This is a genomic window from Curtobacterium flaccumfaciens UCD-AKU, assembly GCF_000349565.1.
Taxonomy (GTDB): domain Bacteria; phylum Actinomycetota; class Actinomycetes; order Actinomycetales; family Microbacteriaceae; genus Curtobacterium; species Curtobacterium poinsettiae.
In genome coordinates this window covers 194515-238343 of the sequence record NZ_KB714631.1, presented here as the reverse complement: position 1 = coordinate 238343, position 43829 = coordinate 194515, and the positions used below count along the sequence as shown (strand labels likewise).

At 71.6% G+C, this 43829-nt stretch carries 43 protein-coding genes; 20 read left to right on the top strand and 23 right to left on the bottom strand.

The features are described 5' to 3' along the window. Positions 1-75: 75 nt before the first annotated feature. The 3 genes from H489_RS34725 (at position 76) to H489_RS34715 (ending at position 3251) form a co-directional block, all read left to right on the top strand. Positions 76-1482, top strand: a complete 1407-nt coding sequence (locus H489_RS34725; RefSeq protein ID WP_017888485.1) for an APC family permease — start codon at positions 76-78, stop codon at positions 1480-1482. Beyond that, positions 1479-2408: an acetamidase/formamidase family protein gene (locus H489_RS34720; RefSeq protein WP_017888484.1), complete on the top strand. Its 930-nt coding sequence runs from the start codon at positions 1479-1481 to the stop codon at positions 2406-2408. Before H489_RS34725 ends, H489_RS34720 begins: the two co-directional genes overlap by 4 nt. 75 nt (positions 2409-2483) lie before the next feature. Beyond that, a complete protein-coding gene (locus H489_RS34715) occupies positions 2484-3251 on the top strand; it encodes an SGNH/GDSL hydrolase family protein (protein WP_017888483.1) in 768 nt (255 codons plus the stop codon). Positions 3252-3257: 6 nt separating this feature from the next. Here H489_RS34715 and H489_RS37115 read toward each other — a convergent pair whose 3' ends face one another. The 3 genes from H489_RS37115 to H489_RS34700 all read right to left on the bottom strand — a co-directional run bounded on the left by H489_RS37115 (position 3258) and on the right by H489_RS34700 (position 5663). Beyond that, positions 3258-3749 carry a GNAT family N-acetyltransferase gene (locus H489_RS37115; RefSeq protein WP_017888482.1) on the bottom strand — a complete coding sequence of 164 codons (492 nt, stop codon included), beginning with the start codon at positions 3747-3749 and terminating at the stop codon, positions 3258-3260. 4 nt (positions 3750-3753) lie between these two features. Next, on the bottom strand, positions 3754-5157 hold the full coding sequence (locus H489_RS34705; protein ID WP_017888481.1) for an LLM class flavin-dependent oxidoreductase: 1404 nt from the start codon (positions 5155-5157) through the stop codon (positions 3754-3756). Between the two features lie 137 nt (positions 5158-5294). Beyond that, positions 5295-5663, bottom strand: a complete 369-nt coding sequence (locus H489_RS34700) for a VOC family protein (RefSeq protein WP_017888480.1) — start codon at positions 5661-5663, stop codon at positions 5295-5297. Positions 5664-5725: 62 nt separating this feature from the next. Between H489_RS34700 and H489_RS34695 the strand changes: the two genes are divergently transcribed. Then, positions 5726-6178: a MarR family winged helix-turn-helix transcriptional regulator gene (locus H489_RS34695; RefSeq protein ID WP_017888479.1), complete on the top strand. Its 453-nt coding sequence runs from the start codon at positions 5726-5728 to the stop codon at positions 6176-6178. On the opposite strand, the gene H489_RS34690 is transcribed toward H489_RS34695, so the two are convergent. Continuing rightward, positions 6166-6735 (bottom strand): uridine kinase, encoded by a 570-nt coding sequence (locus H489_RS34690; protein ID WP_017888478.1) that lies wholly within the window; start codon positions 6733-6735, stop codon positions 6166-6168. The two genes, H489_RS34695 and H489_RS34690, sit on opposite strands and share 13 nt — an antisense overlap. Before the next feature lie 53 nt (positions 6736-6788). On the opposite strand from H489_RS34690, the gene H489_RS34685 reads away from it, so the two are divergent. Continuing rightward, positions 6789-7244 (top strand): GNAT family N-acetyltransferase, encoded by a 456-nt coding sequence (locus H489_RS34685; RefSeq protein WP_017888477.1) that lies wholly within the window; start codon positions 6789-6791, stop codon positions 7242-7244. Here the strand turns inward: H489_RS34685 and H489_RS34680 are convergent. Continuing rightward, positions 7198-7773 carry a TetR family transcriptional regulator gene (locus H489_RS34680; RefSeq protein WP_031260427.1) on the bottom strand — a complete coding sequence of 192 codons (576 nt, stop codon included), beginning with the start codon at positions 7771-7773 and terminating at the stop codon, positions 7198-7200. The two genes, H489_RS34685 and H489_RS34680, sit on opposite strands and share 47 nt — an antisense overlap. Positions 7774-7868: 95 nt before the next feature. Here H489_RS34680 and H489_RS34675 point away from each other — a divergent pair, with 95 nt between their 5' ends. Further along, positions 7869-8921: a zinc-binding alcohol dehydrogenase family protein gene (locus H489_RS34675; protein WP_017888475.1), complete on the top strand. Its 1053-nt coding sequence runs from the start codon at positions 7869-7871 to the stop codon at positions 8919-8921. A gap of 18 nt (positions 8922-8939) precedes the next feature. Next, positions 8940-9752 (top strand): hypothetical protein, encoded by an 813-nt coding sequence (locus tag H489_RS34670; RefSeq protein ID WP_017888474.1) that lies wholly within the window; start codon positions 8940-8942, stop codon positions 9750-9752. Here H489_RS34670 and H489_RS34665 read toward each other — a convergent pair. The 7 genes from H489_RS34665 to H489_RS34635 all read right to left on the bottom strand — a co-directional run bounded on the left by H489_RS34665 (position 9745) and on the right by H489_RS34635 (position 16983). Then, positions 9745-10215, bottom strand: a complete 471-nt coding sequence (locus tag H489_RS34665; protein WP_017888473.1) for a GNAT family N-acetyltransferase — start codon at positions 10213-10215, stop codon at positions 9745-9747. The two genes, H489_RS34670 and H489_RS34665, sit on opposite strands and share 8 nt — an antisense overlap. Before the next feature lie 27 nt (positions 10216-10242). Further along, on the bottom strand, positions 10243-10692 hold the full coding sequence (gene sufU, locus H489_RS34660) for a Fe-S cluster assembly sulfur transfer protein SufU (RefSeq protein ID WP_017888472.1): 450 nt from the start codon (positions 10690-10692) through the stop codon (positions 10243-10245). Beyond that, a complete protein-coding gene (locus tag H489_RS34655; RefSeq protein ID WP_017888471.1) occupies positions 10689-11981 on the bottom strand; it encodes an aminotransferase class V-fold PLP-dependent enzyme in 1293 nt (430 codons plus the stop codon). Before H489_RS34655 ends, sufU begins: the two co-directional genes overlap by 4 nt. Before the next feature lie 135 nt (positions 11982-12116). Beyond that, positions 12117-12329, bottom strand: a complete 213-nt coding sequence (locus H489_RS34650; protein ID WP_017888470.1) for an antitoxin — start codon at positions 12327-12329, stop codon at positions 12117-12119. Positions 12330-12424: 95 nt separating this feature from the next. After that, a complete protein-coding gene (locus tag H489_RS34645) occupies positions 12425-13708 on the bottom strand; it encodes a chloride channel protein (protein WP_017888469.1) in 1284 nt (427 codons plus the stop codon). A 100-nt stretch (positions 13709-13808) separates the two neighbouring features. After that, positions 13809-15920: an alpha-galactosidase gene (locus tag H489_RS34640; RefSeq protein ID WP_017888468.1), complete on the bottom strand. Its 2112-nt coding sequence runs from the start codon at positions 15918-15920 to the stop codon at positions 13809-13811. Positions 15921-15999: 79 nt separating this feature from the next. Continuing rightward, the gene (locus tag H489_RS34635) at positions 16000-16983 is read right to left on the bottom strand and encodes a magnesium and cobalt transport protein CorA (protein WP_017888467.1); all 984 of its coding nucleotides are present in this window, start codon (positions 16981-16983) and stop codon (positions 16000-16002) included. Between the two features lie 153 nt (positions 16984-17136). Between H489_RS34635 and H489_RS34630 the strand changes: the two genes are divergently transcribed. Next, a complete protein-coding gene (locus H489_RS34630; RefSeq protein WP_017888466.1) occupies positions 17137-17946 on the top strand; it encodes a tryptophan-rich sensory protein in 810 nt (269 codons plus the stop codon). Between the two features lie 83 nt (positions 17947-18029). Here H489_RS34630 and ald read toward each other — a convergent pair whose 3' ends face one another. The 3 genes from ald to H489_RS34615 form a co-directional block, all read right to left on the bottom strand. After that, a complete protein-coding gene (gene ald / locus H489_RS34625) occupies positions 18030-19130 on the bottom strand; it encodes an alanine dehydrogenase (RefSeq protein ID WP_017888465.1) in 1101 nt (366 codons plus the stop codon). A gap of 141 nt (positions 19131-19271) precedes the next feature. Next, positions 19272-20231 carry a helix-turn-helix transcriptional regulator gene (locus H489_RS37110; RefSeq protein WP_081612355.1) on the bottom strand — a complete coding sequence of 320 codons (960 nt, stop codon included), beginning with the start codon at positions 20229-20231 and terminating at the stop codon, positions 19272-19274. A gap of 48 nt (positions 20232-20279) precedes the next feature. Beyond that, positions 20280-21221: a sugar-binding transcriptional regulator gene (locus H489_RS34615; RefSeq protein ID WP_017888463.1), complete on the bottom strand. Its 942-nt coding sequence runs from the start codon at positions 21219-21221 to the stop codon at positions 20280-20282. Positions 21222-21434: 213 nt separating this feature from the next. Between H489_RS34615 and H489_RS34610 the strand changes: the two genes are divergently transcribed. Continuing rightward, positions 21435-23174 carry a glycerol-3-phosphate dehydrogenase/oxidase gene (locus H489_RS34610; RefSeq protein ID WP_017888462.1) on the top strand — a complete coding sequence of 580 codons (1740 nt, stop codon included), beginning with the start codon at positions 21435-21437 and terminating at the stop codon, positions 23172-23174. A 92-nt stretch (positions 23175-23266) separates the two neighbouring features. Here the strand turns inward: H489_RS34610 and H489_RS34605 are convergent, their stop codons facing one another. Together H489_RS34605 and ykgO are read right to left on the bottom strand one after the other, a co-directional pair. After that, complete coding sequence (locus H489_RS34605) at positions 23267-23923, bottom strand: histidine phosphatase family protein (RefSeq protein ID WP_017888461.1); 657 nt, start codon at positions 23921-23923, stop codon at positions 23267-23269. Between the two features lie 28 nt (positions 23924-23951). Beyond that, complete coding sequence (gene ykgO / locus H489_RS34600) at positions 23952-24074, bottom strand: type B 50S ribosomal protein L36 (RefSeq protein WP_017888460.1); 123 nt, start codon at positions 24072-24074, stop codon at positions 23952-23954. A gap of 45 nt (positions 24075-24119) precedes the next feature. Between ykgO and H489_RS34595 the strand changes: the two genes are divergently transcribed. Next, entirely contained in the window at positions 24120-25148 is a 1029-nt protein-coding gene (locus H489_RS34595) for a GTP-binding protein (protein WP_017888459.1), read from the top strand. Between the two features lie 226 nt (positions 25149-25374). On the opposite strand, the gene H489_RS34590 is transcribed toward H489_RS34595, so the two are convergent. Then, positions 25375-26907 carry an MFS transporter gene (locus tag H489_RS34590; RefSeq protein ID WP_017888458.1) on the bottom strand — a complete coding sequence of 511 codons (1533 nt, stop codon included), beginning with the start codon at positions 26905-26907 and terminating at the stop codon, positions 25375-25377. A gap of 192 nt (positions 26908-27099) precedes the next feature. On the opposite strand from H489_RS34590, the gene H489_RS34585 reads away from it, so the two are divergent. Beyond that, positions 27100-27342: a hypothetical protein gene (locus H489_RS34585; protein WP_017888457.1), complete on the top strand. Its 243-nt coding sequence runs from the start codon at positions 27100-27102 to the stop codon at positions 27340-27342. Positions 27343-27519: 177 nt separating this feature from the next. Here H489_RS34585 and H489_RS34580 read toward each other — a convergent pair whose 3' ends face one another. Continuing rightward, complete coding sequence (locus tag H489_RS34580; protein WP_017888456.1) at positions 27520-28491, bottom strand: sugar-binding transcriptional regulator; 972 nt, start codon at positions 28489-28491, stop codon at positions 27520-27522. 53 nt (positions 28492-28544) lie between these two features. Beyond that, positions 28545-29402 carry a GolD/DthD family dehydrogenase gene (locus H489_RS34575; protein WP_017888455.1) on the bottom strand — a complete coding sequence of 286 codons (858 nt, stop codon included), beginning with the start codon at positions 29400-29402 and terminating at the stop codon, positions 28545-28547. A gap of 107 nt (positions 29403-29509) precedes the next feature. Between H489_RS34575 and H489_RS34570 the strand changes: the two genes are divergently transcribed. The 4 genes from H489_RS34570 to H489_RS34555 all read left to right on the top strand — a co-directional run bounded on the left by H489_RS34570 (position 29510) and on the right by H489_RS34555 (position 34302). Continuing rightward, a complete protein-coding gene (locus H489_RS34570) occupies positions 29510-30664 on the top strand; it encodes an erythritol/L-threitol dehydrogenase (protein WP_017888454.1) in 1155 nt (384 codons plus the stop codon). Positions 30665-30693: 29 nt separating this feature from the next. After that, on the top strand, positions 30694-32010 hold the full coding sequence (locus H489_RS34565) for an MFS transporter (protein ID WP_040420059.1): 1317 nt from the start codon (positions 30694-30696) through the stop codon (positions 32008-32010). Positions 32011-32083: 73 nt separating this feature from the next. Next, positions 32084-33823, top strand: coding sequence for a dihydroxyacetone kinase family protein (locus tag H489_RS34560; protein WP_017888452.1), 1740 nt, complete (start codon positions 32084-32086; stop codon positions 33821-33823). After that, positions 33820-34302, top strand: coding sequence for a ribose-5-phosphate isomerase (locus H489_RS34555; RefSeq protein WP_017888451.1), 483 nt, complete (start codon positions 33820-33822; stop codon positions 34300-34302). Before H489_RS34560 ends, H489_RS34555 begins: the two co-directional genes overlap by 4 nt. A gap of 99 nt (positions 34303-34401) precedes the next feature. Here H489_RS34555 and H489_RS34550 read toward each other — a convergent pair whose 3' ends face one another. After that, positions 34402-35883 (bottom strand): FGGY-family carbohydrate kinase, encoded by a 1482-nt coding sequence (locus H489_RS34550; RefSeq protein WP_017888450.1) that lies wholly within the window; start codon positions 35881-35883, stop codon positions 34402-34404. A 125-nt stretch (positions 35884-36008) separates the two neighbouring features. On the opposite strand from H489_RS34550, the gene H489_RS0119855 reads away from it, so the two are divergent. The 3 genes from H489_RS0119855 to H489_RS34540 are packed head-to-tail and all read left to right on the top strand — an operon-like array spanning position 36009 to position 38906. Then, on the top strand, positions 36009-37085 hold the full coding sequence (locus tag H489_RS0119855) for a LolA family protein (RefSeq protein ID WP_031260411.1): 1077 nt from the start codon (positions 36009-36011) through the stop codon (positions 37083-37085). Then, the gene (locus tag H489_RS34545) at positions 37082-38059 is read left to right on the top strand and encodes an ABC transporter ATP-binding protein (protein ID WP_017888448.1); all 978 of its coding nucleotides are present in this window, start codon (positions 37082-37084) and stop codon (positions 38057-38059) included. The genes H489_RS0119855 and H489_RS34545 overlap by 4 nt, the downstream gene beginning before the upstream one ends. Further along, positions 38046-38906, top strand: a complete 861-nt coding sequence (locus H489_RS34540; protein ID WP_017888447.1) for an ABC transporter permease — start codon at positions 38046-38048, stop codon at positions 38904-38906. The genes H489_RS34545 and H489_RS34540 overlap by 14 nt, the downstream gene beginning before the upstream one ends. Positions 38907-38949: 43 nt before the next feature. Here H489_RS34540 and H489_RS34535 read toward each other — a convergent pair whose 3' ends face one another. After that, entirely contained in the window at positions 38950-40011 is a 1062-nt protein-coding gene (locus H489_RS34535) for an NADP-dependent oxidoreductase (protein WP_081612354.1), read from the bottom strand. A 198-nt stretch (positions 40012-40209) separates the two neighbouring features. Further along, positions 40210-41130 carry a metallophosphoesterase gene (locus H489_RS34530; protein ID WP_031260408.1) on the bottom strand — a complete coding sequence of 307 codons (921 nt, stop codon included), beginning with the start codon at positions 41128-41130 and terminating at the stop codon, positions 40210-40212. Between the two features lie 226 nt (positions 41131-41356). On the opposite strand from H489_RS34530, the gene H489_RS34525 reads away from it, so the two are divergent. Then, complete coding sequence (locus tag H489_RS34525) at positions 41357-42550, top strand: alpha-hydroxy acid oxidase (protein WP_042538277.1); 1194 nt, start codon at positions 41357-41359, stop codon at positions 42548-42550. Between the two features lie 282 nt (positions 42551-42832). Then, positions 42833-43795 carry a glycoside hydrolase family 16 protein gene (locus H489_RS34520; RefSeq protein WP_235045699.1) on the top strand — a complete coding sequence of 321 codons (963 nt, stop codon included), beginning with the start codon at positions 42833-42835 and terminating at the stop codon, positions 43793-43795. The last annotated feature ends 34 nt before the right edge of the window (positions 43796-43829 follow it).

The window sequence follows — 43829 nt, the reverse complement described above, 5'->3', positions numbered from 1 at the left end:
CCCGCCCCGCGCCTCCAGACCGGAAGTCCCCCCCCCCCAGCCGCACCCGTCCCTCCACCCGAAACGGAACCCGACATGTCGCAGCAGCACAGCGAGCTCTCCGCACAGCAGCAGCTCGAGGCCTACGGCTACAAGCAGGAGCTCAAGCGCTCCGTCAGCACCACCGACCTGCTCATCTACGGGCTGGTCTTCATGGTCCCGATCGCCCCGTGGGCGATCTTCGGGACCGTCTACAACGCCTCCAGCGGCATGGTGCCGCTGGTGTACCTGGTCGGCCTCGTCGCGATGATCTTCACCGCTCTGGCCTACGCGCAGATGGCGAAGTCGATCCCCCTCGCCGGCAGCGTGTTCTCGTACGTCGGCCGCGGCATCCACCCCACCGCCGGGTTCTTCGCCGGCTGGGCGATCCTGCTCGACTACCTGCTCGTCCCGACGCTGCTCTACGTGTTCGCCGCCGAGAGCATGGTCGGCATCTTCCCGGGCACGCCCCGCTGGCTGTGGGCGCTCGTGTTCGTCGCGATCAACACCGTCATCAACCTGGCCGGGGTGTCCTCGCTCAAGCTCGCGAACCGCATCTTCCTGCTCATCGAGCTCGTCTTCGTCGCGATCTTCGTCGTCATCGCGATCGTCGCGCTGACCGGCGGCACGATCCCGGACGCGTCCTTCAGCACCGCGCAGATCTGGGACCCGGCCAAGGTGTCGGCCCCGCTCATCGCGTCGGCGCTGTCGATCGCGGTGTTGAGCTTCCTGGGCTTCGACGGCATCTCCACCCTGTCCGAGGAGTCCACCGGCCGTCGTGGCGGAGCCGGCACGGCGATGATCCTGGCGCTCGTCATCGTGGCGTTCCTGTTCATCCTGCAGACCTGGCTCGCCAGCGCCCTCGCCGGGGGTCGTGACGCGTTCCCGAAGGGTGAGGCCGGAAACGCCTTCTTCACCATCGTCGAGCAGGCGTCGTCGAGCGGGTGGGCCACCGCGTTCTTCGCCGTCAACGTGCTCGCCGTCGGCATCGCGAACGCCATGGCCGCGCAGGCCGCGACGAGCCGCCTCCTCTTCTCGATGAGCCGCGACCGTCAGCTGCCCGCGTTCCTGCACAAGCTCAACGGTCGCCAGGTGCCGCAGAACGCGATCATCGTCGTCTCGGTGCTGTCCGCGATCCTGGTGCTGTTCTTCGTCGGGCAGATCGACACGATCTCGTCGCTCGTGAACTTCGGCGCGCTGTTCGGCTTCATGCTCCTGCACGTGTCCGTCTTCGTGCACCACGTCGTCAAGGGGAAGTCGCGCAACTGGCTGCTGCACCTGGTCGTGCCGCTGATCGGGTTCCTGATCATCGGGTACGTCCTGCTGAACGCCGCGGTCGAGGCGAAGGTCGGCGGCATCGTCTGGCTGATCGTCGGCGCGGCCGTGTTCCTGTACTACCGACGCACCGGCCGCTCCACCGAGGTCGGCTCGGAAGCAGAACCGACGACGGAGGACGCACGATGACCCCGGACCACTTCCTGCCGAACACCCTCGGCCGCCCCGGGTTCTCCGCAGACCGGGAGCCCGTGCTGCGGGTCCGCCCCGGCACCGGCGAGACCATCGGCTTCGAGACCACCGACGCCGTCTACGCCGAACTCGACCAGCACCACGACATGGCGCAGCTGCAGGCACCGATCAACCCGGTGACCGGCCCGGTGTTCGTCGAGAGGGCAGAACCCGGCGACACCCTCGTGGTGACCATCCACGCCATCGAGCTGACCACGCACGGGTGGTCGGTGTCCCTGCCCGGCTCCGGGGCCCTGCAGCACGTGATGGGCGACCGGGTCTTCGCCCGCCGATGCCCGATCTCGGACGGCACGGTGCAGGTGTCCGACCGGCACCGGTTCCCCGTGCGGCCGATGATCGGGTGCATCGGGACGGCCCCGGCCGAGGGTGAGAACTCGACGATCATGCCGGCCTACCCGGAGGGCGGCAACATGGACGTCACCGAGGCCCGCCCCGGCTCGACCGTGTCCCTGCCCGTCCGGGTCCCCGGCGCACTGCTGTCGATCGGCGACATCCACGCGCTCATGGCCGAGGGCGAGTCGTCGTTCGTCGCCATCGAGGCCCAGGGCACCGCGATCGTCTCCGTCGACCTGGTCAAGGGCGGCCCCGTGCTCCGCGCACCCCGCATCGAGACCGCTGACGACTGGCTGTTCGTCGGTCTCGGCGACCCCGTGCAGGAGAGCGTCCGGCGCGGGTACGAGGACGCCTTCGCGTTCCTCGTCGACGAGCACGGCTGGACCGCCGAGGACGCCTACGCGGTGCTCAGCGCGGTCGGTGACTCGAAGCTCGGCGGGCCGACCGGCTCCACCGCGCCGGACCCGTTGCACCCCTTCGCCGCCGTCGGCGCAGTCACCCTGCACCGGGTCCCGAAGTCGGTGCTGTGAGGGTTCGCTGATGCGGGTTCCCGGTACGACTGTCGTGCCGGGAACCTGCACAGGCATGTGCACGATGATGGGCGCATGCACGACACCATCCGCTACGTCGCGATCGGCGACAGCTTCTCGGAGGGCATCGGCGACGCCGGGGCCGCTCCGTTCCCCGGCTGGACCGGACGACTCGCGAGCGCGATGGCGGGCGCCTCGGACGCCCACGTCTCGTACGCGAACCTCGCGGTGCGCGGCCGACTGCTCGCCGGGGTCCTCGACGGCCAGCTCGGCGCCGCACTCGCGCTCGACCCGGCGCCGACCCTGATCACCTTCTGCGCCGGCGGCAACGACCTGCTGCGCCCGCGCTTCGAGGTGGACGCGCTGATCGGGCAGGTCGAGGCCGCCGCCGACCGCGTCGAGGCCACCGGCGCACGCCTGGCGCTCCTCAGCCCGGCCGACCCGAGCGCCCGCCTGCCCCTCGGTTCCCTGATCAACCGCCGCGGTGACGCCTGGGCCGAGGCGCTCGGCACCCTCGCCCGACGCCGCGGCCTGCCGTTCGTCGACGTCTCCCGCGACCCGCACCTCGGCCGCGCCGAGTTCTGGTCGGACGACCGGCTGCACATGAACGCCACCGGGCACCAGCGCGTCGCGGACCTGGCGCTGCACGCGGTCCTCGACGGCCCCGCGCCGGTCGAGCCCGCGGACGCCGGCGCCACCCGGGCGCGCCTGGGAGAAGAGCTCCGCTACTACCGTGAGTACGTCCTGCCGTGGCTGCAGCGCCGGATCACCCGCACGTCGTCGGGCGACGGGCGTTCGGCGACCTACCCGACGTGGACGCCGGTGCACGGTCGGGACGCGTAGCCAGCGTCAGCCCGCGACGTACACGCGGGTGGTGACCCCGCTCAGCGCGTGCGCGAACTCGTCGCCCGTCGCCACGAAGCCGCCCGCCTCGTACAGCCGCACCGCCCGGTCGTTGTCGCCGAGCACGTGCAGCACCACGCGCGGGTGGCCGGCGACCCGGGCATCGTGCACGGCCTCGGACAGCAGCGACCGTCCGACCCCGCGGGCCTGCACGCCGGGACACACCGCGAGCAACGACAGGTAGGCGGCGTCCGCCGGGTCCGTCGACCGTCCGGTGCCGGGCGCCGTGACCAGTACGAAGCCGTCCACCGCACCGTCCGGTCCGGGCGCCACCAGCCAGGCGACGTGGTCAGCGGCGAACTTCTGCCGGGCGCGCTCCCGGACCGCCGGGTCCTCGGCGACGCCGTCACGGGCCGCCACGGCCGCGGCCCACAGGTCGATGCAGGTGTCGGTCTCCTCCGGGGTCGCAGGACGCACGACCACGGACGACTCGATCACCCGATCAGCCTACGACCGCCCGGCTCCCGATCCTGAACGACGCCCCACGGTGCTCGTCGGGCAGCCGGTCCCCGCGGCCGTGCAGCTTCTGCCGGAGCGAACCCGGCTCGTACGCCTCCGGGTAGGCCCCGCGGGCACGGAGTTCCGGGATCACGAACTCGATGACGTCCTCCCACGTGCCCGGCGTGACCGCGTACGCCAGGTTGAAGCCGTCGACGTCGGTCAGCTCCTGGATCTCCTGCAGCCGGTCGGCGATGGTCGCTCCCCCACCGACCGCCACCGGGCCGAGCCCGCCGATCGCCGTCTGCCGCGCCAGGTCGCGGATCGTCCACTTCGACCCGTCCTCGCCGGTCGCTGCCGCGATGTTCGCCGCCGCCGACTGGATCGCGTTCGACTCGACGTCGCCCAGGGGCTGGTCCGGGTCCCACTGCGACAGGTCGACGCCCATCCAGCCGGAGTTGAGCACCAGCGCACCGAGCTCCGACGCGTACGACAGGTAGTCCTCGTACTTCGCCTGGGCCAGCTCGTCGGTGGCGTCCGTGATCACGGTGAGCAGCGTGTAGACGCGGGCGGCGTACCGGTCGCGACCAGCTGCCTCCAGGGCGTCCCGGACCTTCGCGACGGTCGACGCGAGCTGCTCGACGGTCGGTGCACCCACGAAGACCGCCTCCGCGTTCTCGGCGGCGAAGCGGATGCCGCGCGGCGACGCGCCCGCCTGGTAGATGACGGGCGTGCGCTGCACGGACGGCTCGGACAGGTGGATGCCCGGCACGTCGAAGTGCGTCCCGTGGTGCTCGATCGGGTGCACCTTCGCCGGGTCCGTGAAGACCCCGGCTTCGCGGTCGGCGACGACGGCGTCGTCCTCCCACGAGCCCTCCCACAGCTTGTAGAGGACCTCGAGGTACTCGTCCGCCACGTCGTACCGGTCGTCGTGCGACAGCTGGTCCGTCTGGCCCATGTTGCGTGCGGCGCTCGGCAGGTACCCGGTGACGACGTTCCAGCCGACCCGGCCCTTGGTCAGGTGGTCGAGCGTCGACATGCGTCGGGCGAACGGGTACGGGTGCTCGTACGCGGTGCCGGCCGTGATGCCGAAGCCCAGGTGCTCGGTCACCGACGCCATCGCCGAGACGAGCAGGATCGGGTCGTTCACGGGCACCTGCGACCCGGTGCGGAGCGCGGCCTCGTTCGAGCCGCCGTACACGTCGTAGGTGCCCAGGACGTCGGCGATGAAGATGCCGTCGAACGCCCCGCCCTCGAGCGTCTTCGCCAGGTCGGTCCAGTAGGTCAGGTCGCGGTAGTCCCGCGACCGGTCGCGGGGGTGCCGCCACAGTCCGGAGGACTGGTGCGCGACGCAGTTCATGTCGAACGCGTTGAAGCGGATCTGCCGGTGCTCGCTGCTGGTGGTCACGGGTCGAGACGCTACGTCGGACACCTCGGACCGTCACGGATCGTGACGAAGCGTGACGGTCGGCTCCGGCGACGGACTGGAGGCCCGCCCCGCGTCCGGCGCACCGCCCGCGCCCGACGCATGGCCGGCTCCGGGGCTCAGGCGCGGTCGTGGAGCGTCACGTGGTAGCCGTCGGGGTCGGCGAACGTGAACGTCCGGCCGAACGGGCCGTCGATCGGCGCCGAGACGATCCGGTGCCCGTCGGCCACCAGCGCGTCGTGGATCGCCTGGACGTCGGTCGCGTGCAGCCAGATCGCGGCGCCGATGCCGGGCTGTGCCACCGCGTCGAGGTCCGTGCCGGGGACGATGTCACGCAGGGCGAAGGCGATCGGCGTCGTCTCGAACACGACGGCGTGCGGCGGGCCTGCCTGGGAGCGGACGAGACCGAGGTACCGCTCGTAGAACGCCTGCGAGGCATCGAGGTCGCGGGTCTGCAGGGAGATGAAGTCGGGGCCGGTGACGGGCATGTGGTGCTCCTCAGGTTTGTGTCAGTCTTCTGACACGGGACAAGCTATGTCAGAATACTGACATGCGTCAAGGCGACACCGGCATCCACCTCGAGACGTCGATCGGCTACCTGCTCAAGGAGACCGCGAGTGCCCTCCGTGCCTCGATGGAAGCCGTGCTGCGCCCACTCGGCATGACGGTGACGCACTACTCCTGCCTCGAACTGCTGGCGCAGCGACCCGGCCTGTCGAACTCCGAGCTCGCGCGCGGCACGTTCGTCACCCGGCAGTCGATGAACGTGCTGCTGCAGACCCTGGAGCGGGACGGCTTCGTCACCCGTGCCACCGAGCCGTCGGTCGGCAAGGCGCTCCCCACGCAGCTGACCGACAGCGGACGACGGAGCCTGGCGCAGGCGAGTGCGGCGATCCGCGGGGTCGAGCAGCGGATGCTCACCGACCTGACCGCGGACCAGCAGACCGAGGCCCGTCAGATCCTGCGGAGCATGGTCACTGCACTCCGCGGTCAGGCCACGTAGCGCACGGACGCGGTGTCCTTCGGTGCGTACCGCTCCTCGAAGTCGCGCTCGTTGGGGATCCACACGTCCCGCCAGAGCGCATCGTGTCGACGCCCGAGCGCGCGGTCACGAGCCATGCCCCGACGAGCCGCAGTTTCGAGATCCACGTCACACCAGACCGTGACGTCGAGGTACGGGAGCGCCTCGGGGTGGAAGAGTCCGATCAGGTCGACGATCAGGACGTCCGTCCGCGCCAGTGGCTCAGCCGGGGCGAGGGCTCGAGCCGACCAGTCGAACCGCTGGAACGCGCTCGCCCGACCGGCCCGGTGCGGTTCGAGGACCGACGAGACCAGACGGGGACGATCGACGCCATCCCAGTCGGAGGACCGCTGATGGGACCGAACGGGGTCGAGGAAGTCGTCGCCGCGGATGCGGACCGCGCCGGGGAGCCCCTCGACGAGCGTGCGCGTCAGCGTGGACTTGCCGGATCCGCAATACCCGGAGACACCGACGACGATCGGTGCACGCGCCGAGGCGCGGCGGGACGCGACAAGGTCGATGACGCCGTCGCGGTCCATCGGGCAAGCGTACGAGGTCGATGACCGGGCGCCGGGGTTCGTAGGCTGAGCGGATGGACGTCGCACTGCGGGACAGCACCACCGAAGACCTCGAGTGGCTCGTCGAGCTCCGGGCCGTGGTGCTGCGCGACGACCTGACACGACTCGGTGTGTTCGACGAGACGCGTGTGCGACAGCGCCTCCGCGACGCGTTCCAGCCACAGCTGACCCGCATCGTCGTGGTCGACGGCCGCGACGTCGGGTCGGTCACCGTGCGGGTCGAGGACGACGTCCGCTGGGTCGAGCACTTCTACCTCGCGCCCGACGTCCAGGGGCGTGGAGTCGGGTCGACCGTGCTGCGCGCCGTCCTCGACGAGCCCCACGACGGCCCGACGCGGCTCAACGTGCTGGTGGGCAGCCCTGCCCGCCGACTGTACGAACGACACGGCTTCGTGCTCGACACCGACGACGGCGTCGACGTGTTCATGACGCTGCGGGCCGCCGATCGAGCACCCCACGGAGCGCACTGAGCTGCTCGTCGACCACGTCGGCCATCCGGCGCTCGGCCGGTCCGGTGAGCCAGGCCTCGAGGGCCAGGTGGAACAGCATCACGGTCGTCTCGGCGATCACCGCCGCCTCGGACGGGTCGAGCCCGCGGTGGACGAAGGCCTCGCGCACGGCGTCCGTCAGGTCGGCACGCTTCCGGGCGTCGCGCTCCCGGAGCGAGGACTCGGACAGCACCAGCCGCCGCACCGAGCCGACCTCGCCGTGCCGCCCCTCGAACCGCTCGTCGGCGACGGTGCAGAGGCCGTGCACGACGATGTCGAGCGGGTCGATCCCGGTCGGCGCGCCCTCGATGGCAGCCCGGGCGAGGTCGGGGATCTCGTCACCGGCGAAGATCACCTCGCGCTTGTCGGCGAAGTACCGGAAGAAGGTGCGGGTCGTGAGTCCGGCCCGTGCGGTGATCTGCGGCACGGTCGTCGCCTCGTAGCCCTGCTCGGCGAACAACTCGAACGCCGCTCGTTCGAGTCGCCCTCGGGCATCCGGAGACCAACGCATGTGTCCACAGTAGTGGCGATGACACGGCGTGTCATGGTTGTATAGGGGATGACACGTCGTGTCATGACTCACTTCGAGCACGAGATCGGGACACCATGTCGTCATCCGGCAACGCAGCACTGTGGACCACGTCGACCGGACGGTTCGCCGTCGGACCCGCTCCGGTCCCCCAGCCCGGCCCCGGCGAACTCGTCGTCCGTGCCGAGGCCGTCGCGGTCAACCCGGTCGACGCTGTCGGCGGGCTCTTCCGGCACGTGGTGTTCCCGAAGCTGCGGTTCCCCGCGGTCCTCGGGTCGGACGTCGCCGGCACCGTGGTCGCGATCGGCCCGGACGTCCAGCGGTTCCGCGTGGGCGACCGGGTCGTCGGGCACGCGGCGGGGCAGGAACAGCACCGGAACAGCGCTGCCGAAGGCGCCTTCCAGCACCAGGTCCTGCTGCTCGAACGCGTGACGACCCCGGTGCCCGACGACCTGTCCGCCGAGCAGGCGGCGGTCCTGCCACTCGCCGTCTCGACCGCAGCGGCCGGTCTCTTCGAACCGGACCAGCTCGCACTGTCACTGCCGACGGCAGACACGGTCGACCGCGACGGCGTCGTCCTGGTGTGGGGTGCGTCCACGAGCGTCGGTGCCAACGCCGTCCAGCTCGCCCGCGCCGCCGGGTACGCCGTGATCGGCACCGCATCGCCGAAGAACCACGGGTTCGTGCAGGACCTCGGGGCCGAGGCCGTGTTCGACTACCGCGACGACGGTGCCGCACGCCGCATCCTCGACGCACTCGGCGACCGGGAGCTCGCCGGCACCCTCGCCTTCGGTCAGGGTTCGTTGACCCGCACGCTCCCGATCGTCCGGACGGCCACCGGCTCCGGTCGGCTCGCGTCGGCGTACCCGACGCCGGTGACGACGATCCGTGCACGGCTCGAGCGCCGACACGGGGTGCACATCACCGCGATCTGGGGTGGCCGCCCGACGGAGTCCGAGGTCGGCCCGGCGATCTACCGCGACTTCCTGCCCGAAGCGCTCCGCACGGGTCGTTACCGTGCCACCCCGACCGCCTCCGTCGTCGGATCGGGACTCGCCGCGATCCCCGACGCCCTGGCCGAGCTCCGCGCCGGTGTCTCCGCCCGGAAGCTCGTCGTCACGCTTCCCTGAGCCGGTAGCGTCAGCGACGTGACCGATGCCGACGTGCCCGACGACGAGACCTTCAGCTTCACGATGTCGGGCGGTGGCACGCCACGGGGACACCTGCAGGACCCGAGCGCCGTCACGCTGCACCTGGACCCACGGCTCCTCGGCGACACCGCCAGGGGCAAGGAGATGTTCGCCCGGGCCATCGAGCAGCAGCACACCGCGCTCTCCGACTACGCCACCGCCATCGCGGCCGCCGACGGTGACGTGACCGCTCCGGCGGTGCAGGACGCCGCGACCGCACTGCACCAGGCGCTCCAGTTCCTGCCGATCGCCCACACCGTGTACACGGGCGTCGGCTTCCCCACCGCCCGCGTCGGGGACGACCCCCGCCCGACGTCGCTGCGACCGGAACGCGGCGAGCGCGGCCTCGGCGTCCACCCGGACATGCTCACCGCGATCACCGGGGACACCTCGCAGCGCTGGGAGCTCGCCTGCGAAGAGGACCTCCCCCTCGCCGTCGAGATCACCCTGGCGACCGATCCGGACGAGAACGTGCGGTCGGCCTTCCTCATGGGGACGCGGTCACGAACCGTCGTCCTGCTCATGGAACAGCGAGAGACCGATCCGGGCGCCCTCGACCAGCTCGCCCAGCAGAGCTACGCGAGCCCCGAACGGAAGTTCCCGCTGCGGTTCATGCACCTCGCACCGCGTGAGCTCGACGGGCTCTACGAGCTCCTCGGTCTCGACGAGCAGGCCATCGCGCGCGCGGAGGCCCGCTGGGCGCAGGCGCAGGATCGGAACGAGCGCATCAGCGTCGGTGACGCGCTGCGTGAGATCGGCGTCATCAGCTGATCCGCTTGGCGTACCAGCGGTCCGAGTACGGATCATCGTTGAACGGCGACACCCGGACGAAGCCGAGCCGTTCGTAGAGCGCACAGGCCTCGGCGAGCTCGGCCCGCGTGTCCAGCCGCAGCGACGTGGTCCCGCGGTCTCGGCAGAAGTCCTCCACGTGGCGCAGGAGCGCCGAACCGATGCCTCGGCCGCGGTGTTCCGGCAGTGTGAACACCTTCGTCAGCTCGCCGACGGCACCGACGAAGCGCACGCCGGCGCAGGCGACAGCGGCTTCCCCTTCACTCGCGACGACGAACACCCCGGAGTCACCCTGCAGGTCGTCGTACGGCTCCTCGTCGAGCGCACGGTCGACCTCGGCCGACGTCGCCGCGCGCCCGTACCACCGCGACGCGACCTCGGTCAGGTAGGCCCGCACGATCGCGTCGGCCCGGCCTGCGCCGGGTCGCTCCGTCTCGAAGATCATCGCGCCCCCTGCGTGGCCGCACCCGGCTCAGCGGGACGCGGTCGCCTCGCGCGCGGCGGCTTCCGCCGCGACCCAGGCGAGCATGCCGCACTTGACGCGCATGACGAACTTGGAGACGCCGTGGAAGGCGACGAGGTCCTCGAGGACGTCCTCGTCGGGTTCACCGACGCCGCGTGAGCGCATCATGGTGCGGAACTCCTCGGTCAGTGCGAGGAACTCGGGCACCGTGCGGCCGACGGCCATGTCGGTGAGGACCGATGCCGAGGCCATCGAGATCGAGCAGCCGTCACCCTGCCAGGCGAGCCCGGCGATGCGGTCGGTGCCGGCTTCGAGCCGCAGGCTGACCGTGATCTCGTCGCCGCACGTGGGGTTCCGCTCGAAGTGCGAGGCGTCCGCGTCCGACATCGCACCGTCGCCGTGCCGCGCCTTCGCGTGGTCGAGGATGACCTGCTGGTACAGGCTGTCGAGGGCGTTCACGCGGTCGCTCCGAAGTAGTCGCGGATCTCGGCGACGGCTGCGAGGAACCGGTCGACGTCGTGCTCGGTCGTGTACACGTACGTGCTGGCACGGCTCGTCGCGACGAGGCCGAGCCGGCGGTGCAGGGGCTGGGCGCAGTGGTGGCCGGAGCGCACGGCGATGCCCTGCGCGTCGAGGTACTGCGAGACATCGTGGGCGTGCACACCGTCGACGTCGAAGGACACCAGGCCGGAGCGCGGGACACCGGCGGGCGGGCCGACCAGGCGGATGCCGGGCACGGCAGCGAGGCCGACGAGCATCCGGCGGGCGAGGTGCTCCTCGTGGGCGCGGACCCGTTCCATGCCGATGCCCTGCAGGTAGCGCACGGCCTCGGCCAGGGCGACCGCCTGGGACACGGGCTGCGTGCCGGCCTCGAACCGCTCGGGCGCCGGCATGAACTCGGAGCCCTCCATCGTCACGGTGGTGATCATCGAGCCGCCGGTGCGGAACGGCGGCAGGGCGTTGAGCAGCTCGCTCCGTCCCCAGAGCACGCCGATGCCGTTCGGGCCGAGCATCTTGTGCCCGGAGAACGCGGCGAAGTCGACACCGAGCTGCTGCACGTCGAGGGGACGGTGCGGCGCGGACTGGCAGGCGTCGAGCACCACGAGGGCACCGCGGGCGTGGGCGAGGCCGACGACCTGCTCCACGGGGGCGATCATCCCGGTGACGTTCGAGACGTGCGAGAACGCGACGACCCTCGTGCGGTCGGTGATCAGCGCTGCGGCGTCGTCGGCGGTCCAGGTGCCGTCGTCGGCGACCGGGATCCAGCGCAGGGTCGCACCGGTCAGGGCTGCGAGTTCCTGCCACGGCACGAGGTTGGCGTGGTGCTCGGCCTCGGTCACCAGGATCTCGTCGCCGGCGCCGAGCCGGAAGCGTGCGGCGTCGACGCCCCCGCGACCGCGGCTGGCGTTGGCCATGCCGTAGGCGACGAGGTTGAGGGCGTCGGTGGCGTTCTCGGTCCAGACGACCTCCGCCGGGGCAGCCGCGCCGATGAACCCGGCGACGGTGGCACGGGCGTCCTCGTAGGCGTCGGTGCTGAGCGCCGCGAGCGTGTGCGCACCGCGGTGGACGGCGGCGTTGTCGTGCTCGAGGAAGCGTCGCTCAGCGTCGAGGACCTGACGCGGGCGTTCCGCCGTCGCCCCGGAGTCCAGGTACGCCAACGGCTGCCCGTTCACGTCCTGCGCGAGGATCGGGAAGTCCTGCTTGATCGCCTCGACCTCGGTCTCGGTGAGCGGCTGGTTCGGCGCCACGACTGTCACGTCTCGTCCTCCTGGTGCTGCTGTCCGGAGCAACCCGTCCATGGTGTCCGTTGTTCCCGACCGCGTCCAGTCGGCACGGTGACGGCCCAGGACCACGCCGGGACCTGGGCCGTCGCACGTCGTTCGTTACTCGTTGCCGATCTTCTCGTCCGCTGCGTCGCGGGCGCCGTCGATCTTGTCGTCGTACTTGCCGCCCGTGGCCTTCTTGACCGCGTCGGCCACGCCGCCGAGCACCTTGTCGCTGACGTCCTCGGCCTTCTCGCTCTTCAGGGCGTCCTGGACCTTGCCGTCCTTCAGGAACTCCTGGGCCTTCTTCGTGATGTCGTCGAACCCCGCCATCGGCTGCTCCTCGTCTCGGTGCGGAGCCCGTCGCTCCGTCCTGGCGCCGACAGTAGGCCCCTGGGCCGCCGTCCGCACCGGAACGTCCGGGGTCCTCACACCATCTGGGCGCTGCGACGACGGGCGAGGACGTACCCGACGGCGACCGCGCCGGACACCGCGAGCAACGAGGGCACGAGGATGTCGGTGCCCTGCTGCGTGAACTCGACGACGAGCACGAGCGCCGTGAACGGTGCGCGCATGGTGGTGGCGAGGAAGGCCGCGGCACCGACGAACGCGAAGGCCGCCAGGCTCGGGCCGTCAGCCGGCCAGAGCAGCAGCCACGCGCCACCCAGTCCGCCGCCGATCGCCGAACCGATCGCGATCGAGGGGGTCAGCGTGCCACCGACCGCACCAGCGCCGATGGTGGCCGAGGTGGTCACGGTCCGCAGGACCCCGAGCAGCAGCAGGAACACCACCGGCGAGAGACCGGCGAACGACGAATCGTCCAGGGCGCTGTTCATCGCGACGAGGCCGAGCGCCCGCCCGTTGCCGAGGATCTCCGGGAACGGGATCGCGATGAGCCCGACCATCGCGAACACCAGCGGCAGCACGACGAGCAGGTGCCAGCCCTTCGGCGCGATGCCCTGCAGTCGGTTGGTCAGCTTCACGAACCCGACCCCGGCGAGCCCGAGCACCGGCCCCACGACGATCGCCCAGACCAGCAGCGACGGCGACAGGTGCATCGCGGGCACGTGGTAGAGCACCTCGTCCGGGATCACGAGCCGGGCGGTGATGGCGGCGACGGCACTCGTGGCGAAGGCGGGCAGCGCGGTCGCGAAGCTGATCTCGCCGAGCAGGACCTCGACCGCGAACAGGGCACCGCCGAGGGGCACGTCGTACACGGCGGCGAGGCCGGCCGCGGCACCGCAGGCCACGAGGATCTTCGTCTCGCGCGCCGTCAGCCCCGCACGACGGGTGACGAGCTGGGCGAGCCAGGCCCCGACCTCGCGCGGCGCGACTTCCTTGCCGATGGACGCCCCGAGCCCCACGGCCAGGATCTGGACGCCGGCGTTCGCGAGCGTCGCCAGGGCGGGCATCCGCTTGCCGTCGACGGCCGCGGTGACCGAGACGATCGAACGACCCCACCGACGGAGCGCCCACCAGGCGAACCCGGTCAGGACCCCGGCGGCGGTGAGCGCGAGGAACCGGTTCAGCCCGGAGGGGGCGTCGGCCGCCTCGAGGTGCCCACCGAACCCGTACCCGAAGGCGACGAACTGGATGAGCTGGAGCGCGAGCCAGACCGCGATGCCGGCGATGCCGCCGGAGACGCCCACCAGGGCGGTGACGACGGCGAGCTTGAGGGCCCAGACCGGGGTCGCGTGTCCGGAGTGCGGCATGACCGGAAGCCTAACGGGCCGGACGCACCCGATGACGGACCGCGACGGGCCCGCCGGACGCGGGGCGGGCCTCCAGGCCGGGTGTCCCGACCACCCGCCGTCAGACGGCCGTCACCCGGAACGGCACCACGCCCTCGGCCGGCATGAGCGGCGGCTGCAGGCCGACCGTGCCGAGCACCCGTCCGCTGAAGACGCGCGGGCCGGACCACCAGTCCGGTCGAACCAGGTCATGGCCGGCCCCGATGACCACGGGGTCGACGCGGTACGACGTGTCCGGGTCGAGGTCGCGGAAGGTGACCCGGCCGGTGCCGGACACCTCGGAGCGCCCGATGCTCGCCAGGAAGAAGACCGCCTGCTGCCGGTCCGGCGTGACCGTGCCGTACACGAGCCGCGAGTCGTCGACCTCGTCCGAGCGCACCAGGTCGCCGCCGTGCAGGAGCGGGCGGAGCTCCCGGTACAGCGCGATCCACTCGGTGAGCGCCCGGGACTCCTCGGCGGTCGCACCGGCCAGGTCCCACTCGATGCCGAGGTGCCCGACCAGGGCGGTACCGGCGCGGAAGGCGAGGTCGTGGACCCGACCGGTGGTGTGGTTCCGGCCGCTGGCGATGTGCGAGCCGAGCAGCTCCGGCGGCAGGAGCTGCTGCGTCCACCGGTGCATCTGCTGACGCTCGAGCGGGTCGATGTCGTCGGACACCCACACCCGCGCGGTGTGCTCGATGACGCCGAGGTCGACGCGGCCGCCACCCGACGAGCACGACTCGATCTCGAGCGCCGGGAACCGCTCGCCGAGCGTGGCCATCAACCGGTACGCCGCGAGGGTCTGCTCGTGGACCGCTGCACCGCCACCGGGGAAGCCCGCCTCGACGAGGTCGCGGTTGTGGTCCCACTTGACGTACTCGATGCCGTACTCGCCGATGATCGCCGTCATCCGCTCGAGCACGTACGCGAAGGCCTCGGGGATCGCCAGGTTGAGCACCTGCTGGTCGCGGGAGCGCGCGGGCAGTCGTCCGTCGGCCTGCAGGATCCACTCCGGGTGGGCGCGGGCGAGGTCGCTGTCCTCGTTCACCATCTCGGGTTCGAACCACAGGCCGAACTCCATGCCGAGTGCACGGACGCGGTCGACCAGGGGTCCGAGCCCGTCCGGCCAGACGTCCTCGTCGACGTACCAGTCGCCGAGGCCGGCGTGGTCGTCGCGGCGCCCGCGGAACCAGCCGTCGTCGAGCACGTAGCGTTCGACGCCGAGGGCCGCGGCACGCTCGGCGAGGTCGACGAGGCGGGCCAGGTCGTGGTCGAAGTACACGGCCTCCCACACGTTGATCGTCGTCGGGCGCGGCGTCGTCGGGTGCTGCGGGCGGCTGCGGAGCCAGCGGTGGAACCGTCGGGCCTGGTCGTCGAGTCCGTCGCCGTGCGCGAAGTACACCCACGGCCCCTCGTAGGTGGCACCGGTGTCGAGCCGGACCTCGCCGGGCAGCAGGAGTTCGCCGCCGCCGATGACCTGGCGGCCGGTGGCGAGCCGTTCGGCGTGGTGCCTGTGGTTCCCGCTCCACGCGGTGTGGACGCCCCAGACCTGGCCGCGGGCGAAGCCGAAGCCCGGCTCCCCCACCGTCAGCACGGTCGCCGCGTCGGTGCCGGTGCGGCCCTTCCGTCCCTCGCGCTGGTGGGTGCCGACGACGAGTTCCCGGCGCTGCGGGGTCCGTTCCTTGCCCCAGCGGCCGGCGAAGTCCAGGATCTCGCGGGCCCCCGACGGGATCGGCATCGCGAGCGTCAGGTCGTCGACGGTGTAGGCGCCGTCGGCGGTGTTCGTCACGCTCGCCCGGGCCCGCACGAGCCCGGAGCCGAGCATCTCGGTCACCACCCGGACCGTGAGCCCGGCGGTGGTGTCCGCGGCGTCGGCGGTGACCGTGGTGTCCGTGACCGCGAGGGCCGTCACCGTGAACGCCGGCGACCAGTCGGCACCGTCCCGGTGCCCGGCGAGCCCCGGACGGCCGCTCCAGCCGCGGTGCGGTTCGGGCAGCACCGACAGGCGGACGGGGGCGTCCATCTCGTTCGGGGACACCGGGGTGACGTCGGCGTCGGCGAGTGCCGTCAGTGCGGCGGTGTCGAGCGGGCCGAGCGCCGCTCCCCAGTGCACGACGGCGGGGAGCGCGTCGTCACGGCAGTCGAGGACGAGCGAGACGCCACCGGCGCTCAGGTGGACGAGTTCGTGCGGCATGCGGGCTCCAGTCGGCGTCGTTGCACGTCAGAGCTTTCCGGTCCGGGGCCGTCCGCTGCAAATCCGGCTGCGGCGCGGCTCAGAACCAGCGCTTCACCTTGAACACCACGTACAGGATCGCCGCGAACAGGACCATCGCGACGATCGACAGCGGGTACCCCCACGTCCAGCCGAGTTCGGGCATGTGCGTGAAGTTCATCCCGTAGATCGCGGCGATGAGCGTCGGTGCGAACAGGATCGCCGCCCACCCGGAGATCTTCTTCGTGTCGTCGTTCTGCTTCTGGGCCGCCAGGGTGGAGTCGACGGTCAGGGCGTTCTGCAGCAGCTGCCGGAAGGTGTCGAGCCGCTCCACCACCCGGATCGAGTGGTCGAGGACGTCGCGGAACCGGCGCTGCATCTCCACCGGCAGGTGGTACTTCTCGGCACCGCGGTGCAGGTTCTCGATGATGTAGACGAGTGGACGCGCTGCACGCTGGAAGTCGACGACCTCGCCGAACAGCTCGTACACCCGGCGGGACACCCCGGCCTCGCCGGAGAACAGCTGGTCCTCGATCTGGTTGATGTCCTCTTCGAGCCCGTCGATCACCGGCACGTAGCCGTCCACGATGGAGTCCATGAGCGCCCAGAGCTGCGCCTGCGGCCCGACCGTCACCAGACCCGGCTTGCCGCTCATCCGCTGCAGTGCCCGGGGAACGGTCTGCTTGCCCCGCGGGTCGGCCTTCACCACGACGAGGAAGAACGTCTCACCGACGAAGGCGTGCACCTCGCCGAACGCCACCTCTTCCTGCTGGTCGTTGTACAGCGCGGGCTTGAGCACCACGAACAGCGTCGATCCGTAGCGCTCGAGCTTCGGTCGCTGGTGCCCCTCGGCGGAGTCCTCGACGGCGAGCTCGTGCAGACCGAGGGCGACCGCGACGTCGCCGAGTTCCTGGGCGTCGGGCTGGTGCAGGACGATGCACGCACTGGCGCCCTGCTCGTCGAGCATCCGGAAGGTGTCGTCGAGGGACGGACTCGCGATCGGGGCGATCCGGTCGATGTAGACGGTGTTCAGTTCGACGCTCACGCGCCCACCGTACGCAGGGTGGCCGGTCTCCGGCCTGGAGGCCCGTGCCGGCTCCGCCACACGCCCCGCGTCCTGCCTGAACGCGCGCTGCACGACCGCCGCCACCGGCCGCCTACGGTGCAGGTCATCAGCATGCTGACGAAAGGGACTGTCATGAAGAGGATCTGGAAGCGCATCGCGGTGGCCGTGAGCGCGGTCGTCGCCGTCATCGGCGCGTACGTGGGGTCGGGCGCTGCCGGCGGCACGCCCATCCAGGACGCCGCCGGTGGCGCCCTGTCGGCGTCCTCGACCGCGATCGCCCCGGACGGCCCGGCCTTCTCGATCTGGAGTGTGGTCTACGCCGGGCTCATCGGCTACGCGGTGCTGCAGCTCTTCCGCACCGCGAACGACGAACGGCACGAGCGGCTGGTGGTGCCGGCGGTGCTCTCCCTGCTGCTCAACGCCGCGTGGATCCTGTCGGTGCAGTTCGGGTTCCTGTGGGCGAGCGAACCGATCATCGTCGCACTGCTCGTCGTGCTGATCTGGACGTTCACGATCCTGCGCCGGACCCCGTCCCGGGGCGTGGTCGAGGCGATCCTGACCGACGGCACGTTCGGGCTGTACCTCGGGTGGGTCTGTGTCGCGACGGCCGCCAACACCGCCGCGGTGCTGACGGCGGCGGGCTTCCGTGGCTTCGGACTCGGACAGGACCCGTGGGGCGTGCTCGTCGCCGCGGTGGCCGGGCTCGTCGGGGTGCTCATCGCGCTGTGGGGCCGGGGACGCCTGGCACCGATGGCCTCGGTCGCGTGGGGCCTGGCGTGGGTCGCGGTGGCCCGGTTCGACGGGCCGCTCGTCTCCGTCCCGACGGCGGTGGCGGCCGTGGTGGCTGCGGCGGCCGTGGTCGTGGTGACCGTGGTGGTGCGGGCCCGCGCCGGCTGGGTCGGCGGCCGTGCCGGTCGGGCGGCGGCTCCGGTGGCGGCCTGACGCGCGACTGCCTGCGCGTCGTTTCGGGCTGAGCGACACCTCACGCAGCGATCGGGCCGTGAGGTGTCGCTCAGCGCGAAGAATCAGCGCGCGGACACGACCAGGCCGTGCGCGGCGGCGACCGCGGCGTTCGTGACCCGGCCGGCGTGCACGTTCAGGCCTCCGGCGAGGGCGGGGTCGGCCTCGAGCGCGGCTTCCCACCCGCGGTCGGCGATCGCGACGGCGTAGGGCAGCGTGGCGTTCGTCAGCGAGATCGTGCTCGTGCGCGGGACGGCGCCGGGCATGTTCGCCACGCAGTAGTACACGGTGTCGTGCACGGCGAACGTGGGGTCGTCGTGGGTCGTCGGGCGGGAACCCTCGAAGCAGCCGCCCTGGTCGATCGCGATGTCGACCAGCACCGAGCCGGGTCGCATGTCGGCGACCATGGCGTCGGTGACGAGCTTGGGAGCCGAGGCCCCGGGGATCAGCACCGAGCCGATGACCAGGTCCGCGTCGCGCAGGGCCTCGGCGATGGCGTGCGCCGACGACCGCAGGGTCGTGACACGCCCGTCGAACCGGGCGTCCAGGGCCCGGAGCCGCGGCAGGCTGATGTCGAACACGGTGACGTCGGCCCCCATGCCGAGCGCCATCGTCGCGGCGTGCTCCCCCGCGACGCCGCCGCCGATGACGACCACGCGGCCCTTCGGCGTGCCGGGGACCCCGCCGAGCAGCAGTCCGCGTCCGCCGTTCGTCCGCATCAGGTGGAACGCGCCGACCTGGGCGGACAGCCGCCCGGCGACCTCGGACATCGGCGACAGCAGGGGCAGCGAGCGGTCCGGCAGCTGCACGGTCTCGTAGGCGATGGCCGTCGCACCCGAGTCGATGAGGGCGTCGGTCAGGGGGCGGTCTGCGGCGAGGTGCAGGTAGGTGAAGAGCACCTGCCCCGGGCGGATCATCGGGTACTCCGACGCGACCGGCTCCTTCACCTTGAGGATCAGCTCGGCGCGTTCCCACACCTCGGCCGCGGTGTCGACGATCGTGGCGCCGGCGGTGCGGTACTCGTCGTCGGTGAACGCCGAACCGGACCCGGCGCCGGCCTGCACCAGGACCTGGTGGCCGTGCGATGCGAGCTCGGCGACACCGGCGGGGGTGGCCGCGACGCGGTACTCGTTGTTCTTGATCTCGGTGGGGACGCCGATGCGCATGCGGACTCCTTCGTGGGCGGTGCGTTCGTCCCGTCCATTCAGCACCGGATTCGCCCACAGCAGCGCTGAGCCGAACATCCGGACAGCGGCAGCGCGATCCGTGTCACGAGATTCGGCGGAACCGTCCGCAGCAGCAGTCGGTCAGTGCCCGCGCAGCGACTCGCTCGGCAGCTCACCGAAGCGGCTGCGGTAGGTCGCCGAGAAGCGACCGAGGTGCCCGAAGCCCCACGTCCGCGCGATCTCGGCCACGGTCGTCTCGTCCAGCGCACCGCCGACCAGGTCCGTCCGGGCGCCGTCGAGCCGCACGCCGCGCAGGAGTTCCCCCGGCGTCTGGTCGAGGTGCCGACGGAGCGACTGCTGCAACCCGCGGGGGCTGAGGCCGGCCGCCGCCGCGATGTCCGGCGTGCCGATCGCTTCACGCGCGTGCTCGTGCACGAACTCGAGCGCCCGGCGCAGGCGGTCGTGCTCGGGGCCGCTGCCGGACACCGACGCACGCCACTTGTTGCGCCGCGGGAACGCACGGATCGCCGCGGTCGCGAACGCCTCGGCGATGTCGTGCTGGACCATCGGGCTCATGGCCTGTTCGACGTCGAGCCAGACGGCCGAGTACTTCCGCACCACCGATCGCCACAGCGCGATGCCGTCGGCGGTCGGGCGGCGCATCGGTTCGAACGCGAAGTCGTCGTCACCGGCGACGGCACGGACGAAGTCGCGGTCGAGCTGCACCAGGTTCAGGGCGATGTCGTGGTGGTGCAGGGCGTAGGGCTCGGCGAACGGCAGCACGACCGGCACCCCGGCCTGGAGCTCGAACGTCTCGCCGCCCGTGGCGATCCGGCTCGAACCGCTGCGCAGCCACGCGACCAGGAACTCGTCGTCGACCTGGCTCTCGCTGCGCAGGTCGACCATGAACCGCGACGAGCGCAGGGACATCCGCTCGTCACCGACGCCCGCGAAGTCCCAGTGGGCGTTCTCGTGGGTGCGCCGGACGACGGGAGCACGGAAGTCGTAGTCGCCCGTGAAGAACGCGAGGGCCTGGTCGACGTCGCTGCCGACCATCCGCCGGAAGTACCGCGGCCCGGGCCGTTCGAGAGAAAGCACCATGCACCAGAACGTAGGACGGACCACCGACAAACTGCGTCAGATCCCGACTCAGGGCTGCAGGATCGCCTGCCCCACGCTCTCGTCGAGGATCAGGTCCGTGATCAGCCCGGCGGCCAGCGCACCCCGCAGTGACGCCGCCTTCGACCGCCCGGCGACGACGCAGACCCGCCGGGGCGCGCGCTTGATCGTGTCGAGGTCGGGAGCGCCGGCCCGTGCGTTCACGCCGATGTCCTTCCACGAGCCGTCGGACCGGTAGAACACCGTCGAGACGTCCCCGACGACCCCGGCCTGCGTGAGCTCATCGCGGTCCTCGGGGTCCAGGTACCCGCCGGAGTAGACGTGCGAGGGCACCGGGGCCTGCGGGGCGCCGACACCGAACACGACGAGGTCCATCCGCTCGTGCAGGTCGAGCACGCGGCGGATCGAGCGCTCGCGGAACAGTGCCTCCTTCGTCGCGGGGTCGTCGAAGAACGCCGGCACCGGGAACTGCTGCACGAACGCCCCGTACGCCTCGCCGAACCGCCGCAGGATCTCGGACGCGTAGACGATGCCGGTGGTGCGGGTGTTCGCGGCGCCGTTGATCTGCACGATCGTCGAGCCGTGGGTGGTCTTCGGCACCAGGTACCGGCTGACCGCGCTCACGGTCGAACCCCACGAGATCCCGATCACCATGTTCGACTCGACGTACTGCGTCAGGATCCGGGCGGCGGACAGTGCGACGCGCTCGAGCCGGTCGACGTCGCTCGTGTGGTCCGGCACCGGGACGACGTGCGCGTGCACCCCGAAGCGGGATCGGATGCTCCGGCTCAGCGCGGCGGCCTGGTCCAGGGGCGACCGGATCTGGATGTCGACGAGCCCGGTGTCCCTGGCGTACTTCAGCAGCCGCGACACCGACGAGCGCGAGGTGCTGAGTTCGTCGGCGATCGCGTCCATCGTCAGGTCCTGCAGGTAGTACAGGTGGGCGGCGCGCAGCGCCTGCTGCGTGCGCATGGGCTGAGCCGCGTCACTCATGGTGCTCCGATCTGTCGAACGCAACCATGCACGGACGTGCAGGGCCTCTGCAACCCCGGCCGCGCCTCCAGACCGCCGCGTCGGGCCTGGACGACACGTGTGCTGCACGTTCGTGCACGCGAGTTGCCCGCCCTGTCGAACGAGCGCACGATCGATCCTGACCCCACGAACAGACGAAGGAAGCGACGAACCATGTCGAAGAAGACACAGCCCCGGAACACGGTGACCGCCCTCACCGAGCGCCCGAACGCGCAGGTCCTCGTCGTCGGCGGCGGCATCAACGGCATCGCGACGTTCCGTGACCTCGCACTCCAGGGCGTCGACGTCGCCCTGGTCGAGCGTGGCGACTACGCCTCCGGCGCCTCCGCGGCCTCGAGCCACATGATCCACGGCGGCATCCGCTACCTCGAGAACGGCGAGTTCCGCCTGGTGCGCGAGAGCGTGCAGGAGCGCAACGGCCTGATCCGCATCGCCCCGCACTACGTCAAGCCGCTGCAGACGACCATGCCGATCTTCTCGACGTTCTCCGGCATCATGAACGCCCCGCTGCGCATGCTGACGCACAAGCAGCGCTCCACCAAGGAGCGCGGCGCGATGCTCATCAAGATCGGCATGACGATCTACGACTCCTTCTCGCGCGACGGCGGCTCCGTCCCGAAGCACGTCTTCCGCACCAAGAAGGCGGCGCTCGAGGACATGCCGGCCCTCAACAAGGACCTGAAGTACACGGGCACCTACTACGACGCGAGCGTGCACGAGCCCGAGCGCCTGGCCCTCGACGTCCTCAAGGACGGCCTGGCCGCGGGAGCCGACAAGGCACGCGCCGTCAACTACGTCGAGGCAGCCGGCACCCGCGACGGCGGCGTCCTGCTGCGCGACCGCGAGACCGGCGACGAGTTCGTCTTCACGGCCGACGTCGTGATCAACGCCTCCGGCCCCTGGACCGACCTGACGAACGAGGCGTTCGGCGGCGAGACGAAGTTCATGGGCGGCACGAAGGGCTCGCACATCGTCGTCCACAACGACGAGCTGCTCGAAGCCACCAAGGGCCGCGAGCTGTTCTTCGAGAACGACGACGGCCGCATCGTCCTCATCTACCCGCTCAAGGGCCGGGTGCTCATCGGCACGACCGACATCGACGCCGACCCCGCGAAGCCGGTCACGACGACCGACGAGGAGATCGACTACTTCTTCGGGCTCGTCAAGCACGTGTTCCCGCAGATCGAGGTCACCCGCGACCACATCGTCTACAGCTACTCCGGCATCCGCCCGCTCCCCCGCCACGAGGACACCGCCCCCGGCTTCGTGTCGCGTGACTACCGGATCGTGGACACCCAGATCGCCGGCCTGCCGAAGTCGACCGTGCTGTCGCTCGTCGGCGGCAAGTGGACGACGTTCCGTGCCCTCGCTGCACACCTGTCCACCGAGGCGACGACCAAGCTCGGCATGAGCCGCAAGGTCGACACCACCGGCATGCCGATCGGCGGTGGCAAGGAGTTCCCGACCACCGACGCCCAGCGCGCCCTGTGGATCAAGTCGCACCGCGACGGGCTGGACGAGTCACTGGTCGAGGGGCTGCTCGAGCGCTACGGCACCCGTGCCGCCGAGGTCGTGGACGTCCTGACCGACGGCCCGGTGGAGCCGCTCGAGTCCGACCCGTCGCTCACCCGCGCCGAGGTCGCCTACTTCGCCCGCCACGAGCAGGCCGTCCACCTGGTGGACGTCGTCCTGCGCCGCACGAACCTGGCGTTCGTCGGTGGGGTCACGATCGACCTGCTCGACGAGCTGGCCGACGTGCTCGCCGGTGCGCTCGGCTGGACGACCGAGGAGCGCGCGGACGAGGTCCAGCGCACGCTCGACGTCCTGCGCGAGTCGCACGGCGTGATCGTGCCGCTGACGTCCGCTTCGGCGCCGACGTCGCAGCTCGCGTAGTCGACGCCCCGACGGACGGACGGGAGGCCCGGTACCAGCTGGTACCGGGCCTCCCGTCCGTTCGGGGTCGCGTTGGCGGCCCGCTGGTCGCGTCAGAACCGCTCGCCGGTGGGGTCGAGCGCCGTGCGGTCGATGAGCTGGTCGCCGCCGACGGGCTCGCCTTCCCAGTCGACCAGGCGCCAGCCGTCGGCGAACGAGCCCTCGAGTTCGACGATGCCGGTGTTCTCCAGGTGGCGCTTCGTGCCGAAGTGGTCGGGGGTGTTCTGCGCAGCTGCGCTCGCCCACGTGCGGATCGCGGCACCGTGACTGACGGCGGCGGCCACCGCCACCCCGGTGGCCTCGATCTGGCGGACGGCATCGTCGTAGCGCTCGAAGAACTCGACGCCGCTCTCGGCACCGGGCATCCGGGTCGTGCGGTCACCGCCGGACCAGCCGTGCACGGTGGAGATGTAGGTCTGCACGGACACCGTGTCGCTCTTGCCCTGGGTGTCGCCCGCCTCGATCTCGCGGAGGCCCGGCAGCACCACGGGCTCGAGGCCGAGCGAGGCCGCCAGGGGTGCCGCCGTGACCTGCGTGCGGACCATCGACGACACGAACAACCGCTCGATCCCACGGTCGGCGAGCGCTGCGGGCAGGGCGTCGGCCTGCTGCTGCCCGAGCTCGGTCAGTCCTGGTCCGGGCACCACGGCATCGAGGATGCCGTGCACGTTCGCGGGGGTCTGGCCGTGGCGGATGAGCAGCAGTCGCATGCCGCCACCCTACGGACCGCCGCTGACGTCAGCCCTGCCGGGTGTTCCAGCGGGGGTTCTTCTTGTTGATGACGTAGACGCGGCCGCGGCGCCGGACGACCTGGGAGCCGGGGATCTTCTTGAGCGCCTTGAGGGAGTTGCGGACCTTCACGACGAGCCTCCTTGTTGATAACGGTTTTCAGTTACAGTAGCCCACATGCGTGCTGCTGCCATCACCCTCGTCACCGCCCTGCACCAGGTCGACGCCGACCGCGTCGCCGCCCGGATCTCCGACGGGCACCGGATGCACGTCGCCGGGAGCGCCTTCGCCACCGCCCGTGCCGTGGCGGACCGCGCCGACCAGCTCGACCGGCTCTGCGGGCCCGAGGCCGACCACGGGCTCGTCGTCACCCTGCACCCGGGGGCCGATGCCCGCGCCGTCGGCATGCTGCTCGCCAACGCGGCACGGTCCGAGACCGGCGACGACCGGGTGCTCCGGCACGTCGTCGGGGTGCTGCGGGCCGACGACGTCGCACACCTGCTCTGGTCGGACGTCGACGACGCCTTCGTGGCCGCGGACCGGATGGCGGCACTCGTCGAGTACGCGACGGTGATCGCCCTCGACCGCATCGAGCCGCTGTCCGGCCGTCGGCGTCGGGCGCTCGTGTCCCTGCTGCACCGGATGGCGCCCCAGGCCGTGATCGTCGCCCTGCCCGCGATCCGGAGCGCCGCCGACCTGCCGGCCTCGAACGGCGGCGCGGCACGGGTGCTCGCCACCGGCGCCGGCTGGATGCGCGCACTGTCGAGCGGCGCGGACACCGGGCGCGACGCCCGCGACGCCCTGGTCTCGATGCGCTACCGGGAGCCGCTGCCGTTCCACCCCGGGCGACTGTCGTCCGTCATCGCCGAGGACCTGTCCGCCGGGGTGAACGGTCGCGTGCTGCGGTCGCGGGGGTTCTTCCGCCTGGCATCGCGGCCGGACCACGTCGGCTCGTGGTCGAGCTTCGGGTCGATGCTCGCGCTCGACCCCACCGCGAACCCGTCGTGGGACGCCGATGCCCCGATCGGGCAGGCGCTGTGGTTCGTCGGCGAGCAGCTCGACGTCCGGGCGATCGAGCGGGCCCTCGACGGGGCGCTGCTCACGCCGTCGGAGCTGCTCGCCGGGCCGGACGTGTGGCGCAGCTGGGCGGACCCGTTCCCGGAGTGGCCCGCGGTGGACCCGGCGTCAGAGCACCGGCACGAGTGAGGGCGCGCGTGGGTGCGCACACGTCCCGCGACAGAGCACGAGTCGATCGTCGCGTGCATCGTCGTCTCATGCGCACACACCCGCTGCGTGCGCAGGTTGCGACAGAACGCTCGTCGATCGTCGCGTGCATCGTCGCAGTGTGCGCACGCACGCACGGACGGGAGGCGCGGTGCGGGTCGGACCCACACCGCGCCTCCCGTCCGTGGTCACGTCGAGAGCCGCAGCGTCAACGCGCCGGTGACGCCTCACGCGCAGCAGCCTCGCGCGCAGCGGCAGCCGCGGCGTCCTGCGCGGCGAACGGCAGGTCGCCGAGGTCCAGGTGCGGGTTCGTGTCCTGCGTGAGCACGAGCTCCTTCGCCTCGTCCTCGGTCTCCACGGCCGGCATCGAGCCGGGCAGCGGGCGCTGCGAGGACTCCTTCATGCAGAAGACACCGATCGCGCCGACGACGCTCATCGCCATCAGGAAGTACGCCGGGGCGAGCTCGTCACCCGTCGCCGTGAGCAGCGCCTGCACGATCAGGGGCGTGGTCCCGCCGAACACCGCGATCGCGATGTTGTATGCGAAGCCCATGCCGCCGTACCGCGTCGACGTCGGGAACAGCGCCGGCAGCGACGCGGCCTGGTTCGACACCCACAGCGCGGTCATCAGCGCGAGCAGCCCGAGGCCGGCGAGCGTCGACCACTGCGCCCCGTGCCCGATCAGCATGAAGGCCGGCACGACGAGCACGACCGTGGTGGCGGCACCGATCCACATCACGACACGGCGGCCGAGGCGGTCGGAGAGCTTGCCGGTCAGCGGGAGCATCACCGCGAGCAGCAGGAGCACCGGGATCGTCAGCAGGGTGCCGTCGATGGCGGAGTAGCCGAGCGAGTCGGTCAGGTACGTCGGCATGTACGAGGTCAGGGCGTAGCCCACTGTGTTCGACGCGGCGACGAGCATGATCGCGATGACGATCGGGCGCCAGTGCTGGCGGACCATCGCGACGACGTTGGCCGGACGCTCACCGTCGAAGGACGCACGGGACTCGCTCGCGGCCTCCTGCGCGGCCTGGGTCGCCTGGAACACCGGCGACTCCTCGATGCGCAGACGGAAGTAGATGGCCACGACACCGATCACACCGGCAGCCAGGAACGGGAAGCGCCAGCCGTAGGCGGTCATCGCCTCGTCGCCCAGGGTGATCTGCAGCACCGACACCACGGTTGCACCGAGCGCGAAGCCCAGGTAGCTGCCGAAGTCCAGGATGCTCGCGAAGAAGCCGCGACGGCGGTCCGGGGCGTACTCGGTGACGAAGGTCGTGGCCCCGGCGTACTCACCACCGGTCGAGAAGCCCTGCGCGAGCTTCAGCACGACGAGCAGGATCGGACCGAAGACGCCGATGGTGGCGTACGCGGGCAGCGCACCGATCAGGAACGTCGACGCCGCCATCATGATCAGCGTCGTCGCGAGCACCTTCTGGCGGCCGATCTTGTCGCCGAGGCGTCCGAACACGATGCCGCCCAGGGGGCGTGCGATGTACGTCGCCGCGAAGACACCGAGGCTGAACAGGATCTGCACCGAGGGTTCGGCCGTCGGCAGGAAGACCTTCCCCATCGTGACGGCCAGGTAGCCGTACACGCCGACGTCGTACCACTCCATGGTGTTGCCGACGACCATGCCGCTGACGGCTCGTCGCATCATGCTCTTGTCGACCACGGTGACGTCGCTCTCACGCAGCCGTCGGTGTGGTCGGGTGTTGGTACTGCTGGGGTCGGAACCCATGCCTTGCTCCTCGAGAAGATCGGTGGGCCGTCGGGAACCGGCCCAGAACAGCGAGCGACGTTACCGAGCAACCGAAATGTCATTGGCCGGTGATTCTCAGGAACCGGCGTGTCACCCGGACGGGGGTCACGCCCGATCCGCACCAGCTCGCGGAAGGACGGAACTGTGTAACGACGCCGTAACATCGGGCCCGTGGCGATCGAACCCGAGACGAAGAGCTGGACGTGGGTCATCGAGACCGCGTGCCCCGAGTGCGGCTACGACGGCAGCGCCGTGACGATCCGCGACGTGCCGGGCATCATCGACGACAACACCGCAGGGTGGCCCGAGGTCCTCGGACGCGACGACGTCCGGGACCGCCCGGACGACCACACGTGGTCACCGCTCGAGTACGACCCGGTGCACCACCTGTGGGACGTGCGCCGCACGCGCTAGACGTGGGGACCACCGGTCGGGAGGCGCGGTGCGGCCCCGCCCCGCGCCTCCCGGCCGCAGGCGGTCGCCCCCGGAACCGGGCGTACCTGACGGAACCGGGCGTCCCTGCCACGAACAAACGACCAGGGATGCCCGGAAGCACCATCCATCGCGCGCGTGATGGGAAGGAACGGTCACTCAGGCGAGTGCGTCGAGCACCGCACGCGCCGTCGCGGCGTCCGTCACCAGCTCGTTGACCAGGCCGCCCCGCACCGCGGCGACGATGCTCGTGACCTTGGCGCTGCCCACGGCCACCCCGACGGCGTGCGGCACGGTCGACAGGACCTCGCGCGAGGTCCGCACCATCCGGTCGCTGCCGGGGAACTCGATCGCCGAGCCGTCGGCAGCGTAGAAGTTCAGGCAGACGTCACCGGCGGCCCGGTCGAACGCGGCGTCCTCGACCGGGATGCCCCGGGCCAGCGCGTCACGGGTGTGGGTCGGCGCACCGATGCCGAGGATCGCGCCCTTCGCCCGGCTCCAGAGTCCGACGACGTGCTGGAACGCCGGGTCCTCGTCGAGGGTGGACCGCATCGCCGGGGACGGCAGCGCCTGGGCGAACAGGAACGCCGGGATCGCGCCGGAGTGCTCCGCGGCCGTCCGGGTGATCTCGTTCGTCTGGAACCACGGCATCGGGTCGGCCTGCCCACCCACGGTCGGCACGAGCTGGACGCCGGGCATGGTCGGCATGCCCGATCGTGCGACGTCGTACACGGTGCGACCGGACGACATCAGGACGGCGTCGCCGGGGACGAGTCCCATGCCCTCGACCGCGGCGGCCAGCGGTGCGGCCAGGTCGGCGCCGAGCGTCGCGGCGTGGGTGACCGCAGCGAGGTGCACCGCGCGGAGCCCGAGCACGACCTGCAGGCGTTCGGCGAGCGCCACGGTCTCGTCCTGGAACGGGTCGACGACCTCGATGCGGACGAGTCCGGCCTTGCGGGCCTCGGCCACGAGCCGCGAGACGGTCGGGCGCGAGACCCCGAGGCGCGAGGCGATCTCGACCTGGGTGGCGTCCTCGAGGTAGTACATCCGCGCCGCCTGGTAGACGGTGTCCAGCGGGAACCGGGTCCGCGACGAGTCGGGGCCGGGGCCGGCAGTGCTCTCGGACGACATGGAGCGGGACCCTTCGACTCGATCGGACACCGCGATCGTAGTCCGAGCACGGCTCAGCGGATCGTGAACCCGCCGTCCACACGGAGGTCCGCGCCGTTCACCATCGCGCTCGACTCCCCCGCCAGGAACAGCACGGCCGCGGCGATCTCGTCGGGGGTCGCGAAGCGTCCGGTCGGGATCTCGTCCTGGTGCCGGATGCCGTTCTCGTTCGCCCAGGCAGCACGGCCGAGGTCGGTCAGGACGACGGTCGGCGACACGGTGTTCACGGTGACGCCGCATCCGCCCCACTCGAGCGCGAGCACCGTCGTCAGGCCGATGACGCCGGCCTTCGACGCGCAGTAGGCAGCGTGCCCGTCGATGCCGACGTGGGCCGCCTGCGACGCGATGTTCACGATCCGCCCGTACCCGGCGTCGAGCATGTGCCGGCCGACGGCCTGCGCCACGCGGAACGTGCCGGTCAGGTTGACGTCGATGGTCTTCGCCCAGGTGTCGGCTGCCAGGTCCTCGGCCGGGGCGAGGGCGGCGATGCCGGCGCAGTTCACCAGCACGTCGACGCCGCCGAAGTGCCGGACGACGTCCGCCACGGTGCGGGTCACCGAGTCGGCGTCGGTCACGTCGCAGGCGAACCCGGCGTGGAGGCTCGTGGCCGCGTCCGCCCCGTCGGCGGCAGTGTCCGGTGCGGCCGTCGACGGCACGGCGGACGTGGGCAGGTCGGCCGCGGCCGACGTGGCACCGTCGGCCCGGACGTCGACGATGGCGACGCGGGCGCCCCGGGCCGCCAGGGCCCGGGCGATCGCGTTGCCGATGCCGGACGCCCCGCCGGTGACCACCGCCGTGCGGCCGCTGAAGTCGTTGGTCAGGTCGATCGTGTCGGGGCCCGGTCGGAGGGCCGCGGCGAAGTCCGTCGTCATGTTCGCTCCCTTGCGTTCGGTGCCGAACGTACCAGAAATTGTGTTCTGGACAAACGTTCTCGAAGGTGTACAGTCATCGCCGAAGCCACCCAACGGAGGAACAGCTCATGTCGACGACGACCGAGAACGCGGCCACGACCGCCCCCACCACGATCCCCACGACGATGCGCGCCGTCGTCGTCCACGGCCCCGGTGACTACCGGCTCGAGGAGCGTCCGGTGCCGACGCCCGGCCCCGGGGAACTCCTGCTCCGCACCGACGCCGTCGGCATCTGTGCGAGCGACCTGAAGTGCTACCACGGCGCCGCGAAGTTCTGGGGCGACGAGAACCGTGCGGCCTGGGCCGAGCGCGACCGCATCCCCGGGCACGAGTTCGTCGGCACGATCGTCGCCGGCGACGACGCCGCCCTGGCCAAGCGCGGCGTCGACCTCGGCGACCGGATCGCCTGCGAGCAGATCGTGCCGTGCTGGGAGTGCCGCTACTGCCTCGAGGGCGCGTACTGGATGTGCAACGTGCACGACATGTTCGGCTTCAAGGGCTACGACGGCGCGATGGCCGAGTACGTCCTCGTGCCCGCCAAGGCACTGACCCACCCGGTGTCGAAGGCCCTGCCCGGCCAGGTCGCCGCGTTCTCCGAGCCGCTGTCGTGCGCCTTCCACGCCGTCGAGCGCGGTGACATCAAGTTCGGCGACACCGTGGTGATCGCCGGCGCCGGCCCGATCGGCCTCTCCGCCATCGCCGGTGCGCGGCAGAAGAACCCGCTCCGGATCATCGCGCTCGACGTGGTCGAGGCGAAGCTCGAGCTGGCCCGCAAGGTCGGTGCCGACCTGACGATCAACATCGCCCAGGAGGACGCGGTCGCCCGGGTCAAGGAGCTCACCGACGGCTACGGGGCCGACGTCTACATCGAGGCGACCGGGCACCCGTCCGCGGTGCCGCAGGGACTGAACCTGCTCCGCAAGCTCGGGACCTTCGTCGAGTACTCGGTGTTCAAGGACGACGTGTCCGTGGACTGGTCGATCATCTCCGACGACAAGGAGCTCGACGTCCGCGGCGCCCACCTCGGCCCGCACACCTGGCCGGCGGCGATCAAGCTGCTCGAGGCCGAGACCCTGCCGATGTCGGAGATCTGCACGCACCAGTTCCCGCTCGAGCAGTTCCAGGAGGCGCTCGACCTGGTCGGCGACTCCGCCGGTGCCAGCGTCAAGGTGTCGATCATCCCGTCCCTGACCGCCCCCACCACGGCCGCGCCGCAGGCCTGACCGACTCCACCAGCAGGGAGAGAACGAGCATGTCAGCGACGACATCACGCGCCACCGGCGCCCGCACGACCACCCCCAGCGCCGAGGGCCGCCTGGACCGGATGGGCATCCCCCGTCCGCTCGCCCTCGGGTTCGTCGCCGTCCTGGTCTTCATGACCGGGAACGGCGTCGAGTCGAACTTCATCACGCCGCACATGGTGGCCGTGCTCGGCAGCCCCGAGGCCACCGTGGCGACGATCGTCACGTTCTACAGCCTGGCCGCACTGATCGGCAGCTACGTCTCGGGCGCCCTGTCCGACCTGGTCGGGCCGCGCCGGGTGATGATCCTCGGCTTCGCCGTCTGGGTCGTGTTCGAGGTCCTGTTCCTGCTGGCACTCGGCGCCGGCAGCGTCCCGTTCGCCGCCGTCACGTACGCGTTGCGTGGCTTCGGGTACCCGCTGTTCGCCTTCGCGTTCCTGGTCTGGGTGAACATCACCACCCCGGTCGAACGGAACGGCTCCGCGGTCGGCTGGTTCTACGTCGCCTTCACGGGTGGTCTGCCGACCCTCGGCTCGCTGTTCGCGATCGGTGCCATCCCGGTGTTCGGCGGCGGGACCGTCGGCGAGACCGGGGCGATGGTCGCCTCGATCGCCCTCGTCGTGATCGGCTTCCTCATCATGCTGTTCGGCGTCCGGCTGCCGAACGGGTTCACGCGCATCGCCCCCGCCGGTGAGAGCGCCTGGCAGGTGCTGACGAGCGGCATCCGCCTGACGGTCACGCGGCCGAAGATCCTGATGGGCTTCCTCGTCCGACTCATCAACACCGCACCCGAGTTCGGCATGTTCGTCGTCCTGCCCGCCGTGATCGCGAACGAGCGCGGCTGGGGCCAGAGCCGATGGCTGCTCATGACCGTCTGCGTCTACGCCACGAACATCCTGGTCAACGCCCTGTTCGGCTGGGTCGGTGACAAGATCGGCTGGCAGCGCACCGTCAAGTGGTTCGGCATCGTCGGCTCCGCCCTCGGGCTCATCGCCTGGTGGTACGTGCCGCAGCTCGTCCCCGCCGGTTCGGACTGGGGCTACGTGCTCTCCGTCGTCGCCGGCTGCGTGTTCGGCTGCCTGCTCGCCGGGTTCGTGCCGATGGGCGCGATCATGCCGGCGCTCGCTCCCGAGCACAAGGGCGCCGCCATGGCGATGTACACCACGGCCGCCGGCGGTGCCGCGTTCCTCGGCACCGGTGTCGTCGCCGCGGTCTTCGCCCTGGGCGGCGGTGGCCAGGCCGCCACGTGGACGTTCGTCGGCCTGTACGCCTGCGCGTTCGTGATGATCCACTTCCTCAAGGTCCCGCAGGGCGACCGAGGACACTGAGACCCGGGCGACGACGGTCGTCCCGTCGTCGCCCGGTGCACCACCCCACCACCACCTCCGGAGGACCCGCACCATGACCACGATCCACGACGACCCGGACGAGTTCGCCGAAGACCAACTGAGCGGCTGGCTCGCGCTCTACGCCGACCGGGTCCGCGGCGTCCACGGCGGCGTCGTGACCCTGCCCACCGAGGGGGCCGCACCGCAGGTCGCCGTCGTCGTCGGGGGCGGCTCCGGCCACTACCCCGCGTTCTGCGGCGTCGTCGGCCCGGGCTTCGCCACCGGCGCCGTCGTCGGCAACGTCTTCACCTCGCCGTCGACCGCGCAGGTCTACTCGGTCGCCAAGGCCGCCGACCAGGGCCGCGGTGTCGTGCTGTCGTTCGGCAACTACGCCGGTGACACCATGAACTTCGGGCTCGCGGCCGAGCGGCTGCGTGCCGAGGGCATCGACACCCGCATCGTCGTGGTCACCGACGACATCGCCAGTGCCGACGACGAGACGAAGCGCCGCGGCATCGCCGGTGACTTCTCCGTCTTCAAGGCGATGGGCGCCGCCGCTGCCGAGGGCGCCGACCTCGACGAGGTCGAACGGATCGGCCGGGCGTCGAACGCCGCCACCCGCACCATCGGCGTCGCGTTCTCCGGCTGCACCATGCCCGGTGCGACCGAACCGCTGTTCACCGTCCCCGACGGCCACCTCGGCCTGGGGCTCGGCATCCACGGCGAGCCGGGCATCCAGGACGTCCCGCTGCTCCGTGCGACGGACCTGGCGTCGCTGCTCGCCGAACGACTGCTCGCCGACCGCCCCGCGACGGCCGGCACCCGGGTCGCCCCGATCCTCAACGGGCTCGGTGACACCAAGTACGAGGAGCTCTTCCTGCTCTGGGGCCGGGTGCTGCCGCTGCTGCAGGACGCCGGGCTCGAGGTCGTCGAACCCGAGGTCGGCGAACTCGTCACGAGCCTCGACATGGGCGGCTGCTCGCTGACGCTGCAGTGGCTCGACGACGAACTCGAACGGCTCTGGCGCGCCGACGCCTACACGCCCGCGTACCGCAAGGTGGCGGCACCGGTCGCGGCGCTGGTGCCGGCCGATGCGGTGGACGCCGCCGAGGACGAGGCGACGGTCGTGCCGGAGGCGACCGATGCCTCCCGGCAGGCCGCGCAGACGGCGCGAGCCGCCGTCGAGGCGATGGACGCGCTCCTGCGCGAGCACGAGGAGACGCTCGGCCGCATCGACGCGGTCGCCGGGGACGGCGACCACGGCCGCGGCATGGTCAAGGGGATCGGTGCGGCGCGCAAGGCGGTCGACGGGCTCGGCCCGGAGGCCGGGGTCGCCTTCGTCCTCGGACGCGCCGGTGATGCGTGGGCCGCGTTCGCGGGCGGCACCTCCGGTGTCCTGTGGGGCGCCGCACTCGAGGCGTTCGGCCGCTCCCTCGGCGACGACCGCGAGTCGTACCAGGCAGCCGACGTCGTCGACGCGGCGCAGGCCTTCGCCGACTCGATCGTCCACCTGGGCGGGGCGTCGCGCGGTGACAAGACACTGCTCGACGCACTGCTGCCGTTCGTGGAGCAGTTGCGTTCCTCGGTCGAAGCTGGTCAGCCACTCGCCGGAGCGTGGCAAGCTGCAGCGGAAGTCGCTCGGGACGAGGCCGACAAGACCGCCGACCTCACGCCGAAGGTCGGACGGGCCAGGCCGCTGGCCGAGAAGAGCCTGGGGACACCCGACGCGGGTGCCACCTCGATGGGGATGATCCTCACGCGGGTCGGCGAGGTCCTCGCCGCCCGTGCTGACAAGGAAGGAACACACGCATGACGTACCGTCTCGTGATCGGGTCCGACGACGCCGGGTTCGACTACAAGGAGATCATCAAGGCCGACCTGCTCGCCGACGACCGGGTGTCGGACGTCACCGACGTCGGCGTCGACGCGGACGGCCACACCGCCTACCCGCACGTGGCCGTGGACGCTGCGCGCCTGGTGGCGAACGGCGAGGCCGACCGGGCGATCCTGATCTGCGGCACCGGCCTCGGTGTGGCGATCAGCGCCAACAAGGTGCCGGGCATCCGTGCCGTCACCGCGCACGATTCGTACAGCGTGGAGCGCTCGATCCTGTCGAACGACGCCCAGGTGCTCTGCATGGGGCAGCGCGTCGTCGGCGTCGAGCTCGCCCGTCGGCTGGCGAAGGAGTGGCTCGGCTACGAGTTCGACCGTTCCAGTGCCAGCGCTTCGAAGGTGCAGGCGATCTGCGAGTACGACGGCAGCGCTCCCGCCGGGGTCGACGCGCAGGCGTAGGCAGGGTTCCGCACGACACCGGTGTTCGCGCACTGAACACGCCCATTCGGGTGTTCGGCACGCGAACACCGGTGTTCCGCGCAGCGGCGCCGCCGCCGATCAGCCCCGCGCGGCCAAGCGGTGCACGACGGCCTTCGTCGCCTCGTACAGGTCGCGGTAGTCGCGGTACCCCGCCTCGTACGCCGCCGTCGCCTCGGGGTCCGGCTCGATCACCGTCGCCGGCGGGTTCCACGCACCGATGTCCACGGTGTCGCCCGGCCCCGCGACGAGTTCGGCCGCCAGGAACGCCGAGCCGAAGCACGCACCGATCGTCACGCTCGGCACCGTCTGCCGCAGCCCGGTGACGTCCGACACGATCGTGGGCCACAGCCGTCCGAGCAGCCCGCCGCCAGCCCCGACGAGTTCGCGGACCTCGACCCCCGCGTCGCCGAGGGCCTCGAGGTGGTGCCGTACCGCGTACGCCGTCGCCTCGAGCGTCGCCCGGTAGATGTCGCCGCGCGTGTGCCGGACTGTCAACCCCGCGAGCACGCCGCGAGCGTCCGGGTCGGCGATCGGCGTCCGTTCCCCCGCGAAGTACGGCAGCATCAGCAGCCCGTTCGCCCCGATGCCGGAGCACCGCGCTTCCTCGAGCATGGTCGACCACTCGCCGTCGACCAGCCGTCGCAGCCAGTCCGTGATCGCCCCGGAGGTCGCCATCCCACCGGACACGCTCGGCTGCCCCGGGTGCGTGCCGACGGTCGTCCACATGCCCGGCACCGACGTGGGTTCGGCCGTCGGCACGATCATGAACATCGTGGTGCCGTACTGCAGGAACATCCGGCCCGAGACGGACTCGCCGACGCTCACGCCCTCGGCCCAGGCGTCGATGGTCCCGGCCGTCACGGGGATGCCGGCCGGGAGGCCCGTGGCCGCGGCCGCCTCGGGCGTCACGACGCCCGCCTGGTCGCCGGACCACAGCAGGCGCGGCATCGCGAGACCGGGTGCCAGTCGGTCGCACCACTCCGGGATCCAGGCGTTCGCGTGCACGTCGTAGAGGGGTGTCGTCTGACTGGCCGAGTGGTGGTCGAGGACGTACTCCCCCGTCAGCCGTTCGACCACGCGGGACGACGGCATCGTGAACCGTACGGCCCGCGCCCAGACGTCGGGTTCGTGCCGCGCGAGCCAGGCGAGCTTCACGCCGGCGGCCTGCGTGCTCAGGGCGGACCCGCAGCGGGCGCGGATCGCCCCCTCGCCGCCGAGCTCCGCCGTGACGTCGTCGAGCAGCGTCGCCGTCCGGGTGTCGATGCCGTACAGGATCGCCGGACCGAGCGGCGCACCGTCGACGTCGGTCAGCAGCGCGCACGGTCCGATGCCGCTCACGCCGACCGCCTGCACCTCGACGTCGGGCACACGGTCGAGCAGGGAGCGGGTGAGCGACGTGAACTCCTCCCACCAGACGTCGGAGTCCATCTCGACCAGGCCCTGTTCGGGGCGGTCGACCTCGTGGCGACGGCTCACCTCGGCGAGCACGGTGCCGTCGAACCGGGCCAGCAAGGCCTTCGTGCTCGACGTCCCGATGTCCAGACCGAGCACCGCGCGCATGCCGCCTCCTTCGCCGCCACACGACCGCCGCCGGTCGCCCCACGAGTCTACGAGCGACGCCCAGCTGCCTGTCGGGGGCCGGACGTACGGTACCCACGACTCGAATGCTCCACGAGGGGAACCCGATGAAGAAGTCAGCCTGGCTGCCAGCCGTCATCGCACCGGTCGTCGTCGCCGGCGCCGTGGCCGCGCCGATGATCGCGAACGCCGCGAACGACCCGATCGCGGGGACGAACCCCACTGCGGCGGCCGTCATCGCCAGCATCGCGAAGTCGTCGGACGCCCAGTACTCGGGCAAGCTCTCGCAGACGAGCGCGCTCGGGCTCCCCGAACTGCCCACCGGGTCCGGCGGCTCCTCGGTGGAGGGCGACGCCTCCGACGTGCTCGGACTCCTCACCGCGTCGCACACCGCCCGTGTCTACGTCGACGGCCCCGACAAGCAGCGCGTCCAGCTGACGCAGCAGCTCGCCGAGCAGGACGTCGTCCACAACGGCTCCGACGTCTGGACCTGGGACTCGAAGGAGCGCACCGCCACGCACGTGACGCTGCCGAGCGACACCGCGAAGGACCCGCAGGACGGCACGACGACCCCCGCCGACATCGCGGAGCAGGCCATCGACGCCATCACCCCGACCACCACCGTGTCGAAGCCGACCCAGGTCAGCGTCGCCGGCCACGACGCCTGGCAGATCACCCTGACCCCGAAGTCGTCCGACACCCTCGTCGGAGCCGTCCGGTTGGCCGTCGACCAGCAGACCGGGCTCCCGCTCCGTGCGAGCGTCCAGGCCGCCGGCGCGGACGAGCCCGCGGTGCAGGTCGGGTTCACCAGCCTCGACTACGGCGCCCCGGCAGCCCGGCTCTTCGACTTCACCCCGCCGTCGAGCGCGAAGGTGACGGAGAAGGACCTGTCCGACGCCGGCACCCACACGAAGGGCGAGCACGGCGACCGCCGTGGCACCCCGAGCGGTGACGAGCCGACCTTCACGGGCACGGGCTGGGGCACCATCGCCGAGCTCCCCACGGGCACCGCCGACCAGTCCGGGCTCGACGGAGACGCCTCGGGCCTGCTCGACCAGCTGACGAAGCCCGTCGACGGCGGCCGCGCGGTGCAGACGTCGCTCGTGTCGGTCTACCTGACCGACGACGGCCGCGTCTTCGCGGGCGCCGTGCCGGTGGCTTCCCTGGTCGACGCCGCGAAGTGAGCACGGCCGACCACCAGGTGAGCACGGCCGGGCCGGCGCCCGACCTGGCGATCCGCACCACGGGCCTCCAGAAGGTGTTCCGCAAGCAGCGCGCGGTCGACGGCATCGACCTGGCGGTGCCGCGCGGCGCGGTGTTCGGGTTCCTCGGGCCGAACGGTTCCGGCAAGACCACCACCATCCGGATGCTGCTCGGTCTGTCGAGCGCGAGCGGCGGCACCATCGAACTGCTCGGTGAACCGATGCCGAAGGCGCTGCACGACGTCCTGCCCCGCGTCGGCGCGCTCGTCGAGGGGCCGGCCTTCTACCCGTACCTGTCCGGTCGGGCGAACCTGCAGCGCTTCGACGCGGCCGACCCCACGTCGGACCCGCGCACCCGCAAGGCCCGCGTCGCCGGTGCACTCGACCGTGTCGGGCTGACCCACGCGGCCGACAAGAAGGCGCACGCGTACTCCCTCGGCATGAAGCAGCGGCTCGGCCTGGCGAACGCCCTGCTGTCGCCGCGTGACCTGCTGGTGCTCGACGAGCCGACCAACGGCCTCGACCCGCAGGGCACGCGCGAGGTCCGCAACCTGATCCGGTCCCTGGCCGACGACGGCACGACGGTGTTCGTGTCGAGCCACCTGCTGGCCGAGATCGAACAGGTCTGCACGCACGCGGCCGTCATGCGGACGGGCAAGATCGTCGCGCAGGGCCCCCTCGACGAGCTGCGCGCAGCCGGCGCCCGGACCGTGACCGTGCGGACGCCCGACGTCGGCCAGGCCGGCACCGTCCTCACGCGGCTCGGGCTGACTCCTCGGCACGACGGCGGGGCCGACGTGCTGGTGGCCGACCTGCCGAACGGGCTGCTGCCCGAGACCATCACCGCCGAACTCGTGCGCGCCGACGTCCGGGTCCGTGGCCTGGACGTCGGCGGTGGCACCCTCGAGGACCTGTTCGTCGCACTCACCGGAGAGGGATTCGATGTCGCAGCCTGACGTGGCCGTGCGGGAGGTGCCCGTCCGCCGTCGGCAGCGCACGTTCGCACTGCTCGGTTCGGAGCTCGCGCTGGTGTTCCGGCGACGCCGCACCTGGGCGATGCTCGGGGCGCTGGCACTCGTGCCGATCCTGATCGCGGTCGCCGTGCGGCTGACCACCGACGGCGACGACGGCGGGCCGGCGTTCCTCGGCGACATCACCAACAACGGGCTGTTCGTGGCGTTCACCGCGCTGACCGTGTCGATCCCGCTGTTCCTGCCGCTCACCGTGGGTGTGGTGGCCGGGGACACCGTCGCGGGCGAGGCCAGCCACGGCACGATCCGCTACCTGCTCGTCGCACCGACCGGCCGGGTGCGGTTCGTCCTGGTGAAGTTCGTCGGCGCCGTCGCGTTCTGCCTGGCCGCCACGCTGCTCGTCGTGCTGGTCGGCGCCGCGATCGGTGCCGTGCTGTTCCCGATCGGGCCGGTCACGCTGTTGTCCGGCACGCAGGTCGACGGCTGGTCGTACGCCGGCCGGGCCCTGCTGCTCGCGCTGTACGTCGCGATGTCGATGCTCGGGCTCGTGGCGATCGGCATGTTCGCCTCGACCCTGACGAACGTGCCGGTCGGGGCGATGGCGGCGACGGTCGTGCTCGCCGGGGCGTCGCAGGTGCTCGACCAGCTCCCCCAGCTCGACTGGCTGCACCCGTACCTGTTCTCGCACCAGTGGCTCGGGTTCGGCGACCTGCTGCGCGACCCGATCTCGTTCGACTCGTTCGGGTCGAACGCGGTGCTGCAGCTCGGGTACGTCGTGGTGTTCGGAGCGCTGGCGTACAGCCGGTTCGCCTCGAAGGACATCCTGAGCTGACGCGGACGGGGCCCGGCACGAAGGTGCCGGGCCCCGGCAACGCTCAGCTCGCGGGCGAGGCCGATCCGCCGGCCATCGTCTCCGTGTCGGTCCCCCGCGCGTCGGCGTACCGGTCGCGCAGGTCACGCGCCTTCTCGGAGCGGTACCAGTCGAGCCGCGCACCGGTCTCCACGGTCTGCATCCCGATGACGACCTTGCCGCGGGACTTCATCTCGGCCAGGTCCTCGTACGCCTCGACGATGTACTCGAACGGGTAGAAGCCCGAGATCAGGACCTGCACGCGACGGTCCTGCACGGCCTTCGCCAGCAGGGTCAGCAGCTCGCGGGTCTCCTCGTCCTCGGCGGGCGCGCGGAGGAACCGGACCTCGATGTCCCGGCGTTCCTCGGACGACACGAACCGCTCCTGCCCGACGCCGAGGCGCTCGGCCAGCAGCTCGGCGTTGCTCTCGCCGTGGTTGTCGATGAACGCGGTGATGGGCCGTCCGTCGGCGATGTCGCGGATGCGGTCCTCCTCGCCCTCGCCGTACGCGACGGGCAGCGTCCCGATCTGTCGCAGGTAGTCGTGGTTGCGCGGGCTGCCCAGGGCGATCACGGTCGCGCCGGCGTCGTGCGCCAACTGGCACTCGATGTGCCCGACACCACCCGCCGCGGCCGAGATGACGACGGTGTCCTGCGGTCCGAGCCGCAGCGACCGGACGATCGACACCGCCGTGCAGCCCGCCAGGTACAGGCCGCCGGCGACCTCCCACCCGACGTGCTCCGGCTTCTTGATGACGGCACCGCGCGGCACCGCGATCCAGGTGGCGTGGGCGCCGCCGGTCGGCGCGTGCCCCATCACCTCGTCGCCGATGCGCAGGTCCTTCACGCCGTCGCCACGCGCGCGGACGATGCCGGCGAAGTCGACGCCCTGGTGTGCGGGGAACTCGAGGTCGACGTGGTCGCGGAGCTTCCCCTCGCGCAGGAACCGCTCGATGTGGTTCAGGCCCGCGGCCACGATCTCGACGACGATCTCGCCCGGACCTGCCGTGGGCTTCTCCTGGGGGACGAGCTCGACGACGTCGAAGTCTCCGTACCGGTCGTACTGCACTGCACTGCCGACTCGCATGGGTGCTCCTTCGCTCAGGTGTGCGTCCGTGCTACTCGGTGTTCCCGCATGCAACCCGAAGACGCGGGGTACCGCGGCTGTGGACGCGACCAGACGACGGACGGGAGGCCCGTGGCGGCCCCGCCACGGGCCTCCCGTCCGTCCTGACGCGCGTGCACCGCTCGCAACGGCCGGGCGCGGCGCCTGCTGGCGCTCGGATCAGTGCTTGCCGGCGGCCGCGATGACGGACCGGACCGTCTCGGCGTCGAGGTGGAAGGCCCGCGGGTCGGCGGCGCCGCGCGGCACGCGGACCGGTGTGGACCAGACCGAGCCGTCCGCGGCGATGTCGACGACGAGTGCGCCGCTGTCGACGACGGCGGACTCTTCGTCGTAGGGGCCGACGACGTCGGTGTCGTTCGCGACGCCGGGGGCGACGAGGACCGGGACGCCGGCGAGCGACCCGGCGAAGTGGTGGTGGTAGTGGCCGCCGAGGACGACGCGGACGTCGGAACCGCGGATGACGTCGGCGAGCGCCTCGGGGTTCTGCAGGCGGAGTGCCTCGTGCAGCTCGGTCGGGGCGGGCAGCGGTGGGTGGTGCAGGACGACGACGGTGCCGTGCGGGGCAGCGTCTGCGCCTTCGGCGAGGGCCGTGCGCAGGTGCTCGAGCGCCGTGTCGCTGAGCTCGCCGTACCCGGCACCCGGCACGCTCGTGTCGACGGTCACGATCCGGCAACCGGCCACGACCGACTGCCCGGAGACCGGGACCGCCGGCGGCAGGTACTCCATGGTGTGCACGAGCGCCGCGCCGCCCTCGCCCAGGACGTGCCCGTTGGTCAGGACCTGACGGAAGCCCTCGCGCAGGTCGTGGTTGCCGGGCACCGCGACGAGGGCTGCACCGTGCCGTTGCGCCCAGCCGCCGACGCGGTCCCGCACGGTGGCGTAGGACTCGGGACTGCCGTCCTCGGAGACGTCGCCGGAGACCACCACCAGCCCGATGCCGGGGACGTCGTCGACGTGGGCGAGCAGCCGTTCGAGCGCGACCGTGGTGTCGACCGCGCCCTGGTGCAGGGCCCCGTCGCCGGTCAGGTGGGTGTCGGAGAGGTGGAGGATGCGGAGGGTCCCGGCTGCTGGCGGCTGCATGCGTCCACGGTAGCCACGGCCCCCGTCAGTCCGGTGCGGCGGCCACGGCAGATCGTCTCTGCCCTCGATCGATCCGGAGACGTAGGATGTCTGCATGACCTCGACGGACGACCAGCACCGGATCGACCCCGCCACCGGGGCACCGGCACCCGCGACCGGACCTGCGTCCGCCGCTCGCACGCGGGTCAAGCGGCAGCTGCCGACGGTGCGGGACCTCGCGCCGCTCATGCAGTTCAAGAAGCCGTCGCTGCCGGGTCGGCGTCAGCGCCTCGAACAGGCCTTGACGATCTGGGACCTGCGGGACATCGCCGCCCGCCGTACCCCGAAGGCCGCGTTCGACTACACCGAGGGCGCGGCCGAGGCGGAGATCTCGCTCGCCCGTGCGCGGCAGGCGTTCGAGGACATCGAGTTCACCCCGGCGATCCTGCGGGACGTGTCGAAGGTGGACACCTCGCGTCAGGTGCTCGGGGCGCCGGTGTCGTACCCGTTCGGCATCGCGCCGACGGGCTTCACGCGGATGATGCAGACCGAGGGCGAGCGGGCCGGAGCCCGGGCGGCCGGGCGAGCGGGCATCCCGTTCTCGCTGTCCACGATGGGCACCACCGCGATCGAGGACGTCCGCGACGCCAACCCGCACGGCCGCAACTGGTTCCAGCTGTACATGTGGAAGGACCGCGAGAAGTCGATGGCGCTGGTCTCCCGGGCCCAGCAGGCCGGGTTCGACACGCTCCTGGTCACCGTGGACGTCCCCGTCGCGGGTGCGCGGCTGCGGGACAAGCGGAACGGGTTCTCGATCCCGCCGCAGTTGAGCGCTCGGACCGTGGTGAACGCCATCCCGCGGCCGTGGTGGTGGTTCGACTTCCTGACCACCGAGCCGCTGGCGTTCGCGTCGCTCGACCGCTGGTCCGGCACCGTCGGGGAGCTGCTCGACCACATGTTCGACCCGACGGTCACCTACGAGGACCTCGCCTGGATCCGCGACCAGTGGCAGGGCAAGGTCGTCGTCAAGGGCGTGCAGTCCCTGGCGGACGCGAAGCGCCTCGCCGACCTGGGGGTCGACGGGATCACGCTGTCGAACCACGGCGGTCGGCAGCTCGACCGGGCACCGGTGCCGTTCCACCTGCTGCCCTCCGTGGTCAAGGAAGTCGGCAACGACACCGAGGTGCACCTCGACACGGGCATCATGTCCGGCGCCGACATCGTCGCCGCCGTGGCCCTCGGCGCGACGTTCACGATGGTCGGCCGTGCCTACCTGTACGGGCTGATGGCCGGCGGCGAGGCCGGGGTGGACCGGATGATCCAGATCCTGTCCGAGCAGATCGAGCGGACCATGCGGCTGCTCGGGGTGGCCTCGCTCGACGAGCTCGAGCCGGGACACGTGACGCAGCTGCAGCGCCTGCAGCCGATTCCCCGGGCCTGATCGCGCGTTCAACTGCGGCCACCGGATGTTCGTCGGTCGATTTCCGTGACACCCCCCGAACGGGTCACAGATGATGCAAGATGTGCGTGGACGCGTCAACGAAACCCTCGGCACCCGGCCGGCTGCTGCGTCCGTCCCTCCCCGCATCCTGCGCCCGAGCATCCACGAGGAGCCCGACATCTCGACCCGAAGCACGTGCACGCCGCCGCGCGACACGACCCCACGACACCCGTCCACTTCCCGGTCCACGACCGCCTCTGCGGCCACCGACGGGCGCACCCGATGATCCGCCACCGCGCGATCCTGGCGGCCGCGACCGCCGGCGCCCTGGTCCTCGGCGTCCCGACCGCCGCTTCCGCCCGCACCTGGTGGGGCTGGGACGGGGAGCGCCACCGGCACCACGCCCCGGTGGACCCCACCCCGACACCGGTCCCGGACGAGATGGAGCCCACGGCCCCCACCGACGAGTGGACCCCGGAGGCGGAGCCCACGCAGGACTCCGCGCCGGTCGAGGACACCGCGCCCGTCGTCGAACCCGAACCCGCGCCCGCGCCCGCGCCCGATGCGGAACCCGGAGTGGACGCTGCCCCGGACGCCGATGCCTCCCCCGCAGACCTGTCCGCACTCGCGCCCGACGCCCCGTTCGTCGAGGACTTCACCACGAACGCCGTCACCGGCCTGGTCCAGTCGCTCTACCCGCAGTCGTGGCACCCGTACCCCGACGGCACCTCGGGCATCTACGCGCCGAGCAAGACCGTCTCGGTCCACGACGGCGTGATGGACGTCGCCCTCGGCACCGGTGCCGGAGCGGCCGGCACCTTCGGTTCCTCCGACGGCGCCTGGGACCACGTCGGCGGCTCGTTCTCGGTGCGCGCGAAGGCGACCGGCGGCGACGGCAACGGCGCGGCCTTCATGCTGTGGCCGACGTCGAACGTGTGGTCCGACGGCGAGATCGACTTCCCCGAGGGCAACTTCGAGGACAGCCCCTCGGCGTTCCACCACTCGATGACCCCGGGCAAGGAGTCCGACCGGGTCCAGGTCGGCACCGGTGTCTCGTGGCGCGAGTGGCACACGTACAAGGTGGACTGGGTGCCCGGTGAATCCGTGACCTACAGCGTCGACGGCACGGTCCTCGACACCGTCACGGACGACGTGCCGACGACCCCGCACCGCTTCATGTTCCAGGTCGGCAACTGGGGCGAGCAGGGCAACCTGCTCATCGACTGGGTCTCGACGACCGAGTAGCGTCCGCAGGCCGCACCACGACGGACGGGAGGCC

Coding starts and splice junctions, on each gene's coding strand:
- H489_RS34680 (WP_031260427.1), bottom strand. CDS start 7,773: ATGCGTTGGTCTCCGGATGCCCGAGGGCGACTCGAACGAGCGGCGTTC.
- H489_RS37110 (WP_081612355.1), bottom strand. CDS start 20,231: ATGGTGCTTTCTCTCGAACGGCCCGGGCCGCGGTACTTCCGGCGGATG.
- H489_RS34560 (WP_017888452.1), top strand. CDS start 32,084: ATGACCACGATCCACGACGACCCGGACGAGTTCGCCGAAGACCAACTG.
- H489_RS34605 (WP_017888461.1), bottom strand. CDS start 23,923: ATGCGACTGCTGCTCATCCGCCACGGCCAGACCCCCGCGAACGTGCAC.
- H489_RS34675 (WP_017888475.1), top strand. CDS start 7,869: ATGTCGTCATCCGGCAACGCAGCACTGTGGACCACGTCGACCGGACGG.
- H489_RS34555 (WP_017888451.1), top strand. CDS start 33,820: ATGACGTACCGTCTCGTGATCGGGTCCGACGACGCCGGGTTCGACTAC.
- H489_RS34565 (WP_040420059.1), top strand. CDS start 30,694: ATGTCAGCGACGACATCACGCGCCACCGGCGCCCGCACGACCACCCCC.
- H489_RS34650 (WP_017888470.1), bottom strand. CDS start 12,329: ATGGCGGGGTTCGACGACATCACGAAGAAGGCCCAGGAGTTCCTGAAG.
- H489_RS34530 (WP_031260408.1), bottom strand. CDS start 41,130: ATGCAGCCGCCAGCAGCCGGGACCCTCCGCATCCTCCACCTCTCCGAC.
- H489_RS0119855 (WP_031260411.1), top strand. CDS start 36,009: ATGAAGAAGTCAGCCTGGCTGCCAGCCGTCATCGCACCGGTCGTCGTC.
- H489_RS34540 (WP_017888447.1), top strand. CDS start 38,046: ATGTCGCAGCCTGACGTGGCCGTGCGGGAGGTGCCCGTCCGCCGTCGG.
- H489_RS34665 (WP_017888473.1), bottom strand. CDS start 10,215: ATGATCTTCGAGACGGAGCGACCCGGCGCAGGCCGGGCCGACGCGATC.
- H489_RS34720 (WP_017888484.1), top strand. CDS start 1,479: ATGACCCCGGACCACTTCCTGCCGAACACCCTCGGCCGCCCCGGGTTC.
- H489_RS34570 (WP_017888454.1), top strand. CDS start 29,510: ATGTCGACGACGACCGAGAACGCGGCCACGACCGCCCCCACCACGATC.
- H489_RS34595 (WP_017888459.1), top strand. CDS start 24,120: ATGCGTGCTGCTGCCATCACCCTCGTCACCGCCCTGCACCAGGTCGAC.
- H489_RS34525 (WP_042538277.1), top strand. CDS start 41,357: ATGCAGTTCAAGAAGCCGTCGCTGCCGGGTCGGCGTCAGCGCCTCGAA.
- H489_RS34550 (WP_017888450.1), bottom strand. CDS start 35,883: ATGCGCGCGGTGCTCGGTCTGGACATCGGGACGTCGAGCACGAAGGCC.
- H489_RS34640 (WP_017888468.1), bottom strand. CDS start 15,920: ATGCCGCACGAACTCGTCCACCTGAGCGCCGGTGGCGTCTCGCTCGTC.
- H489_RS34695 (WP_017888479.1), top strand. CDS start 5,726: ATGCGTCAAGGCGACACCGGCATCCACCTCGAGACGTCGATCGGCTAC.
- H489_RS34610 (WP_017888462.1), top strand. CDS start 21,435: ATGTCGAAGAAGACACAGCCCCGGAACACGGTGACCGCCCTCACCGAG.
- H489_RS34520 (WP_235045699.1), top strand. CDS start 42,833: ATGATCCGCCACCGCGCGATCCTGGCGGCCGCGACCGCCGGCGCCCTG.
- H489_RS34725 (WP_017888485.1), top strand. CDS start 76: ATGTCGCAGCAGCACAGCGAGCTCTCCGCACAGCAGCAGCTCGAGGCC.
- H489_RS34690 (WP_017888478.1), bottom strand. CDS start 6,735: ATGGACCGCGACGGCGTCATCGACCTTGTCGCGTCCCGCCGCGCCTCG.
- H489_RS34685 (WP_017888477.1), top strand. CDS start 6,789: ATGGACGTCGCACTGCGGGACAGCACCACCGAAGACCTCGAGTGGCTC.
- ald (WP_017888465.1), bottom strand. CDS start 19,130: ATGCGCATCGGCGTCCCCACCGAGATCAAGAACAACGAGTACCGCGTC.
- H489_RS34535 (WP_081612354.1), bottom strand. CDS start 40,011: ATGCGAGTCGGCAGTGCAGTGCAGTACGACCGGTACGGAGACTTCGAC.
- H489_RS34630 (WP_017888466.1), top strand. CDS start 17,137: ATGAAGAGGATCTGGAAGCGCATCGCGGTGGCCGTGAGCGCGGTCGTC.
- H489_RS34715 (WP_017888483.1), top strand. CDS start 2,484: ATGCACGACACCATCCGCTACGTCGCGATCGGCGACAGCTTCTCGGAG.
- H489_RS34615 (WP_017888463.1), bottom strand. CDS start 21,221: ATGCGCACGCAGCAGGCGCTGCGCGCCGCCCACCTGTACTACCTGCAG.
- H489_RS34575 (WP_017888455.1), bottom strand. CDS start 29,402: ATGACGACGGACTTCGCCGCGGCCCTCCGACCGGGCCCCGACACGATC.
- H489_RS34645 (WP_017888469.1), bottom strand. CDS start 13,708: ATGCCGCACTCCGGACACGCGACCCCGGTCTGGGCCCTCAAGCTCGCC.
- H489_RS34590 (WP_017888458.1), bottom strand. CDS start 26,907: ATGGGTTCCGACCCCAGCAGTACCAACACCCGACCACACCGACGGCTG.
- H489_RS34700 (WP_017888480.1), bottom strand. CDS start 5,663: ATGCCCGTCACCGGCCCCGACTTCATCTCCCTGCAGACCCGCGACCTC.
- H489_RS34580 (WP_017888456.1), bottom strand. CDS start 28,491: ATGTCGTCCGAGAGCACTGCCGGCCCCGGCCCCGACTCGTCGCGGACC.